Annotated in this window: 47 protein-coding genes (2 of these 47 running past the window's edge); 24 read left to right on the top strand and 23 right to left on the bottom strand. The window is 36.9% G+C overall.

The window, feature by feature from the left end; translation table 11 throughout:
- Positions 1-423: the 5' portion of an AMP nucleosidase gene (locus AADJ06_RS08920; RefSeq protein WP_341226085.1), read on the bottom strand. Its footprint begins 354 nt before the window's first position; 423 of the gene's 777 nt are visible here — the first part of the coding sequence; the start codon lies at positions 421-423; its stop codon lies off the left edge, out of view.
- Positions 424-451: 28 nt separating this feature from the next.
- Here AADJ06_RS08920 and AADJ06_RS08915 point away from each other — a divergent pair, with 28 nt between their 5' ends.
- The 4 genes from AADJ06_RS08915 to AADJ06_RS08900 all read left to right on the top strand — a co-directional run bounded on the left by AADJ06_RS08915 (position 452) and on the right by AADJ06_RS08900 (position 3,966).
- Entirely contained in the window at positions 452-907 is a 456-nt protein-coding gene (locus tag AADJ06_RS08915; RefSeq protein ID WP_341226084.1) for a type I restriction enzyme HsdR N-terminal domain-containing protein, read from the top strand.
- 231 nt (positions 908-1,138) lie between these two features.
- Positions 1,139-3,076, top strand: coding sequence for an ATP-binding protein (locus tag AADJ06_RS08910; RefSeq protein WP_341226083.1), 1,938 nt, complete (start codon positions 1,139-1,141; stop codon positions 3,074-3,076).
- 7 nt (positions 3,077-3,083) lie between these two features.
- Positions 3,084-3,482, top strand: a complete 399-nt coding sequence (locus tag AADJ06_RS08905; RefSeq protein WP_341226082.1) for a response regulator — start codon at positions 3,084-3,086, stop codon at positions 3,480-3,482.
- Between the two features lie 76 nt (positions 3,483-3,558).
- A complete protein-coding gene (locus AADJ06_RS08900) occupies positions 3,559-3,966 on the top strand; it encodes an OmpA family protein (RefSeq protein ID WP_341226081.1) in 408 nt (135 codons plus the stop codon).
- A 14-nt stretch (positions 3,967-3,980) separates the two neighbouring features.
- Here the strand turns inward: AADJ06_RS08900 and AADJ06_RS08895 are convergent, their stop codons facing one another.
- Positions 3,981-4,478, bottom strand: a complete 498-nt coding sequence (locus tag AADJ06_RS08895) for a hypothetical protein (protein WP_341226080.1) — start codon at positions 4,476-4,478, stop codon at positions 3,981-3,983.
- A gap of 154 nt (positions 4,479-4,632) precedes the next feature.
- On the opposite strand from AADJ06_RS08895, the gene AADJ06_RS08890 reads away from it, so the two are divergent.
- From AADJ06_RS08890 to AADJ06_RS08865, 6 genes are all read left to right on the top strand, one after another.
- Positions 4,633-6,759 (top strand): hypothetical protein, encoded by a 2,127-nt coding sequence (locus AADJ06_RS08890; RefSeq protein ID WP_341226079.1) that lies wholly within the window; start codon positions 4,633-4,635, stop codon positions 6,757-6,759.
- A 135-nt stretch (positions 6,760-6,894) separates the two neighbouring features.
- Complete coding sequence (locus AADJ06_RS08885; RefSeq protein WP_341226078.1) at positions 6,895-7,566, top strand: DUF2461 domain-containing protein; 672 nt, start codon at positions 6,895-6,897, stop codon at positions 7,564-7,566.
- Positions 7,567-7,760: 194 nt separating this feature from the next.
- On the top strand, positions 7,761-8,873 hold the full coding sequence (locus tag AADJ06_RS08880) for an HlyD family efflux transporter periplasmic adaptor subunit (protein WP_341226077.1): 1,113 nt from the start codon (positions 7,761-7,763) through the stop codon (positions 8,871-8,873).
- 6 nt (positions 8,874-8,879) lie between these two features.
- The gene (locus AADJ06_RS08875; RefSeq protein WP_341226076.1) at positions 8,880-12,071 is read left to right on the top strand and encodes an efflux RND transporter permease subunit; all 3,192 of its coding nucleotides are present in this window, start codon (positions 8,880-8,882) and stop codon (positions 12,069-12,071) included.
- The gene (locus AADJ06_RS08870) at positions 12,061-13,377 is read left to right on the top strand and encodes a TolC family protein (RefSeq protein WP_341226075.1); all 1,317 of its coding nucleotides are present in this window, start codon (positions 12,061-12,063) and stop codon (positions 13,375-13,377) included. The genes AADJ06_RS08875 and AADJ06_RS08870 overlap by 11 nt, the downstream gene beginning before the upstream one ends.
- A gap of 352 nt (positions 13,378-13,729) precedes the next feature.
- The gene (locus tag AADJ06_RS08865) at positions 13,730-15,148 is read left to right on the top strand and encodes a TolC family protein (RefSeq protein ID WP_341226074.1); all 1,419 of its coding nucleotides are present in this window, start codon (positions 13,730-13,732) and stop codon (positions 15,146-15,148) included.
- A gap of 6 nt (positions 15,149-15,154) precedes the next feature.
- Here AADJ06_RS08865 and tatC read toward each other — a convergent pair whose 3' ends face one another.
- From tatC to AADJ06_RS08850, 3 genes are all read right to left on the bottom strand, one after another.
- Positions 15,155-16,018, bottom strand: coding sequence for a twin-arginine translocase subunit TatC (tatC, locus tag AADJ06_RS08860; protein ID WP_341226073.1), 864 nt, complete (start codon positions 16,016-16,018; stop codon positions 15,155-15,157).
- 92 nt (positions 16,019-16,110) lie between these two features.
- Positions 16,111-17,394 (bottom strand): serine hydroxymethyltransferase, encoded by a 1,284-nt coding sequence (glyA, locus tag AADJ06_RS08855; RefSeq protein WP_341226072.1) that lies wholly within the window; start codon positions 17,392-17,394, stop codon positions 16,111-16,113.
- A gap of 114 nt (positions 17,395-17,508) precedes the next feature.
- Entirely contained in the window at positions 17,509-18,051 is a 543-nt protein-coding gene (locus AADJ06_RS08850) for a DUF4494 domain-containing protein (RefSeq protein WP_341226071.1), read from the bottom strand.
- Positions 18,052-18,251: 200 nt separating this feature from the next.
- On the opposite strand from AADJ06_RS08850, the gene AADJ06_RS08845 reads away from it, so the two are divergent.
- Entirely contained in the window at positions 18,252-19,334 is a 1,083-nt protein-coding gene (locus AADJ06_RS08845; protein WP_341226070.1) for an aminotransferase class V-fold PLP-dependent enzyme, read from the top strand.
- A 145-nt stretch (positions 19,335-19,479) separates the two neighbouring features.
- A complete protein-coding gene (locus AADJ06_RS08840; protein ID WP_111371112.1) occupies positions 19,480-19,725 on the top strand; it encodes a type B 50S ribosomal protein L31 in 246 nt (81 codons plus the stop codon).
- A 40-nt stretch (positions 19,726-19,765) separates the two neighbouring features.
- Here AADJ06_RS08840 and AADJ06_RS08835 read toward each other — a convergent pair whose 3' ends face one another.
- The 3 genes from AADJ06_RS08835 to rsgA form a co-directional block, all read right to left on the bottom strand.
- The gene (locus tag AADJ06_RS08835) at positions 19,766-20,647 is read right to left on the bottom strand and encodes a DMT family transporter (protein WP_341226069.1); all 882 of its coding nucleotides are present in this window, start codon (positions 20,645-20,647) and stop codon (positions 19,766-19,768) included.
- Positions 20,648-20,670: 23 nt separating this feature from the next.
- Complete coding sequence (locus AADJ06_RS08830) at positions 20,671-21,339, bottom strand: GNAT family N-acetyltransferase (protein WP_341226068.1); 669 nt, start codon at positions 21,337-21,339, stop codon at positions 20,671-20,673.
- Positions 21,340-21,592: 253 nt separating this feature from the next.
- On the bottom strand, positions 21,593-22,525 hold the full coding sequence (gene rsgA, locus AADJ06_RS08825; RefSeq protein ID WP_341226067.1) for a ribosome small subunit-dependent GTPase A: 933 nt from the start codon (positions 22,523-22,525) through the stop codon (positions 21,593-21,595).
- Positions 22,526-22,768: 243 nt separating this feature from the next.
- Between rsgA and AADJ06_RS08820 the strand changes: the two genes are divergently transcribed.
- Entirely contained in the window at positions 22,769-22,891 is a 123-nt protein-coding gene (locus tag AADJ06_RS08820) for a hypothetical protein (RefSeq protein ID WP_341226066.1), read from the top strand.
- 70 nt (positions 22,892-22,961) lie between these two features.
- Here the strand turns inward: AADJ06_RS08820 and AADJ06_RS08815 are convergent, their stop codons facing one another.
- Both AADJ06_RS08815 and AADJ06_RS08810 read right to left on the bottom strand, forming a co-directional pair.
- Positions 22,962-24,026, bottom strand: a complete 1,065-nt coding sequence (locus tag AADJ06_RS08815) for an NAD-dependent epimerase/dehydratase family protein (protein ID WP_341226065.1) — start codon at positions 24,024-24,026, stop codon at positions 22,962-22,964.
- Between the two features lie 65 nt (positions 24,027-24,091).
- The gene (locus AADJ06_RS08810) at positions 24,092-26,038 is read right to left on the bottom strand and encodes a KUP/HAK/KT family potassium transporter (RefSeq protein ID WP_341226064.1); all 1,947 of its coding nucleotides are present in this window, start codon (positions 26,036-26,038) and stop codon (positions 24,092-24,094) included.
- A 157-nt stretch (positions 26,039-26,195) separates the two neighbouring features.
- On the opposite strand from AADJ06_RS08810, the gene AADJ06_RS08805 reads away from it, so the two are divergent.
- Complete coding sequence (locus tag AADJ06_RS08805) at positions 26,196-26,981, top strand: enoyl-CoA hydratase-related protein (RefSeq protein ID WP_341226063.1); 786 nt, start codon at positions 26,196-26,198, stop codon at positions 26,979-26,981.
- A 48-nt stretch (positions 26,982-27,029) separates the two neighbouring features.
- Here the strand turns inward: AADJ06_RS08805 and AADJ06_RS08800 are convergent, their stop codons facing one another.
- Positions 27,030-28,082 (bottom strand): LuxR C-terminal-related transcriptional regulator, encoded by a 1,053-nt coding sequence (locus AADJ06_RS08800; RefSeq protein WP_341226062.1) that lies wholly within the window; start codon positions 28,080-28,082, stop codon positions 27,030-27,032.
- A 253-nt stretch (positions 28,083-28,335) separates the two neighbouring features.
- Between AADJ06_RS08800 and AADJ06_RS08795 the strand changes: the two genes are divergently transcribed.
- The 5 genes from AADJ06_RS08795 to AADJ06_RS08775 all read left to right on the top strand — a co-directional run bounded on the left by AADJ06_RS08795 (position 28,336) and on the right by AADJ06_RS08775 (position 36,293).
- Positions 28,336-29,289, top strand: a complete 954-nt coding sequence (locus AADJ06_RS08795) for a hypothetical protein (RefSeq protein WP_341226061.1) — start codon at positions 28,336-28,338, stop codon at positions 29,287-29,289.
- A gap of 127 nt (positions 29,290-29,416) precedes the next feature.
- Positions 29,417-30,961 (top strand): tail fiber domain-containing protein, encoded by a 1,545-nt coding sequence (locus AADJ06_RS08790; protein ID WP_341226060.1) that lies wholly within the window; start codon positions 29,417-29,419, stop codon positions 30,959-30,961.
- A 77-nt stretch (positions 30,962-31,038) separates the two neighbouring features.
- Positions 31,039-32,589, top strand: a complete 1,551-nt coding sequence (locus AADJ06_RS08785; protein WP_341226059.1) for a tail fiber domain-containing protein — start codon at positions 31,039-31,041, stop codon at positions 32,587-32,589.
- A 72-nt stretch (positions 32,590-32,661) separates the two neighbouring features.
- A complete protein-coding gene (locus AADJ06_RS08780) occupies positions 32,662-34,287 on the top strand; it encodes a tail fiber domain-containing protein (protein ID WP_341226058.1) in 1,626 nt (541 codons plus the stop codon).
- Between the two features lie 29 nt (positions 34,288-34,316).
- Positions 34,317-36,293, top strand: coding sequence for a tail fiber domain-containing protein (locus tag AADJ06_RS08775; RefSeq protein ID WP_341226057.1), 1,977 nt, complete (start codon positions 34,317-34,319; stop codon positions 36,291-36,293).
- Between the two features lie 6 nt (positions 36,294-36,299).
- Here AADJ06_RS08775 and AADJ06_RS08770 read toward each other — a convergent pair whose 3' ends face one another.
- Both AADJ06_RS08770 and AADJ06_RS08765 read right to left on the bottom strand, forming a co-directional pair.
- Complete coding sequence (locus AADJ06_RS08770) at positions 36,300-37,094, bottom strand: 2-oxo acid dehydrogenase subunit E2 (protein WP_341226056.1); 795 nt, start codon at positions 37,092-37,094, stop codon at positions 36,300-36,302.
- Positions 37,095-37,267: 173 nt separating this feature from the next.
- A complete protein-coding gene (locus tag AADJ06_RS08765) occupies positions 37,268-38,248 on the bottom strand; it encodes a hypothetical protein (RefSeq protein ID WP_341226055.1) in 981 nt (326 codons plus the stop codon).
- A 339-nt stretch (positions 38,249-38,587) separates the two neighbouring features.
- Between AADJ06_RS08765 and AADJ06_RS08760 the strand changes: the two genes are divergently transcribed.
- The 4 genes from AADJ06_RS08760 (at position 38,588) to clpB (ending at position 45,964) form a co-directional block, all read left to right on the top strand.
- Positions 38,588-39,850: a GlcNAc-transferase family protein gene (locus tag AADJ06_RS08760; protein ID WP_341226054.1), complete on the top strand. Its 1,263-nt coding sequence runs from the start codon at positions 38,588-38,590 to the stop codon at positions 39,848-39,850.
- Position 39,851: 1 nt separating this feature from the next.
- Positions 39,852-41,423: a carbamoyltransferase C-terminal domain-containing protein gene (locus AADJ06_RS08755; RefSeq protein WP_341226053.1), complete on the top strand. Its 1,572-nt coding sequence runs from the start codon at positions 39,852-39,854 to the stop codon at positions 41,421-41,423.
- A 3-nt stretch (positions 41,424-41,426) separates the two neighbouring features.
- Positions 41,427-43,094, top strand: a complete 1,668-nt coding sequence (locus tag AADJ06_RS08750; protein WP_341226052.1) for a WlaTC/HtrL family glycosyltransferase — start codon at positions 41,427-41,429, stop codon at positions 43,092-43,094.
- A gap of 242 nt (positions 43,095-43,336) precedes the next feature.
- A complete protein-coding gene (gene clpB, locus AADJ06_RS08745) occupies positions 43,337-45,964 on the top strand; it encodes an ATP-dependent chaperone ClpB (RefSeq protein WP_341226051.1) in 2,628 nt (875 codons plus the stop codon).
- Between the two features lie 59 nt (positions 45,965-46,023).
- Here clpB and AADJ06_RS08740 read toward each other — a convergent pair whose 3' ends face one another.
- Positions 46,024-46,653: a response regulator transcription factor gene (locus AADJ06_RS08740; RefSeq protein ID WP_341226050.1), complete on the bottom strand. Its 630-nt coding sequence runs from the start codon at positions 46,651-46,653 to the stop codon at positions 46,024-46,026.
- Between the two features lie 198 nt (positions 46,654-46,851).
- Here AADJ06_RS08740 and AADJ06_RS08735 point away from each other — a divergent pair, with 198 nt between their 5' ends.
- Positions 46,852-47,586 (top strand): CpsB/CapC family capsule biosynthesis tyrosine phosphatase, encoded by a 735-nt coding sequence (locus AADJ06_RS08735; RefSeq protein WP_341226049.1) that lies wholly within the window; start codon positions 46,852-46,854, stop codon positions 47,584-47,586.
- 9 nt (positions 47,587-47,595) lie between these two features.
- Here the strand turns inward: AADJ06_RS08735 and AADJ06_RS08730 are convergent, their stop codons facing one another.
- From AADJ06_RS08730 to AADJ06_RS08690, 9 genes are all read right to left on the bottom strand, one after another.
- A complete protein-coding gene (locus AADJ06_RS08730; RefSeq protein ID WP_341226048.1) occupies positions 47,596-48,978 on the bottom strand; it encodes an undecaprenyl-phosphate glucose phosphotransferase in 1,383 nt (460 codons plus the stop codon).
- Positions 48,979-48,981: 3 nt separating this feature from the next.
- The gene (locus AADJ06_RS08725; RefSeq protein ID WP_341226047.1) at positions 48,982-50,502 is read right to left on the bottom strand and encodes a hypothetical protein; all 1,521 of its coding nucleotides are present in this window, start codon (positions 50,500-50,502) and stop codon (positions 48,982-48,984) included.
- Positions 50,499-51,176 carry a hypothetical protein gene (locus tag AADJ06_RS08720; RefSeq protein WP_341226046.1) on the bottom strand — a complete coding sequence of 226 codons (678 nt, stop codon included), beginning with the start codon at positions 51,174-51,176 and terminating at the stop codon, positions 50,499-50,501. Before AADJ06_RS08720 ends, AADJ06_RS08725 begins: the two co-directional genes overlap by 4 nt.
- A 312-nt stretch (positions 51,177-51,488) precedes the next feature.
- Positions 51,489-52,586 (bottom strand): YjbH domain-containing protein, encoded by a 1,098-nt coding sequence (locus tag AADJ06_RS08715; RefSeq protein WP_341226045.1) that lies wholly within the window; start codon positions 52,584-52,586, stop codon positions 51,489-51,491.
- Positions 52,583-53,371 carry a YjbH domain-containing protein gene (locus tag AADJ06_RS08710; protein ID WP_341226044.1) on the bottom strand — a complete coding sequence of 263 codons (789 nt, stop codon included), beginning with the start codon at positions 53,369-53,371 and terminating at the stop codon, positions 52,583-52,585. The genes AADJ06_RS08715 and AADJ06_RS08710 overlap by 4 nt, the downstream gene beginning before the upstream one ends.
- A gap of 83 nt (positions 53,372-53,454) precedes the next feature.
- Positions 53,455-54,435 carry a hypothetical protein gene (locus AADJ06_RS08705; protein ID WP_341226043.1) on the bottom strand — a complete coding sequence of 327 codons (981 nt, stop codon included), beginning with the start codon at positions 54,433-54,435 and terminating at the stop codon, positions 53,455-53,457.
- Positions 54,436-54,777: 342 nt separating this feature from the next.
- Positions 54,778-55,560, bottom strand: coding sequence for a WecB/TagA/CpsF family glycosyltransferase (locus AADJ06_RS08700; RefSeq protein WP_341226042.1), 783 nt, complete (start codon positions 55,558-55,560; stop codon positions 54,778-54,780).
- Positions 55,547-56,722: a glycosyltransferase family 4 protein gene (locus AADJ06_RS08695; RefSeq protein WP_341226041.1), complete on the bottom strand. Its 1,176-nt coding sequence runs from the start codon at positions 56,720-56,722 to the stop codon at positions 55,547-55,549. Before AADJ06_RS08695 ends, AADJ06_RS08700 begins: the two co-directional genes overlap by 14 nt.
- Positions 56,719-57,671, bottom strand: the 3' portion of a protein-coding gene (locus AADJ06_RS08690) for a polysaccharide pyruvyl transferase family protein (RefSeq protein WP_341226040.1). The gene runs 1,249 nt beyond the window's last position; the window shows 953 of its 2,202 coding nt (coding positions 1,250-2,202); its start codon lies off the right edge, out of view; its stop codon occupies positions 56,719-56,721. Before AADJ06_RS08690 ends, AADJ06_RS08695 begins: the two co-directional genes overlap by 4 nt.

Raw genomic sequence — 57,671 nt, 5'->3', positions numbered from 1 at the left:
AGAAACCGAACGCTGTAATCTAAAAGAAGGCAATGCAGGAATTTCAGGTAGAGCATAGTCGTTACTTGTTCCTTCTCCTCTTATAGCGGCTATAGGAAGTATGAAATCTCCTAAGCTTGTAATTTCTTTTAAGCCCCCACATTTCCCTAAAAATAGTACTGCTTTTGGCATTACGGCAGAAAGTAAATCCATTACTGTGGCTGCCATGGCACTTCCCATACCAAAATTGATAATGGTAATGTTACCATAAGAGGCCGTTTGCATGGCTCTGTCTTTTCCTTTAACCTCTACACCAAATTGCTCTGCAAACATTTCCACGTAGTTACCAAAGTTTGTTAGTAATACGTAAGGTTTGAACTCGCTTAGCTCTGTACCAGTATATCTTGGGAGCCAGTTTTTAACTATGTCTTCTTTGTTTTTCAATAAATATATTATGTTTGATAAAATGAATATGACAAAGCTTAATTTGCCATCTATAGATTGCAAAATTACTGAAATTGAGGGTAAAATTCAGATTTTTGATATTATCAGAAAGAAAAATATAGTGCTAACTCCGGAGGAATGGGTTAGGCAGCATCTAGTTCATTTATTGATAAACCAGCTGTACTTTCCGAGAAGCTTAATTAGGGTAGAAGGTGGTTTGTCATATCATGGTATGGCAAAACGCAGTGATATTGTGGTTTTTGACCAAAAAGCTAAACCTTACCTTTTAATAGAGTGCAAAGCCCCAGATGTCAAATTAGATAAGAAAACAATTAGTCAAGCCTCCATATATAATAAAACATTAAATGCTCCTTTTTTAGCTATAAGCAATGGTCTTAAAACGTATTGTTTTGAAATGGGTAGTAATGGAGAAAACTCTTCTCAGATGAACGGTTTTCCAGAGTCACCTAGAGTGAAAAAATGAAGTAGTCTGTCGTTTTTTTGATAATAATCTAAAATAATATTTCCTTTATTTAGATTGATTATCAATAATTTCTACACTATTAGGTGGGTTGAACAAAAATATGAACCTTTATTCGAGGTCTTCAATAGGTTGATAGCGTATTATTTTTTCTAAATTGTATTATATTTTATCCCTAGCAGGGTTTACCCTTTTGCAATATTTCTTTTCATGTCCTGTTTTAACCACTATTAAATGCTAAGTAGAATTAGTTCAACTTCGTTTGTGATAGTGCGTAGCATTGCTATTCTGGTAATTATAATAAGCGTTATAGTGATGTCTGGATGGCTTTTTAAGTCCTCCGAAATAATAACGATATTTTCGGATACGGCTACCATGAAGTTTAATACTGCATTAGCTTTTAGTTTGACAGGTTTTAGCCTGTTATTTTTTTCTGCTAAACGTAGCTTTTTTCAGAAAGTAGCCATTCAGTTTATCTTTATTATTTGTGCTTACACTGTTTTAGCTTATTTTTTTAAACTTCCCTTTAGTATTGACAACTTATTAGTTCAAGATACCCTTTCAGAAAGTTATCCTGGTAGAATGTCTTTGGGTACAGCTCTATGTTTCATGCTGATGGCTGCGGCTATGTTTTTTTCAAATTATAGAGCAATAAAATTAAAACGCAAAGCCATATATTTTTTGGGTGGAGTTATTCTCATTTGTATTCTTTCTGTTATAACCTTTGTTCTTCAAACCCCTGTACAGCTAAAAATGTCTTTTATTGACAGTATGTCTATCAGTACTGCAAGTCTTTTTCTGCTGCTTGTTTTTGCGTTGTACAAAAAGAATAATGCTTACGGTATGGAGAGGGCTTATCTTAAAGGTTTAGCGGGTAATAGGCTAATGAAGTTTCTTCTCCCTTTTGTGTTATTAGTCCCACTCAGCTTAAGTTATATTTTACTAAGATTAATAGGCTCAGGAAAAGTGGGTATAGAGCTCGGCATTATTATTTATACCATCTCATTTACCTTAGGCGGAATCCTTTATGTGGCATTTTTGGGCATTAGGTTAAATAAAATAGACTTTAAAAGAAAAAAGCTTCAAGAATTTTTTGAGAACTCAAACCAAGAGTTATCTCAATTTAAGTATGCATTAGATAAGAGTTCTTTAATTACTATTACAAATGCAGATGGCACTATTACCTACGCCAATGATAAGTTTTGTGAAATTTCGAAATATAGTAGAGAGGAGATTATAGGTCAAACCAACGAAATAGTAGATGCTGGGTATCATTCAAAAAGTTTTTTTGAAAATTTGTTTAAGACCATAAGGTCAGGAGAGGTTTGGACGGGCGGAATAAAGAGTAGAGCAAAAGACGGTTCTTTTTATTGGGTACATACGTCAATTGTACCTTTTAAAAATAGTGAGGGAGAGGTTTATCAATTTTTAGATATGCGTCAAGATATCACTGCAGAAAGAACACTTTCTGAACAGTATGAAAATCTAAAATTACGGAATCAGGAAATTGAACAATTCTCTTTTATAGCCTCTCATGACCTGCAAGAGCCACTTAATACCTTGAAGTCTGTGGTATCACTGTTAACAGATGAGTACGGTGATAAGCTTGATGATGATGCTAAAAGATACTTTGGTTTCATGACCCAAACCACCACGAGGATGGAGAATTTAATTAAGGGTTTGTTAGATTACTCAAGACTGGGTAATCATAAAGAAATTCAAATGTTGGATTCTCAAGAAATAGTGAGCAATGTTTTAGCTGAATTATCAAACTCAATTAAAGAATCAAATGCCGTTATTTCTTTTAAAACATTACCAGAGCTAAGAGTATACGGTAAAGAGTTTAGACTTTTGATGTGGAATTTGATTGTAAACGCTATTAAGTTTTCGCGTAAGGGCGTTCCTCCTGAAGTAAATATAAGTGCCATAGAAAAAGACGCTTATTGGGAATTCGGAATTTCTGACAATGGAATTGGTATTGAAAAAGAACATAGTCAAAAAGTTTTTGCGATATTTACCAGACTCAATGATAGAGAAGACTTTGATGGGGCAGGAATTGGCCTAGCTCATTGTGAAAAAATAGTCCGACTTCATGGAGGCACTATTTGGTTCGAGTCTGAAGTTGGTATAGGGACTACTTTCCACTTCACAATTAGTAAAAACCTAACTTAGGATTAGAATGGGAGTTAAACTTGACAGTATTTTGTTGGTAGATGATGACCATATTACCAATTTTATACATCAGAAAATTATAGACAATCTAAAGTGTGCTAATAATGTTAAAGTTGTTAAGAATGGTTTAGACGCTATAGACTATCTAAGTCAAGATTTACCTAAGCTTCCTGATTTGATATTTTTGGATATTAACATGCCCAAAATGAATGGTTGGGAGTTTTTGGAAGCTTTTGGTACCCTGAAAAGAGCTGATAAAAAGAAAACAATAATAGTTATTTTAACTACTTCGCAAAACCCTGACGATTTTGAGCGAGCAAAGGCAAGCCCTTTTGTTAAAGTAATTGAGAATAAGCCACTTACTAAAGACATGATAGCTAACATTGTTACCTATTATTTTGGCTAAGTAGTGCTTATATAAGATTTACTAGCTTGCTCTCTGTCAAGTTTAGTCTTAACTTCATTCTTTTATTTCTTTGTGAATGAGGCTTATCATATTATTTTACTTCCTTTTGGTTTCTGGAGGTTCTTTTGCTCAAGAGCCTAAAGAGATACTGCGAAGTATTTATTTTGGAGGCGGAAGTTGGTACATAGACGCTGAACAAAAGCAAAGTTTAGAGGAACTCATTCAAAGTATTCCAAATTTAGAATATTACGAAATTAAAATTACCAGTCATACTGATAATATTGGAGGGAGAGAGTTTAATGAGTATTTGAGTAGAATGCGAAGTTCTTCTGTTATTCAGCAACTTATAGATTTTAAAGTTCCCCAAGAAATAATCAGATATAAAGACTTTGCCTCTGATGCTCCAGTTTTTGACAACACTACAAATGAAGGTAGAATGCGAAATAGGCGTGTTGATATTCTATTTACACCCATTCCATTTTAGTTAAACATTTTTTTCTAAGCTATTTCAATTCTTGTCTCTAGGCTTTCTTCTAAAAAGTGATGAATTCTAAAAGTTTGCTCTACGCCTAGTTTTTGACCGGTTTGAGAGGCAATGTAAAGCCCAAGAATAAACAGAGACAAAACGGGTAGAATCCATAGTATTTGAGCATCTTGGTTTAAGCTTAATTTGACTAAACCGGCCATTGCGGTAAATAAAAAGGAAATACCAAGACTAGAGTATAAGAAGGCAAAGATTGCCCATAGGCTAGGTTTGGGGCCATACTTTCCTCTTATTATAGTTCCTTCACTTGTACTTTCTAGCGTTACATTTAAATGGGGAGACCAAAAATGCTTATCCTTTTGGACAATTTCCAAATGAAAGTGATTGCTATACACACCGCCCTTTATTCCCTGAGAGTTGTCTTTAAGTTTAGATAGAATTTTACCTTTTAAAGCTTCTTCTTCAAGTGAGATGTTTTTTTTAAAACGTGGCCTGCTTCGTATGCTAGTCATTTCAGTTAGGGTTAAATCGGTTACAAGTTAGATTAAACCGAAATTAAATAATATGATTTTTGGCATGTCTTTTCTTTATTAGGGACTAGCCATGAAATTAGCTTTGTTTAAAGTTGATTTTTTATCAATTTCAAAGTTCATTTAAAAAATTAGCATGCCTTTCAAAATAATTGGATTGTATATCCTAGTCATAGTTTTAACTTCTTGTGACTCTGAGCAAATTGATAGAGAAAAACTCGTTTCACGCCATAATGTCCATCTCACCCAAGCCGATTCTTTAAATTCATTGACCGTAGGTAATGGTAGTTTTGCCATGACGGTAGATGTCACAGGTTTACAGTCTTTTCCTGACTATTACGAAAAAGGTGTGCCACTAGGTTTGCAGTCGGAGTGGGGTTGGCATGCTTTCCCAACAGAACGAGCGTACGATATCTCCGAAACTGATGTGTTATTAAAATCTCATGGACGAGAGGTACCTTATGCAAGGCAATGGCCTGCAAATACCGAACAAGGAAAGGCTGGAGATTATATTCGTCAAAATCCACATCGAGTTCATTTGGCCCAGTTAGGTTTTGAGTTTATCAAAAAAAATGGTGAAGTGGTTTCTTTAGATGAAATAAGAAATATTGACCAAACTTTAAATGTTTGGACGGGTGAAATACACAGCAATTTTGAAATTGAAGGTGTTACTGCTGAGGTGTTGACGGTATGTAACCAAAAGGCTGATATAGTTGGTGTGAAAGTCAAGTCAAAATTAATAGAGGCCGGTAGAATACGTCTTAGATTAAATTTTCCAACACCCAGCACGTCATGGCGAGATAATGGCAATTTTTATGACAATAAGGAAGACGCTCGTCTTCAAATGGATTCGTTTTCACCAAAGCACTACGCTATTGAAAGAGAAATAGATAATCTGAAATATAAGCTTGTTTATAATACAAATCTCGATATCAAAGATGCTAAAAGTACCAGCAAAGGTGTAGTGCTTTATCCAGCTCTTAAAGCTCAAGAATGGTCTTTTACATGCTCCTTTATGCAAGATTCTTCTTTGGAAGACGATTCTGATTTTGATACTATGGCTTCGGAAAACCAACTGGCTTGGAAGGGCTTTTGGAATAGCGGAGGAATAATTGATTTTAGCAATGTTAAGGATGAACGTGCCAAAGAATTGGAGCGAAGGATGGTGCTGTCTATGTATTTGACAAAAGTTAACTGCGGGGGTATTACTCCACCGCAAGAAACGGGATTGACTTTTAACTCATGGTATGGAAAACCTCACATGGAAATGATATGGTGGCATGGCGTGCACAATCCCTTATGGGGAAGGATTGAGGTTTTAGAGAAACAAGTTGATTGGTACCTGAGAAATGAAAAAAAAGCGGAAGATTTAGCGAAAAGACAAGGTTTTAAAGGTGTTCGCTGGCAAAAAATGACTGACCCTTGGGGAGGGGAAACACCTTCTTCTGTAGGAGCTTATTTGATTTGGCAACAGCCACATCCTATTTATTTTGCGGAGTTAATTTATGGTCAGAATACTTCAAAAGAAGTTTTGGATAAGTACGCTGATTTGGTTGAGAGCACTGCTACGTTTATGGCCGACTTTGCCTATTATGAGCCAACCTTAGAAAGATACATTCTTGGCCCTGGTGTAATTCCAGCACAAGAACGTTTCAAGCCCGAAGAAACTTTTAATCCTACTTATGAGCTGGCCTACTGGCGTTGGGCTTTAGAAAAGGCTCAGGACTGGCGAGAGCGACTAGGTAAAGAAAGAAATAAAAAATGGGATGAGGTCATAACTGGCCTATCACCCTTACCTCAGAAAGATGGCCTTTATTTAGCTACAGAAAATGCCGAAGATTCTTATACCAATGAGCATTTTATGACTGACCATCCGAGTGTTTTTGGGACCTATGGAATGCTGCCGGTCACTGATGGTTTAGATAAAGAAGTTATGAAAGCCACTTTTGATAAAATATGGACAGACTGGCAATGGCATGACACATGGGGCTGGGATTTCCCTATGACTGCCATGACCGCTACTCGCTTAGGATTACCGGAAAAAGCAGTGGATGCTTTGCTGATGCCAATTACCACAAACACCTATTTGGCAAATGGTCATAATTATCAAACACCAAGATTAACTATTTATTTACCTGGAAATGGCGGTTTTTTAACCGCTTTGGGAATGATGGCAGCTGGAACTTTAGAAAATCCAGAAGCTAATCAAGGTTTTCCTAAAACTTGGGATGTGAAATGGGAAGGTTTGAGTAAAATGCCTTAAGGTTTATGCTAAATAGCTTAGTAATAAGGAGTGTTTTATGGACCTATAAAAAACAAATTTATAACTTAGATTTTCTATATGGCAGCTTTACTTGGGTTAGCTTTAGAGGCAATGAATACGAAATTTTGAATAATCATGACAGCAATAGCAAAGGACACGTTTCAGTTTTTAACCGAATTAAAGGCCAACAATAACAAAGATTGGTTTACAGAAAATAAACCAAGATATTTAGTGACCAAGGAAAACTTTGAAGCTTTTATTGACGACTTAATTAAAGAAATTACAAAATTCGACCCTAGCATAGCTCATCATACAGGAAAAGGTTGTGTTTTTAGAATTTATAGAGACGTCCGTTTCTCGAAAGACAAGTCTCCATATAAAACGCATATGGGAGCACACATTACATCTGCACTGAAAAAATCTGATATACATTCTCGGTCTGGTTATTATATTCATATAGGTGCAGGGGAGTGCATGTTGGCTGGTGGAGCATACATGCCGCAGGGCGATTGGATTAAGGCTATAAGGCAGGAGATTGACTATAATGGAGATGATTTAAGGAGTATAATTGAGAATGAAAAGTTCAAAGAAACCTTTGGTGAGTTAATGGGAGAGAGCCTAAAAAGACCACCAAAAGGTTATGATGCAGAACATAAACATCTGGATTTATTGAAAAGGAAAAGCTTTTTGGCTCAGCATAGTTTAGTAGATAAAGAGGTGACACAACCTGACTTTTTAGCTAAAGCCGCTGATGTTTTCAAAACTTTAAAGCCTTTAGGAGATTTCTTGAATGTCGCCTCGAAATAGGATTTTTTTTAGTTCACCCACTTAAATAGTTTAATCATCGACAAAAGCGTGGCATCTATCTAAGTAATTGGGTAATGAGTCCAAACATAGTTTGACTTTCAGAATATTTAAAGACCTTTGGAGTGATTACTGCATTTTTTATTCTCCATTTAGGAGGAAATGCAGTTTTAAATTCTAACTCACTCAATAAATAAATGAGACTAGCAATTAGCATTGTTTTAGGCCTGGTTCTTCTGACAGGATCATACTTATTATATCAAAACCTGGCAGATAGTAAAAAGCCTCCGAGAGGAAAATCTAATAAAACCACTAATACGGTTTTTGTAAAAACTGTAGAAAATGGAGACTCACCCATTTTTATAGAGACTAATGGTACTATTAAAGCACAAGAGCGAATAGAGCTTTTTTCTGAAGTTCAAGGTGTTTTAAAACCAACAAAAACGCCTTTCAAACCTGGTCAAAGGTACAGCAAAGGAGAAATGCTCTTGCAAATGGACGCAAATGAGTTTTACTCTAGCTTGGTGGCTCAGCGAAGTGTTCTTTATAATAATATAGTTTCTATAATGCCAGATTTGAAGTTTGACTTGCCTGAGTCTTTTCAACAATGGCAAACTTACCTAGACGAATTTGATATTCAAGGCACCTTAAAGGAATTGCCAAAGGCATTAAACGAAAAAGAGAAGTACTTTATAAATGCTAAACAGATAGTCTCTACCTATTATACTATCAAAAACCTTGAAGAAAGACTGATTAAATATGAAATAAGAGCTCCGTTTGCGGGAATTCTTACGGAGGCTTTAGTAGACCCAGGAACGCTCGTAAGAACTGGTCAAAAGTTAGGAGCTTTGATTAACCCATCTGTATTTGAATTAGAAGCGAATATAAATGCTGAGTATCTAGAATTCTTAAAAGTAGGAAAGCGAGTAAGTGTTTCAGATTTAAAAGGGGAAAAAACATGGACTGGTTTTGTGAAGAGAATAAATGGGGTAATAGACCCAGCTACCCAAACTGTTCAAGCATTTATTCAAATAAGTGGTAAAAATCTTACAGAAGGAATGTTTCTGGAGGCTTCTGTGATGGCAAATACCGAGGCGAATGTCTTGGAGATTGAACGTTCCTTGTTATCAACGGATAATTCGGTTTTTGTGGTAGAAAATGATTCAGTACTTACTGCACATCCTGTAGAGGTGGTTCACTTTTCTGATAAAACAGCATTAGTGCGTGGTTTGAATAATGGGGCTTTCTTAATGAGTAAACCTTTGCCAGGAGCTTATGATGGAATGATTGTTAAGGTTTCAAATCAATAATTTAAGATGAGAAAAGTAATAGCGTATTTTATAAAATACCCAGTGGCTGTTAATGTAGTGATAGCGGCTTTTGTCATCTTTGGTATTATTGGAATAAAGAGCATGAAGTCTTCTTACTTTCCGCTCACGGAGTCTAGAATCATTACCATTTCTGCTATATATCCTGGTGCTTCGCCATTAGAAATAGAGGAAGGCGTAGTTTTAAAGATTGAAGATAATCTCAAAGGTTTAGTAGGGATAGATAGAGTTACATCAGTTTCAAAAGAGAGCTCAGGCTCTGTGGTTGTAGAAATTGAAAAAGGGCAGGATATCAATATTATTTTGGCGGAGGTTAAAAATGCTGTGGATAGGGTTCCTTCTTTTCCTACAGGTATGGAACCGCTGGTAGTAGAAAAAACGGAAAATATTCGTGAGACCATAAACTTTGCGGTTACGGGTAAAAACTTACCCTTAAAAACGCTTAAAACTATAGCCAGAGATGTTGAAAATGACCTTAGAGCCATGGATGGTATTTCTCAGGTTGAAATATCTGGTTATCCGGAAGAGGAAATAGAAATAGCTCTTAGAGAGAAAGACCTACTAGCTTATGGTATTACTTTTCAAGAAGTAGCTCAGGCTGTTTCTAGAGAAAACATATTGGTAACTGGTGGTAATATTAAAACTTCTGAAGAGGAATATTTAATAAGAGCAAACGGAAGAACTTATAAAGCAAGCGACTTAGATAACCTAATAGTAAGAAGTAATGCAAACGGTAAAATTATTCGCCTAAGAGAGGTGGCTGATGTTACAGATAGGTTTTCGGAAACCCCTAACGCATCTTATTACAATGGAAGTTTGGCTGTAAATGTGGCCATCAGTAATACTAATGACGAGGATTTGGTGTCGGCTGCAGAACGTATCAAAGAATACATAGAAAACTATAATTATAATAATGAGAATGTAGAGCTGGCTGTGCTTTCTGATGCTTCCATTAGATTAAATCAGCGAACAGACCTCTTGGTAGAAAATGCTGCGGTAGGAATGCTCTTGGTTTTAGTTTTTCTTTCGCTTTTCCTTAATACGAGGTTGGCGTTTTGGGTGGCGGCAGGTTTACCTATCTCTTTCTTAGGGATGTTTATTTTCGCATCTTTCTTTAATGTTACTATAAACGTATTATCCCTTTTCGGAATGATTATCGTTATCGGTATTCTGGTGGATGACGGAATTGTGATTGCTGAGAATATTTATGACCACTTTGAAAAAGGAAAAAGTAAGGTAGATGCGGCTATTGACGGTACCATGGAGGTAATTCCACCTATTGTATCTGCCATTATTACTACTTTGTTGGCTTTCAGTACATTCTTGTTTTTAGATAGTAGAATTGGAGAGTTCTTTGGTGAGGTTGCGGTCATTGTAATTTTGACCTTAACTGTTTCTCTAGTAGAGGCTCTTATCATTTTACCAGCTCACTTGGCTCATTCTAAAGCTTTAGAGGTAAAAGATGAAACCATTGAAAGAACCGGGATGTCCTTAGTGTTTTCAAAGCTTAGATATATCAATAAATTCGGAGATTCTTTCATCAATTTTGTTAGGAGCAGAGTTTATTTGCCTGTTCTTAAATTCGGACTGAAGTATAAGTTTTTTACGGCTTCCATTTTCCTTGGATTATTATTTATAACCATAGGTGCTGTAAATGGCGGTATCATAAGACAAACTTTCTTTCCTAACGTGGCGTCTGACCGTGTGAGTATAAAGCTAAAAATGGAGGAAGGTACTAATGTGGCCATTACGGATTCCATCATATCCTATATAGAAGAGAAAGCTTGGGAAGTAAATGAAGAGTACACTGAAAAACAGGGTACAGGCGAGCAAGTGTTTCAGAATATTGTTAGAACTATAGGCCCTGGTTCTGCTAATGCTGGTTTGGCTATAAACTTACTTCCGGGTGAGTTAAGAGCAGCTTCTTCTATAGATATCACAAACGATATTAGAGAGCGAGTAGGGCCTGTTTATGGTACGGAACTCTTGACTTTTGGTTCGGGAGGTAACTTTGGTGGTAGCCCGGTTTCGGTTTCTTTATTAGGAAATAATATTACCGAACTAAAGAATGCCAAGAATGAGCTCAAAGAAGAAATGACTAGAAATCCTATTTTAAAGGATGTTTCAGATAACGACCCGAAGGGTATCAAAGAAATCAAAATTAAGCTAAAGCAAACTGCTTTTCCTTTGGGTTTGAATACGCAAGATGTAATGTCTCAGGTGCGTAGTGCATTCTTTGGCTTTCAAGCTCAGCGTTTCCAAAGAGGGCAAGACGAAATCAAAGTTTGGGTAAGGTATGATTTAGAGAATCGCTCTAGTATTAATAACCTTGACAAAATGAAAATTCTTACCCCTGGAGGGCAAAGAGTGCCATTTAAAGAGATAGCCACTTATTCTATAGAAAGGGGAGAAATAGCTATTAATCACTTAGATGGTAGAAGAGAAATTCAAGTTTCTGCAGATTTAAAAGATGCCAAAGCCTCAGCTACAGATATACTGGCTGATTTACAAGCAAACGTAATTCCGGGTATTTTATCAAAGTACCCAAGTGTTACAGCACTTTATGAAGGACAGAATAGAGAGTCTGACAAATTAGCAAAATCAGCAGCTTTAATTATTCCAATTATTCTATTTCTGATGTATGCTACTATAGCCTTTACTTTTAGATCTTATGGGCAGCCGTTTTTACTATTAATAATGATTCCGCTGAGTCTTATAGGCATAGCATGGGGTCACTGGTTACATGATTTTTCTATAAATATTCTTTCTGCTTTAGGTATCATTGCCTTAATCGGTATTATGGTGAATGATGGGCTGGTACTCATTGGTAAGTTTAATAGTTACCTTAAAGATGGACTCGCCTTTGATGATGCTCTCATAAAAGCAGGCAGCTCAAGGTTTAGAGCCATTTTCTTAACCTCACTTACCACAGTGGCAGGTTTGGCTCCATTGATTTTTGAAACCAGTAGGCAGGCTCAGTTTTTAATTCCAATGGCCATCAGTATTGCTTATGGAATAGCCATTGCTACGGTTTTGACCTTGCTGTTTTTACCTATTTTACTTTCAACTAGTAATAGCTTTAAAGTGGGTTTTAAATGGTGGAGAACCGGAAATGACATAACAAAAGAAGAGGTAGAAAGAGCAGTAATAGAACAAAAAAGTGAGATTCATGCGTATTAAGGGATTTATAGTATTATTAACTTCTTTATCGTTTTTTGATGGGCAAAGCCAAGAGTTCTTGACCAAAGAAGAGGCTGTTCAGATTGCATTGGAGAAAAACTTCAATATCAAAATAGCGAAGAACAACATTGACATAGCAGAAGGGAATGCTTCAAAGGCAAACCTTGGGTTTAATCCTACAGTTACGGCTACTGCAGGTGCAAATTATAACCTTGACAACTCTACCGCTATTTTTCAAAGCGGTGACGAAACTAATCTGAGTTTTGCGGCTTCTAATAGTGCAAATACAGGTGTAGGTGTTAATTATGTATTGTTTGATGGTTTTAACCGACAGTATAATTTAGAGCGAAACCTACAGACTTTATCGGCTTCGCAATTAAATGCTCGTTTTGCTCTTGAAAGTGTACTTCTAGAGCTGTTTAATGCCTATTATGAAGTAGCAAGAATAGAGGTGGATTATGAGAATTTAGTGGAGATATTGGCCATTTCAAAAGAAAGGTTGGAAAGAGCCAAAGTTTCTTATGATTATGGTGTTTCTACATTACTTGATATTTCAAATGCCGAAGTTGATGTAAACACCGACAGTATTGCCATTTTGGACCAACAGCAGCTGTTGACCAACGCAAGACATAATCTTAATTTCGTTTTGAATGGAAATATTGTTGACAACTTTGCTGTAGAAACAGACGTTATCTTTGCTCCTTTCTTGAGCAAAGAAGCTTTGCTAGAAGATTTGAAACTTGCGAATGTAAATTTACTTTTAGCTTCTTCTGATATTCGTTTAAGCCAAATTGACCAGAAACTAACCACTACTTCTAGACTTCCTACGGTAAGTTTAAACGGGGAATATGGTTTTAATAGGTCTCAAAATAATAAGGCGTCCTTTTTAGATAGAGCCAATTCTAATGGCTTTACCGGTGGAATTAGCCTCAACTGGTCTGTTTTTGACGGTGGAAGACGTAATGTGCAAGAGCAAAATGCTAAAATTACCAGCCTAAACCAGCAGCTAAATTATGATTTAACATACCAGCAAATACTCAGAGATTTTGAAAATGCATGGAGCGACTATCAAAATAGACTGGTGATATGGAAAGCTTTAGAGCAAAATGTGGTTACTAGTAAATTGAATTTCGAACGCTCAGAAGAACGATATAAACTTCGTCAAATAACGAATCTAGAGTTTCGTGAAGCTCAGTCAAATATGATAAACGCCCTTACGGCCCAAAATAGAGCCAAGTTCACAGCTAAACTCAGCGAGCTTCAAGTTTATAGTGTAGCTGGCAAGATTCAGGAGGCTGTTTATTAATCATCTATTAAACTTTGGATGTTATTGATTGCGAGGGTTTTTACCCTCGCAATTTTTGTATAGCTATTTTGGTCGAATAACTAAGTTCACAATAGTTTTTCCTACGTAAGACATGTTACCTACAAAGTCATATTTCTTTGACTTTTATACTCTTTTTGTATCCCTTTTATCAGTTATTTTGGGCTTCTAAGCACTAGTTTGGTACTAAAATTGTGCTTTAAAACTATACATATCCCATATATCTAAATAAAGGTGAAGTTCAGCTGCTGTAGATGCTTTTTCAAACATCTGGAGCGTTAGGAAGGCTTTAAGGATTTGGCAGATGTAGAACAATTTTGTCCAACTGGTAATCATGAAATATAATCTTCTCCTTTTTGTCTTATGCTCCTTAGGTTTTAGTGCCCACGCTCAAGAGAAGTATAGTTTAGAAGATTGTATCAATATCGCCATGCAAAATGATTATGATTTGAAGAATAAAAACTCTGAGATTCAGATTTCTGAAAGAGTTTATCGTCAGTCAAAATCAGAAAAATATCCTTCTTTAACTACCGGCTTTTCGCAGGGTCTACACCTAGGTCGAAACATAGACCCATATAGCAATCATTTTGTAGATCAAACATTTAATTCTGCTCGTCTCGCTCTTTCTTCTGAGTTTACGCTGTTTGATGGCAAGGTGACTAAAAACACTTCAAGATTAAAAAGAGAAAATAAAGCCATTAACGAATTGGAGCTAGAAAGCTTGAGCTTAGAGCTTAAGAAGATTGTTACTTTAGCATATTTGGAGCTTATTCTAAAACAACAAACCTTAGCACTTAAATACGAGCAAAAGGATATACTTCAGATTCAATTGGATAGAATAGCTCTATTAGATAGCACGCAGGCTGAGCTTGATAGTATTTCTACTGATGTTATAGCTCAGTTGGAAAATGAAAAATACTACATAGTTCAGGAAAAGGCAGGCTTAACCGTGGCTAGGAATAGACTTTTAGCCTTGATGAACCTAAGAACCGACACAGAGATTGATGTGGAAGAACCCTTAGTTCCTAATTTGCTTTCTTCTGGTATTGATAATAGGCAAGACCATATACTTAAGCTATCTTACTTAAGGCAAAAGGAACTTGAAATTCAACGCTCAAACCTTAATTTATTGATTAAAAAAGGTGCGAAGAAACCATACTTGTCATTAAATGGTGGTTTGAATTCTATCTACTCAAGCTTGGTTAATACTAAGATTAACACCCTTGATGGCGAGCCTTTGGAGTTTTTACAAGAGTCGCGAAGTGAGTTTGTGCAAATTGATGGTCAAAACATTCCATTAAATAGGTTAGTAATTCAGCCTAAGACCGAGGAGGTTAAATTTGGCTATTTTTCACAACTTTTTTCAAATTCAGGCCTTTCATTTGCTTTAAATTTCTCCTATCCTATCTACGACAAACAGTCGAGAAACACCGAAATTCAAGTAGCTAAAATTGAAAAGATAATGGCTCAGAATGATTTAATGCGGACGCAAAGTGAGGTTCAAGCTGAGCTAACGGAAATCAAAAGCTCCATCTATTCTTCAGAAGATCAATATTTGCAGGCATTAAAACAAGAAGAAACTCAATCAAAAGCTTTTGACTTATCACTAAGGCGTTTCGAAAAAGGTTTAATAAGCTTTAGCGAGTTTAATCAGGCTAAAATTAACCTAGAACGTGCTAAGTCAAACATTCTTCAAAACAGATATACCCGCTATTTCTATAATTTGATTTACAGGTATTATACAGGAAAGTAAAACGGCCTATTCAGCCGCTTCTTTCTGCATTCTTTTGTATTCCTTTTGAGATACTAGCACACTTACTTCATAAAGTATATAAAGAGGAATAGCCACTAATATCTGAGAAATCATATCAGGTGAAGGCGTAATGATGGCCGCTACTATAAGTAAAACTACTATAGCGTGCTTTCTATATTCTCTTAAGAATTTTGGAGTAACCACACCCACTTTAGTTAAAACAAAAATGGCCATTGGTAACTGGAATGTAATACCACAAGCCAAGGTAAGCGTAGCCAAAACACCTATATAAGACTGTATGTCAAATTGGTTTTCTATACTCGGGTCTATTTGGAAGTTTACCAAGAAATTGATAGCAAACGGAGCTACAATATAGTAACCAAACATGATGCCCATGAAAAATAACAAAGTCACAAAGAAAACCGCTCCGCGGCTAGCTTTCTTCTCTGTCATTTTTAAACCAGGCTTTATAAATCGCCATATTTCCCAGAAAATATAAGGAAAGGCAAATAAAAGGCCGATGATTGCAGAAGCTGTTAAGGCCATCATAAACTGGCCAGATACCTCTCGACTCATTAAGCTAAAGTTTAGCTTATCAACACATAAACTTGGAATGCCAACCATGTCGCCTATCTCACAAAGTTTCCTGTAAGTCCAAAACTCAGGCTGAGCCGGCCCTAGTATTACTTTGTTAAAAATAAAGCCCATAGAAAACCAGGCTCCTATCATGAAAACTAGTATAGCCGCAATAGCCCTAATCAAATGCCACCTTAGAGCTTCTAGATGCTCTATAAAAGTCATTTCGGTGCCATCACCCTCGTTTTCTTCTTCGTCGTCGTATTCTATTTCTGGAGATTGATCTAATGCCATTTTCTTAGTTTGAGTCGGTCAAATTTAAACAAAAAACCTTGTTGATGTTAGGCTCAACAAGGTTTTAAATAGATTCATTCAATAAAAGTAGATTATTGGAAGAGTGGATAGTTTTGCATCCATTCGTTAATCTCACCTCTTACCGAAGTAATGATAGCGTCGTTATCGTGATTTGTCAAAACTTTATCCACTAAACCTACTACTCTCACAAAGTCATCTTCTTTCAAACCTCTAGTAGTCATAGCAGCAGCACCTATTCGCATACCGCTGGTTACCATGGCTTTAGCGTCATCAAAAGGAACCATGTTTTTGTTAACGGTAATATCAGCTTTAATCAAAGTGTTTTCTGCTAATTTACCTGTAATTCCCTTAGGTCTAAGATCAATTAGAGCCAAATGGTTATCAGTTCCGCCTGAAATTACTTTATATCCTTTTTTGACAAATTCAGCAGCCATCACATTGGCATTTTTCTGAACTTGCACTACATAGTCTTTATATTGGTCTGTAAGAGCTTCGCCGAAAGCAACAGCTTTCCCTGCAATAGCGTGCTCTAATGGTCCACCTTGCGTTCCAGGAAATACACCAGAATCTAATAAAGAAGACATTGTTCTAGTTTTTCCTTTCATGGTAGTTTTACCATATGGGTTTTCAAAATCATTACGCATCATGATTACACCACCACGTGTTCCTCTTAAGGTTTTGTGCGTAGTAGTAGTAACTATATGACAGTGGTCAAATGGGTCAGCCAAGAGACCTTTCGCAATCAAACCAGCTGGGTGAGAAATATCGGCCAAAAGAATAGCTCCTACTTTATCCGCAATGTTTCTAAGTCTGGCGTAATCCCAATCTCTAGAGTAAGCAGATGCTCCACAAATAATCAATTTTGGTTTTTCAGCAACAGCTTTTTGCTCTACTTTATCCCAATCAATAAGGCCAGTTTCTCTTTCTACACCATAAAAGTGAGGCTCAAAATATTTACCTGAAATATTTACTTTAGAACCATGAGAAAGGTGACCACCGTGAGAAAGGTCAAATCCTAAAATCTTATCACCTGGGTTTAGGCAGGCCAAAAATACCGCTGTGTTAGCTTGTGCTCCTGAGTGAGGTTGCACGTTTGCCCATGTAAGACCAAAAAGCTCTTTAAGTCTGTCAATAGCTAAAGTCTCTATTTCGTCCACCACTTCACAGCCACCATAGTAACGTTTGCCAGGAAGTCCTTCTGCATATTTATTAGTTAAAACACTCCCTGTAGCTTCCATTACTTGTTCAGAAACAAAGTTTTCAGATGCAATAAGCTCAATACCGTGAAGCTGTCTTTTATGTTCCTTGTTAATAAGGTCAAAAATGGTGTTATCTCTTGAAATTGAAGTAGCCATTAAAACAAAAATTTGATGTTATTATAAATTCACAATGAAATGAATACAAAAATACTTTATTGATTCTAAGAACCTTAAATATTAAAGCCCTTTTAGTAAGAAAAGAGAATTTATCTACTCTTCTAAGTTTTCTTCTACTGCCGCTAATGCAGCATCAGATGGTTCAGGTTCTGCTGCTACCACTTCATTCATAGGTTTGAAATTACCTTGTGAAAGAATTTGCTCCGGTGTCTGCTCATAAGGAATCACCTCAAGAATCTTCGTAACGTTAATATCAGAAATGATGTAATCTTCTACAGTTCCTAATCTTTCTTTTAAAGACTCATATGCATGCTTAATGTCTTTTGCATTCATTAGCATCATTACGGCTGTTTTCTTTTCGGTTTTCGTCTTTTCATCAAAAATGATGTACTGAACACGGCATTTAAACCAAAAGTCTTCTTCTACTTCTTGTGTAAAAACCTCAACCAATTTCATTTTAGTAATAGAAAACAGCTGAAAATCCTGTCGGCCGTTGGCCAAATACTGATACCCTCTGGTTTCTGCATCTGTATAAGAAACTGCATCAAAAAGATATGCCTCTGTAACGTTGATTACTTTGTCGCCTTCGGCAACTTGTTGAAATTTTATTTTGACTTGGAACCAAGAAGTGTTCATATAGAAAAGATTCAATGTATTAAAAAATGAAGCTGCAAAATTACGGTTTCATAGCCAATTTAGTGTCCTAAAGTTTGAATAAAACCGAAGGTTTTTCCTTACCAGCCTTCGGTCAAGGTTTGAATCATATTTGCATTCCACTTTTCAAATAAATTTGATTTTAAAACTTTATTTTTGCGACTCATTTCCAGTTTAAAAGAATGTCTAGAGAAAAAATATTTTTCACGCCAGGTCCATCAGAGTTGTATCCAAAATTCGAGGAGTTTTTAAAAGACTTTGTCGATAATCAATTTGGTTCTATTTCACATAGAAGTGCAGCGTATAAAAAAATACATCAACATACAGATGAGCAGCTTAGAGAGCTTTTGGCTATTCCGGCGGAGCATGGCGTTATGTTTACAGGTTCGGCCTCAGAAATTTGGGAAAGAATACTGATGAACTGCACCGAACTAGAGACATTCCACTTAGTGAATGGTTCCTTTTCTAAGAAATTTTATAGCTATGCTACATCAATTGGAAGGCATGCTCATAAGTTTGAAAAACCTATGGGAGAGGGCTTTTCTTACGGAGAAATTGAAGTTCCTGAGTATGCTGAGCTAATTTCTACCACGCAAAACGAAACAAGTACAGGTGTTCAAATGCCGGAAGCCGATATTCATAAACTAAAGAGGAGTAATCCAAAGAAATTAGTTTCGGTAGATATGGTTTCCTCGGCACCAATTCCTGAAATAGATTTAAATTTGGTGGATACGGCTTACTTTTCAGTACAAAAATCTTTTGGCTTGCCTGCAGGCTTAGGCGTATGGATAGCTAATGAGTTTTGTTTAGAAAGGGCAGAGGGTATCAATAAAAAAGGAAGTATAGGTTCACATCATACTTTGCCAGACCTTTGGAAGCAAAGCAAAGCTTTTCAAACACCATCTACACCAAATGTTTTGGGCATTTATCTATTAGGTAGAGTGGCAGAAGATATGAATAAGCGAGGAAGAGCAACACTTCAAAAAGAAGTAGACCAAAAAGTTAAAAAGCTTTATTCCTACTTTGATAAGAAGGATGGTTTTTCTCTTGGCGTAGCCAAAGCCGAGCATCGATCTAGAACAGTAGCTGTAATTAATACAGAGCGAGCGTCTTCGGAGGTTATAGGAGCTTTGAAAGAAAAAAACTTAATTGTGGGAGCAGGTTATGGACCAAATAAAGAGTCTCAAATTAGAATTGCGAATTTTATTGCAAATACACCTGAACAGATTGATACGCTTTTAAAGGCTTTTGACCTACTCTTTTAATTAGACTAAGGGCTTTCAGGATGAGAGATTTAAGCTTTTTAATAAAAGCTAATAAAATTTCAATTCAATGTTCCTGAAAAAGAAAAGATTTCTTATCTTTGCAGCCCGTTATAAGAAAATATTTGTTTTTTAAAGATATATAGTAATGCAAAAAGACATTCATCCAAATTATAGAGAAGTGGTTTTCTGGGATCTTTCTTCTGATCACAAATTCATCACTCGTTCTTGTGTAGAATCAGCTGAAACCATCACTTGGGAAGATGGCAAAGAATATCCTGTATGTAAAGTAGAGGTTAGCTCTAAGTCTCACCCTTTTTACACAGGTAAAAATGTATTATTAGATACTGCAGGACGTGTTGACAAGTTCAAGAAACGTTACGGTATGAAGTAATTCTTCTTTTACGAAGAATTAAAGGCCTTCTCTACTGATGTTAATCAGTTAGAGAAGGCTTTTTTGTGTTCCAGTAATGGTTTAAAATCAAAGAAAGAATAATAAGACCAGACCCTACGTAAAAGCCTGAGGTCATTTTTTCCTCAGCTCCAAAAACTAACCAAGCCAATATTATTCCGTAAATGGGCTCCATGTTTATCACAAGGTTTACAGAGAAAGCAGATAGGGTTTTAAGTAATCTTACCAGCTCTAGGTAAGGCAAAACAGTACACAAAAGACTGAGTATAATCAAATACAACGCATCAATCTTGGTGAAGTTTATAGATGCAATTTCAATAGCTCCCGTGTTTAGCCTAAAGACTATAACCAAAAGTGAGATTAAGTATGCTCCACTGAGCTGGAAGAAGTTAATGGTGATAGGCTTGAACTTTTTAGTAAAGTGTACATTAGCTACAGAATAAATAGAAGCCAAGATAGCTCCTATAAGCCCTACCAAAATGGCAAGAGCATGCTCTTGCTCAAACTGGAAGATAATTCCCATTCCAAAAACTACCAATAAGCCCAGAATTAGTTCTTTCATCTGAATACTTTTCTTTTGACTAATGGGCTCTATAATGGAAGTGAAAAAGGCTGTGGTAGACATGGTAACCAAACCTAAAGAAACAGTAGCTAAACGAGCAGAACCAAAAAAACAAAACCAATGCACGCCCAATATAGCTCCAACTCCCATGAGTTTTAGGGCCTCAATCTTGTTGATTCTGGTTTGCGTCTTTATTAAATAAAGAATACCAAATACCAAAGACGCTAGAAGAGTTCGATAGAGAACCATGCCAACCGTAGAAACCGAGATTAATTTTCCTAAAATGGCTGTAAGACTAAATAATAGTACTATGCCATGTAGCCTTAGGTAATCTGATTTCATGACGTTAAAGTAATGAAGTATTTTTAAACCTTCTTTTTAATTAAGATACGCTGTTTCATGGCAAGCCATTTTTCATAAAGGGATGATTCCTTCACAAATTCCCAAGTTTCTCTCTTTTCGTTCTTAGGCTCTTTGGCATTGTATTTCATACCTGTACATAGGCAGTGCGACCTATTAGTACGGGTTAAAATATCGTAGTTTTTACAGGTTTGGCAGCCTTTCCAGAAAGCGTCGTCTTGTGGCAGTTCACTAAATGAAACGGGTTCATAACCGAGCTCAGAATTTATTTTCATTACTGCCATACTGGTAGTAAGTCCTATAAGGTTTGCATCAGGGTATTTCTGTCTAGACAGTCTAAATGCTTTGGCTTTTATAGCTGTGGCAACCCCACTTTTTCTGTAGTCGGGATGTACAATAAGCCCTGAGTTAGCCACAAAGCGACCGTGTTCCCAGGTTTCTATATAGCAGAATCCAGCCCATTCATTATCTTTGGTAAGAGCAATTATGGCTTTGCCTTCCTGCATCTTTAGAATAATGTATTCTGGAGTTCTTTTAGCAATACCGGTTCCTCTGGCGGCAGCACTGCTGGCCATTTCGTCGGTGATAGTTTCAGCCCATTTTTCATGTTCACTGGTAGCTACCTGTACTATAAATTCTTTGTAAAACGTTTTTTCTAAAACTTTCATCGTCATTTGTGAGGGGCTTACCCTCTCGGCGGGAGACGCTGTATCCTTAAGTGTAAAATAATTGATTTAGGTGAATTAGAAGATTCACCTCGGCAAGGTGTTAATACTTCCTATTGGGTCCTTGCGGACCTCATTCGTCGAGTACGAGTAGGTGATATGGGAAGTTTTATTTGAGTCATTATGTTATTAACGTAGCAAATATATAGCTATTGGCAAAATACAGCAATAAAACAGCTTTATTTAAAAATAACTTTATGATTTATCTTCTGTTATCATCGTTTTCAAGCATGCTTAAATAGCTGATGTACCTACTCTCTGCTATTTCTTGATTGCCCACAGCATCTTTGATACGGCATTTTGGCTCATTGGTATGCTCACAATTATTGAATTTACATTGACCTAAAAATGCTCTCATTTCGGGAAAATAATGGCTAATCTCTTTGTTCTCCATTTCCATGAGTCCTAATTCCTTTATTCCAGGGCTATCAATAATGTAAGTATTTGGGCTTGACTCAAACATTTCGGCAAACGTAGTGGTATGAACTCCCTTGTTTGCAAACGTTGAAACCTCTGAAGTGGCTTGGTCTAACTCCGGAACTAATCTATTAATGAGCTGAGACTTTCCTACACCAGAATGTCCCGAAAATAAGGAGGTTTTGTTCTCAATAAGCTTTTCTACTAAGTCAATATTGTCGCCTTTCAATGCTGAAATACTATAACAAGGGTAACCAATAGCCTCATACATTTTTATGACAGCATCTTGGTAGGCTTCAGTTTCTTGGTCCAGAAGGTCTTTTTTATTGAAAAGCAATATTGCTGGTATTCTAAAAGCCTCTGCCGAAACTAAAAACCTATCAATAAAACCTAGTGATGTTTTAGGAAAGTGTAATGTTACTACACAAATGGCTTGGTCTATATTACAGGCTATAAGATGACCATGAGCAGTTTTATGAACAGACTTACGGATAAGGTAGTTTTTTCGAGGAAGAATTTGGTGAATAATACCTAAATCTTCGTCTTTTTCTTCTAGGTCAAAGATAACATCATCGCCAACGGCTAATGGGTTAGTTACTTTTAGCCCTTTTATCTTAAATTTTCCTTTGAGTCGGCATCTGGTAAGCCCGTACTCTTCCGACCTGACTTCATACCAAGAACCTGTAGATCTCCAGACTTTACCTTTAATGTTCTTCAAACTTAAAATTTTCTTAATAAACAGTGTCTGATATAAAAAAACAGATGCTGATGAGGGTATAAAGTTCCTATAAAATGATACGATTAACTAGTATAAGTGTATAAATGCGTTCCATAAAATAAATAATTGACCGTTAAATCATATTTTAAGATAATTTTAAGAAACGTTGCAACAAAAAAACACTTCCAATAGTTATTTTAGTAGTATAGAAAAAGCACAAAATAACAGCTAAATTTTACAAAAATGAAAAAGGGCGTATTATTCGGAATTGCAGCTTTAGCCATGGGAGTGGTAGTAGCTAGTTTAGGAGGGAAAAAAGTAAAACCATCTAACGCACAAGGAACGAATAAACCATACTGGAAATAAGTTTGATTTATTCATCCTACGTATTTATTGATTTTAGGCAATCTCCTGCCAGGAAAACCTGTGCTCCACTCTAACTTAAGATTGGTCGCAGGTCATCCTCGTTTGCGGCTATCCATTCTGTAATTTCCTCTACAATTTGCTTTATCCCTATTTCTGGTTTCCAGCCAGTTTTCTCTGTTACTTTTGAGTTATCGGTCACGTAAAGTTTAATATCTGCTGGTCTGTTTTCTAAAACTTTATCTATTGGGATACTCTTACCTGTAACCTCTTGACAGATCTTAGTTAATTCCTGTAACGATGTACTAACCTCTACACCACCACCTACGTTATATGTTTCGCCGTTTACCTCATCTAGATTATGCATTTGCCAATCTATTAATCGGTAAAGGTCTTTTACATGAAGCATATCACGGGTTTGTTTTCCGCTTCCTTCATAGCCAATGAAAGATAGTTTCTTTTCAAAATAATGCTTCGCAATCCATAGAACCATTACCCCTTGGTCTACTTTTCCCATTTGCCATGGGCCTGTCAAAACGCCACACCTGTTTGTGATAGTTTTTAGACCATAAAACTCATTATACTCTTGAATGATTAGTTCAGATGCTAGCTTGGTTGTACCATATAAAGACCTAGCCCCTTCCAGTGGGAAGTTTTCCGCAATCCCTTTATCAGAAACACCTGTTACTTTTTGAGCATTTGACAATGCAAAACGGGTAGCTTCTTCTTCAAAATTTAAGGTTTCTATGGTTTTGATAGGATAAACTCTACTTGTTGATAAAAAGATAAACGCGGCTTTTGACCTGACTGCATAGTTTAGGCAGTTTACCGTTCCAAATAAATTGGTGTTCATCAGGTAGTCTGGTGTTCCGCCACTCAAACCAGCCAAAACAGATGGTTCAGCAGATGCTTCCAAAACGAAATCTACATCTGGTAAAGTATCAAAATCTTCTTTGTTTCTAATATCTCCATGAACAAACTCAATTCCCTTCTTTGTTAATCTAGAAACATTAAGTTCAGAACCTTTCCTTCTTAAATTATCAAGACAAATGATATGATAAGCAGGGTAGTTGCTTTTTAATTCTAAGGCTAAAGAAGAGCCCACAAATCCGGCACCGCCGGTAATAAGGATTTTCATAGAGTATGTTTGATTTGAAAACAAAAATACGAGTTTGTTTTAAAGTCTTCGGTCAGATATCTTTCTTAATCTTCCCAAGGTATTTCTGTCAACGGAATATTTTCAACTGGTTTGATAATTATAGGGACATATTCTGTCTTTACGGAGGAGGAGTCTAAACCAAACCAACTTTCTTCTGACATAGTAAACTGTTTGATAAAGAAATAGGCTTTCATAACCAAGTTTTCCCAAAATGGAAGTTCATTGTTATAAGACAAGAATTTCTTCAATACTACAAAACGGAAGTCGCCTATGACATTATGTTTGTTTAAAGATTCATACCTACTTCTAATATCTACTTGGCCATTCTTAACCATCTCTTCTAGCACATGTCTGAAGTAAAGGTTGACTTTGTGGGGAACTCTAAAACCTAGTCGGAAGGTGACTTTATACACATCATCTTGAGCACATTGCTTGACCTTATATTCTAAAGTATTTGGCTCATCAGTTGTGTCTACATGTACAAACCAATAGACATCGGCTCTCTTGGGTCTTTTCTGGAAAATTGAGTAAATGATTTTAGACTCAATTTCACTTTCTCGAGAAGCATTACTCATAAAGATGAGGTGTGTGGTATACTTTGGAACTGTAATATCTTTTGACAGCTCTTTTAAAGACTCCAAATATTTATCAAGCTTATAATACTCTGTGAGACGAAGTTTGATTTCATTGGCTTTGAGCCAAATATACATGACAGCACCCAAAACCCCACTTATCAAAATAGAAACCCATCCACCATGAGGGAATTTTTCAAGGTTTGCATATAAGAAAGCGGATTCGAGAGCTAAGAATACTAAGAGAAATATGAATACAAATCGTTTTTTGGAACGGTGTGTATATAGAAAATAGCTCATCATGATGGTATCCATGAGCATAGTAATTGTAATGGAAAGTCCATACGCCGCCTCCATATTTTCGGAGCGTTTGAAATATAACACCACGGCTATACAGCCCAAATAAAGTAGGATATTAGTGCTCGGAATATATAATTGTCCTCTTTCATTAGAGGGATAATGGATTTTCACTTTTGGCCAGAAATTCAAACGAATAGCTGCAGAAATTAAACTGAAAGAACCACTTATCATGGCTTGACTGGCAATGATGGTAGCTAGGGTAGCTATACAAATTCCAGGAAGAATAAACCACTCAGGCATTAATTGGAAAAATGGCTTACGCTCACCAAGTTTTTCACCTACATGAAGTAGCAGCCAAGCAGACTGACCGAAGTAGTTAAGGAGCAAGCATATTTTCACATAAACCCAGCTAATTCTGATATTTCCTCGCCCGCAGTGACCAAGGTCAGAATATAGGGCTTCTGCACCGGTGGTGCATAAAAAAACGGCTCCTAATAACCAGAAGCCGCCAGGGTAATTTGCTAATAAATTAAAGGCATAATATGGGTTAACTGCTTTTAAAACCTCAGGAAACTGTACAATTGCTATTCCCCCAAGTATGGCTAACGTAGTAAACCAAACGGCCATTACAGGACCAAAAGCATACCCTACTACTTTGGTTCCAAATATCTGTATAAGGAAGAGTATGGTTAAAATAGCTATGACTATAGGAATAGTCTGAATATCAGGATATAAAATTTCTAAACCTTCTACAGCAGATGATACAGAAATGGGTGGAGCAATAATACCATCAGCAAGTAGTGCCGCACCTCCAATCATGGTAGGGATGGTGAGCCATTTGGCATGCCGTCTCACTAATGCATAGAGGGCTAAAGTGCCTCCTTCGCCATTATTATCTGCTTTTAGAATTAAAATGACGTATTTAACAGTAGTAATTAGTGTCAAAGTCCAAAAAACGCAGGAGACGCCACCCAGAACCAATTCTTCTGAAATAGGGCTGTCGCCCACAATGGCCTTCATCACATAAAGGGGAGAGGTTCCTATATCACCATAAATAATTCCCATTGCCACTAAAAGTCCAGCTGCGGAAATTTTATCAAGATTGCTTTTATTCTCCATTAAACTAGTGCCTTGTCTGTATTCTGAATTTGGCCGCTTAAATGTCTTAAAAAATGTTTGGAATGATAAATAATTGTTAAAATTCTACAATTAAAACATGAATATATTCTTGGCTTATTTTTATTAATTTGCATCAAACGAACTCATCAACAAATAAATGAATTACGAAAATTTACTAGTAGAAAACAAAGAAGGCGTGTGCTCCATAACGCTAAACAGACCGCAAGTTTTCAATGCTTTAAATGGTGGACTTTTGAAAGAGCTAGCTACAGTGGTTAATCTGGCTAAGGTAGACAAGGACATAAGAGTAGTACTTTTGACCGGTTCTGGTGAGAAGGCATTTTGTTCAGGTGCGGATCTTAAAGAAGGAGCAATGAATGCAGGGAAACCTTTAGGCGACACACTAAAAGAAAACTATGAGCCTGCTATTTTTGCTATCAGAAACTGTCCTAAACCCGTAATTTGTAAGCTGAACGGCGTAGCCGCTGGTGCTGGAATGTCATTGGCGATTGCCTGTGACTTGATTATTGCGGATGAAAATACCTATATGTCTGAGCTCTTTGTGGGCATTGGTCTTATGCCGGATGCTGGCTCTATGTTCTTTTTGCCACGCATAGTAGGTATGCAAAGAGCCTTTGAAATTTTTAGTACTGGCAGAAAAATCTTTATGAAAGAGGCTTTTGAGCTAGGTTTGGTGAGCAAAGCGGTGCCAACAGAAACTTTGGATGATGAAGTGAATAAGCTTTTAGCGTATTACAAAAACGCACCAACTTTTGCCATAGGTCAAATGAAAAAAGTATTGAACGTAAGTTATGGCTTAAAGCTTTCCGAAGTAATGGATTTAGAAGCTTACGGTCAAACGAAATGTGGAGTAAGTGCTGATTTTGCCGAAGGCGTTACATCATTTTTACAAAAAAGAAAACCGATGTTTAAAGGAGAGTAGCAGATGGTTGACTGGTTTAGGAAAAATTAAGAAGAGTTAAAGTAGCTGTTAGCTTTTCTTAGCATTCATTATGCTTATAGCTTCAACCTTGGAGTTTATTTCTAACTTTCGGTAACAACTTTTTAAGTGGGTTTTTACCGTATTTGGACTTATCAAGAAGGAGCTACTTATTTCACTATAAGAAAAGCCATTGCAGTATGCCGTAAAAATGTCTAGCTCCCGTGGACTAAGAATGTCTAACAAACTATTGTACTCCTCCACCTTTATTGATTCAGCTGGAGGTAGGTCTATGTCGTTTTCATAGATGCTGGATTCCTGAGTTTTAAAAACTTCCTTCAGTAAAAGCCAAAACATGTAGATAAGCTGAGCGGTGATACCGAAAAGCAAGTGCTTTGGTTTCAAAAATGCAGAAGGGAAATCGGAAGGGCTCAAAAGGAATTTTCCTATCAATGAAATAGCAAAAAGGAGTGCGAATGAAGTTTGAAACTTGAAGAAATTGAGATTTTTACGAGAACTTAAAACAAGCCAGGCAAGCGACGGTATTCCTAGTAAACCCAAAAACACCCAAAAAATGCCCTGGACTAGTTTGAAATTATTCACAATTAAGTCAACATCCCAAAAGCTAAGCAAGGTTACTAAGGCAAGATAGCTAACGGATAGTCTGAGGAAGACTGTGAAAATTCTTTCAAAAATCTGATAATCTCTGGTCTGCAAGACTGTCACAGCTTTTGTGATAATTAAATACACCACCAAGGGTACGCTTTGCAAAATGAAAAAATAGATACTGTGATAAGGACTGCCGTCAAGGCTAGGAAAAAGCACAAAGGCGTAACCAGACCGCCATATGTATAGCGTAAGGATACTCATAAACCAAAAACTACAGAGTATATAGGGTTTTATTTTGGCCAACACTGAAAGAGTAAGATAGATCAAGAGCAGCCCAGTAAGCAAGCCAACCAGTAATATCTCTTCATGCTCGATGGGTAGTTGGCTTATTTGACCATAGCCAACATCCTGAGTTTGTAAGTTCAAGTTTTGAGCACCAGCAAATGCCTGAAAACTAAATAGAATTAGGCAAAGAAAGATGTACTTTTTTAACATAAACAGTTTGCACTTCAATTGGGATAAAAATATCCGCCTAGCCTATTATTTATTTTAGTGAGCTTATTTCTCCTGAAATTTTAACAAATATACCAAAATCACCCAAATGGGTGATAAGCTTCACCCAATTGGGTTAGGTCTTTTTATGGCTTGAAAGGCTTTATTTGTAACAATGCTTGACTATATCCTCACAGGTCAAAAAAAGCTAAGTCTGCACCACGTTAAAACAGTCTCAAACTATACATAATACAAAATGACAAGGATTTTACTGTGTTCTGCTTTTTTGGTTTTCGGTGTTATTGGAGCTAATGCCCAATCTTTTGAGATTCGGCCTGATGCTGGTTACATAAAAGGAGCAAATCCTGATCTTGATTTAACTGGATCTGATGAGCCTCAAATCCGAGGTATAAGGAGCAGGGGTACATTAACATCACCTAATGCTCTTAGTTTGGGTAGTGGTTTATTAGACTTAACTGCTCTAGGTCATAATGGAACATCATTCACGGGCGATAGAGTTGGAGTTAGATTTACAGCGGCGGAAAATTGGACAGAATCAGCAAATGGCACAGATATCCGATTTTCAACTACATCAAACGGTACAATATCACCAGAAGAGCGGATGCGATTAACTCATAAGGGATATCTGGGGTTAAATATAGATGATCCAGCAGTGCCACTACACATAAACTATTTTACAACAGGTATTAATTCAACCTCTGGTACAGCTATTTTTGGTCAATTGTCTTTGGCACATACAAACATAAGCGGTTCCTCTATAAATGCGTGGAATAGTACAAATGGTACTACACTTTTTTTAAATAGTAGTGCAGGTGCTAAAGTGCAGATTGGTGGAACCTCAGGAGCGACACAATCAGATTTAGATGTTAATGGTTTCTCTAAACTGGGTTCTTCTGCTCCTAAAATTAAAATGAAAGAGATTTCTGGTACCACCTCCTCTCTAGAAGGAGGTTTAACAAATGTATCCCATGGTATTAGTAATGCAGAGAAGATACTGGCTATTGATATAACGGTAAATGCAGCTGCACCAAGTGCTAATGATTTTGTTCCACCTAGTTATACTTATCATCTTGGACATGAATTTAATTACCACTATGATGATGGTGCCATAAGTGTAAGGAATATACCCGGAAATAGTGCCAATATTTTAAGCAAACCTATTAAGATTTTGGTAACGTATAAAGAGTAGAAGTGACTGGCCAAATTGAAATACTCTTAACTGTCAAAAGTGAAGCTGATTTAGCAAAACAGCCCTAACATAATAAAACCCCTTTTTAGAATTCTTATTTGTCAGAAATACATAAATGAAATTCCAAATGAAAAGTCTACAAATCATCCTTTCCCTTTTCTTAATTCACAGCACTTCTTTTTCTCAAATTCAAAGTTTAACAAGTGACGCTGACGGCTCCGTGACGATTATACCGCAGGGTATTACTTCCTCAAAAACCGACCCTTCAAAAACAACAAGTAATGTAGGTCTAGGCTATAACACTCTTTTTTTTAATACAACTGGAAGTAGTAACACCGCCATAGGAACTTCAGCACTTTATAAGAATACCTCTGGTATTGAAAACTCTGCAAGTGGAGCTAGTGCACTTTATAATAATACAGAGGGGAATGGAAATACTGCAAACGGAACTTATGCACTTAATAGCAACACCACGGCTTCTTTTAATACCGCTACCGGAAGCTATGCACTATACAATAATACCACAGGAATTAATAATACTGCCAATGGGGCTTTAGCACTTTATAGTAACACTACTGGGGGTAGAAATGTGGCTGTCGGGAGGGCTGCACTTTATTATACAACCATAGGTGAGGGGAATTCGGCAATTGGAGCTTCCGCACTGTATAGAAATACAGAGGGTTCATTTAATACTGCAAATGGAAACCAGGCACTTTATTACAACTTAACAGGGGACAATAATACTGCCAATGGAAGTAAGGCACTTTACTTTACTACTACTGGATCAGGTAATACCGCAAATGGTTATCAGGCACTGTACAGGAACACAACGGCTTCAAACAATACCGCTACTGGAACTGATGCACTTTATAATACTACTACAGGGTCAAATAATACGGCAATGGGTTATCAAGCACTTTATTCTAACACCACAGGTTCAAGTAATATGGCCAGCGGTGGAAGTGCTTTATATTTAAACACTTCCGGTCAATATAATACCGCCGACGGCAGTTTAGCACTTTATGCTAACACTACTGGAGAGCGAAATACTGCAATAGGATTTGCTGCACTTTTAGGCAACTCAACAGGGAATAATAATACTGCGATTGGTAATGCAGCAGGGGTGACCTCGTCAAACCTCTCAAATACTATAGCAGTGGGTTCTGGTGCAACTGTGAATGCGAGTAATAAAATTAGGATGGGAAATGCAAGTATAACTTCTGCAGCAATACAGGTAGCCTGGAACGTGACATCTGACAGAAGATGGAAAGAAGCTATAGAACCTCTGCCATTGGGTTTAAAATTTATCAATGATCTAAATCCAGTTAGCTATCACCGAAAAAATAACGAAAATCAAGATGTAGAGTTCGGGGTAGTTGCTCAAGAACTAGAAGAGACGCTAAAAAAGTATGGGTTCTCAGAAAAACAGCTAGGACTATTAGATAAAGATCAAGATGGTTATTACTCGGTGCGGTACAATGATTTGATAGCCACACTGATTAAAGCGGTACAGGAACAACAGCAAGTTATTGACAAACAAAAAGAAACAATAGTTGGGCATGAGCTAAGGTTTGAACAGCAAGAAACTCAGATGACAGTATTAGCTTCAAAGTTGGCAAATATTGTTACCAAACTATCCGCAAATTCGATTAGTGAAAAAGGTACCAAGTAACAGAATTGTTCAATGATTTTTATCAATTCTCCATCATGAATTGATTTTTTCTTTCAAAACACTAAAGTCAATTTATTATGAAAGCCATCGCCTCGTTTTTACTCTTTTTTGTCATAAGTCTAAGTACTTTTAGCCAACTTCAAACTATCACAAACTTATCTTATGGTTCTTTGACCATCATTCCTCAGGGGATTTCTTCATCAAACACTGACCCTTCAAAGACAACATCAAATGTAGCAATAGGACGATTTACTTTAAACGCTAACACCACGGGAAATTTCAATACTGCTATTGGAGGTGCGGCTCTTGGTAACAACACATCTGGATACGAGAATGCCGCAAGTGGTATAGGAAGCCTCAGCAGTAACATAAGCGGAAATAATAATACAGCAAGCGGGGCTTATTCGCTTGCTCAAAATACCGCAGGAAATAATAATACCGCTACTGGTTATTATTCGCTAGTTGCTAACAGTTCAGGAAGTTATAATACTGCCAACGGAGAGCGGTCCCTTGGTCAAAACGAAACAGGAAATTACAATACCGCCTCTGGGAACTATACACTCCTTCAGAATACATCGGGAGATAGAAATACTGCTATGGGGTATAGGGCTCTTGTTCTAAACCAGACAGGAGAACACAACACGGCAACCGGACTCCTAGCACTCGATGCTAATACAACGGGCAATTACAATTCAGCTACTGGGCTTTTTGCACTTTCAGAAAATACCACAGGTTCTCATAATATAGCTATCGGAAACAGGGCACTTTTTCAAAGTATAAACGGAGAAAACAATTCTGCGATAGGAAATGAAGCACTTTTGGGAAACAAGTCTGGAAGTAATAATACGGCACATGGAAGCTATGCACTTAACAGGCATATTTCTGGCGATTACAATACAGGAACTGGCTATTTAGCCCTTTATTTAGATACCACAGGAAATTATAATACTGCTGTGGGTTCTGGAGCACTTTACGAAAACGGAAGCGGTAATTACAACACGGCTGCCAGTAATTCTCTTTTTTCAAATATAACAGGTCATAGAAATACGGCCATCGGTTATAATGCAGATGTGGACTCTGTAAACCTAAGTAATGCCACTGCCATTGGATTCACCGCAAAGGCCCTTTATAGTAATAGTATTAGGATAGGAAACTCGTCGATTACGGCTGCGGATATTCAGGTAGCGTGGTCTGTATCTTCAGACAAACGCTGGAAAGATAACGTTAGAACAATACCACTTGGGCTAGATTTCATAAAAGAACTAAAACCTGTAAGCTATTACCGTAAAAACAATGAAAAGAAAGAACTAGAGTTCGGCTTAATAGCTCAAGAGCTTGAAGCAACCTTGAATGAGTATGGCTTTGCGACAAATGAGTTGGGATTACTTAATAAAGGGTCTGATGGTTATTTTTCGGTGCGGTATAATGACTTTATTCCCATAGTTATTAAAGCCGTTCAAGAGCAACAAGTACTGCTGAATGGTCATAAGGAATTGATTGAAAAACACGATTCGCAGTTTCAGGAGCAAGAAATTAGGCTAAGTCAATTGACTGCAGAGATAGGAGAAATAGAAGCCTTGCTTTCATTGAACGAAGCAAAGTTTAAAGCTTCAAATAAGTATAAGTAGCCGTTCATATTGGTTTAAAGCCGAATGGGAATTGAATAACTTGTCTTAATCAATTAGTTAATATACACTTTCATGAAAAACTTACAAATCACCATTTCTTTGCTTTTAATTAGTATCTGTTCTTTTGGCCAAATTCAAAGCTATACAGGCTCAGGAACAGATGGCTCTATCACCATTACACCTGATGGTTTGAGTTCTAGGTATACTGGTAAAAAGTTTGACCCTTCTAATGTGGCTTTAGGCCCCAATGCCCTTATCAGTATCGTGACAGGAGAAGAAGACTACGAATCAAAGGAAAATACAGCTATTGGTTCTAACGCATTAAGAAATAATACTACGGGATATTATAATTCTGCAGTTGGGTATAATACACTTTCTCGAAATACAATTGGAAGATATAATACGGCAAGCGGTAGAGGTGCTTTGTATAGTAATATTAATGGGATGTTTAATACAGCCATCGGTGTTTCATCATTATACAGGAACACTTTAGGGAGTTCTAATACCGCAATTGGTCGTGAGGCTCTATACCATAATATTTCAGGAGGAGCGAATACCGCAAGTGGAGGTTTGGCATTATATAGGAATACCACAGGACATAACAATACATCAAATGGTTTTTATTCATTGTTGAACAACACCTCAGGAAGTAGTAATACAGCAAATGGTAGCTATTCTTTATTCGAGAATACTACTGGTCGTAACAATACCGCAAGTGGACGGAATTCATTATACTCGAACACTAATGGCTACTCCAATACAGCCACTGGTCATAGTGCCCTATACTATAATACTGCAGGACATCACAATACTGCATTAGGAGATAGTGCTTTGTATCATAACACAACTGGAAATTATAATACTGCAAATGGTACTTTCTCCTTATTAGACAATACTACAGGTAAGGATAATGCGGCTTTTGGCTCTTATTCGCTGCTCAATAATACTTCAGGGGATGGTAATGCTACAAATGGAGCTTATGCTTTACTTCTTAACACAACAGGCGATAAAAATACAGCAACTGGTACGAGTGCATTAATAGTAAATTCCACAGGTATTCAAAACACTGCCTTAGGGCATTCTGCATTAAGTAGCAATACCACTGGGTATAATAATACTGGCCTCGGTTATCAATCTGATGTTAGCTCCAATAATCTACATAATGCTACCGCCATAGGCTACGAAGCAAAAGTAAACGCCAGCAATAAAATAAGAATTGGTAATACTTCAATAACAGCAGCAGATATTCAAGTAGCATGGAATGTAACCTCAGACAAACGTTGGAAAGAAAACATAGTTACAGTACCACTAGGTTTAGATTTCATCAAAGACCTAAAGCCAGTGGCCTACCATCGTAAAAATAATGAGAAGGATGACGTAGAGTTTGGGCTAATAGCCCAAGAAATAGTAGAAACGCTTGCGAAATATGGTTTGACTGAAAAAGACTTGGGCTTATTAGACAAAGACCAAGACGGCTACTATTCGGTACGTTATAATGATTTACTAGCTCCCATGATAAAAGCTATGCAGGAGCAGCAGCTTATGATAGAAAAACTGAAGGAGGTTAATTCTAAACAAGCGAGTGCCATGCTAGAACAGCAGAAAGTAAATGATTGGCAAACCACTGCCTTAAATGCATTACTCAAGCGTGTTGAAAGTCTAGAAACCGAAGGAGTAATACTAAGTTCTAAGAAATAAAAGTACCTAAAATCGAAAAATATATTTTCATGAAAAACTTAATAAAAACACTCGTTTTATTCTTTATAAGTACCTTTTCTTTTGCTCAAATTCAAAGTTATACTGGTTCAGATGCCGATGGCTCTATCACCATTATGCCCAATGGCCTGAGTTCAAAGTATTCAGGAAATATAACAGATACTTCAAATGTTGCCCTTGGCCCATATTCGTTAAATAGTAATACATCAGGCATAAACAATACAGCGATTGGTGTCAGGGCTTTAAATAATAATTTAGCAGGTCACAGTAATACCTCTACTGGTGCTTTTTCTTTGAGAAGTAATGGCTCTGGGCATAACAATACAGCTTATGGAGTAAGTGCTTTATACAATAATACCTCAGGGTACTATAACACGGCTAGTGGTAGAAACGCCCTTTATAGTAATACCATAGGAAACAATAATACCGCAATGGGCGTAAATTCTTTATTTAAAAATAGCACAGGAAGTTTTAATACTGCTATTGGCCGTAGTGCCCTATATAGTAACACCACAGCAGATAGAAATACCGCACTGGGCGATAGTTCGCTCTATTATAATAGCATAGGAGATAATAATACTGCAATTGGAGCAAAATCTTTATATTCGAATTCTACTGGAAACTACAATACTGCGATTGGTGCAAACTCATTGCAAAATAACACCACTGGTGATAACAATACTGCCACAGGAAGAAATTCGCTAAATAGCAATACAACCGGATTTAGAAATACTGCAACTGGAACATTGGCATTGAGCGACAACACGATCGGTGTAGAAAATACTGCAACTGGAGTCTATGTTTTGGGAACAAATAGCACAGGTCAAAATAATACCGCAACTGGTGCTTGGGCTATGCATTATAATGTCTCAGGAAGTGGTAATACGGCTATCGGTCATTATGCTATGTTTAATAATAATACTGGTGAAGAAAATGTAGCTGTAGGCCAGAGAGCATTAAGGAATAACATATCTGGTAGTAAAAATACGGCTGTTGGAGTTATGACACTTAGTGGACTTAACTACACAGGAGATAAAAATACCGCTATTGGCTCATATGCATTGTCAAGCAATAAGTCTGGTGTAGGAAACACTGCAAGTGGTTATAGTGCATTGTTTAGTAATACCACTGGAAAGCAGAATGTAGCTTCCGGTGATAGTGCTCTTTCATCTAATGTCTCTGGAAACTACAATACGGCTATTGGTGCTAATTCCATGGTGAAAAATAGCTCAGGGAAAGAAAATACCGCCAATGGCTCTTTTTCTCTTTTAAATAATACTTCTGGCGACGGTAATTCGGCAAACGGTTCTTATGCCTTGTTTTTTAATTCAACAGGACATAAAAATACAGCATCGGGCACCAGTGCATTAGTTGTTAATTCCACAGGAAATCAAAACACGGCCTTAGGACACTCATCACTTGGCTCTAACACTACTGGTTATAATAATACGGCCATAGGATATCAGGCAGATGTTACCACTAATAACCTATTCAATACAATCGCTATTGGGTATAATGCTTCGGTAAACGCCAGCAATAAAATAAGAATGGGTAATACTTCAATTACTGCTGCAGATATTCAAGTAGCCTGGAATGTAACCTCAGACAGACGTTGGAAAGAAAACATAGTAACAGTACCGTTAGGTCTGGATTTTATTAAAGACCTAAAGCCGGTGGCCTACCATCGTAAAAACAATGAGAATGATGACGTAGAGTTTGGTCTTATAGCCCAAGAAATTGTAGAAACGTTAGGAGAATATGGATTGACTGAAAAAGATTTGGGCTTATTAAACAAAGACCAAGACGGTTACTATTCTGTAAGATATAATGATTTACTAGCTCCCATGATTAAAGCTATGCAGGAGCAGCAGCTTATGATAGAAAAACAACAAGCGATTAACAATCAACAAGCGAGCGTTTTAAATTCCGTATTACAACGCCTTGAAAAACTAGAAGGAGAGAAAACAATTTTGACGGCCAATAATTAATAATACTTAAGGTTTATCTTCCAGTAATTCAGGTGTCTTTACAATGCTCTTATAATATTTAAATAAAATTCCAGCATGAGAAGCGTCTACCACGCGGTGGTCAAGAGCTGCGGCAAGGGTGATTACAGTTCTGATTTTGACTTCGTCATCAATTACCAAAGGGGTTTTCTTTACACCGCCCATGATTAATACGAACGAAACATTGGTAGCTGGAAAAAGGGCAGGGTAACCAGTATCAAGGCCTAAGCTTCCGATGTTTGAGACGATATATGAACCCATATCATTGGCAGATATACCACCAATAGATAAACCCCAATCCACCAGCATTTTTCTGATAAACCAATAAAACAGATTTCTGAATGGCCACGGAATAGAAGCCATGGTTTCTTTTAGTTTCATGGTGCCGTTTTCAGTTCCCTTTCTGGCTTCCTTTATTTTAGTATTAAGAATAGGGACTAAGTCTGAAAAACTTAGGGTATTGACTTTGTCAATTTTGACAGAACCCATTTCATTTTCTCTCAGTAGCACACTTACTGTGGCATTTATGTCGTCATAAGATTTGACATTCCCTCGTTTGATATAGGTGTTGAGTTCGGGAAGTTTGTCATTTATGGCTCTTGCGGTAGCTAGAGTAAAGAAATGAGTCAAAGTGATTTTGAGACCTTCCTTTCTTTTTTTGTTGATGTATTCTTGTAAATCAGTGATATCTAGCTCCACTGAGCCAAGGATTTTTGAGTCTTCTGGTTTTTTATATAGGGTACTGGCAGTTTTACGCCAGGCATTGTTGAGGTCTTTTATCATCACACGAAATAACGTTTTTATACGCTATCACAGAAATTTACTTTAGCTTAACATAGTGTTGGGCATATTAGGCCTGTTTTTTTGTCAAAAAAACCTCACTCTTTAGAATATTGAAGAGCTGCAAGATGAGCTAAAAATGAAAAGCATAATCTATAGATTGCTATTTGAATACTTTAAGGTGTTGTGATACTGAGAACCGCTCCCGCTTGAACATCAAAGACAGCTCCATATTGTACATCGATGGTCTTACAGACTGCCGTAGTGCCTGTTAAAACTGTCAAATTAGAAGTACTAGGAATGATGACTTCGTCTGTGGAAACAGGAATAGAGCCTTTACTCCAATAACTGTTACTTCCGTTCCAGTCACCATGTGTTGGTCCAATCCATATGTTTTTAGTAGCGGTAGGAGTAGGAGATGGGGTCAAAGATGGGCTTGGCGTCGGCGTTGGTGTTGAAGTAAGAGAAAGACTAGGTGTCGGCGTTGGAGTTGAAGTTAGCGATAAACTTGGTGTTGGCGTCGGTGTTGAAGTAAGAGAAAGACTAGGAGTCGGCGTCGGTGTTGAAGTAAGCGATAGACTAGGTGTCGGCGTTGGTGTTGAAGTAAGCGATAAACTAGGTGTTGGCGTCGGTGTTGAAGTAAGCGATAGACTAGGTGTCGGGGTCGGTGTTAAAGTTAGCGATAGACTTGGCGTTGGTGACGGCGTCAAAGTAGCAGACAAACTTGGCGTCGGCGTCGGCATAAATGTCTGAGATGGCGTGGGTGTGGGAGTTAAGGTAGAATATTGACTTGCTGTTGGCGTCGGCGTTAATGTTTGAGATGGCGTAGGCGTAGGTGATGCTGCAAACGGAGTATTCGAAGGAGACGGTTGCGGTGCCCAAGGGGTATTCGAAGGCGTAGGTGTAGGGCCTAGCGACGGAAATGGTGTCAGGTAAAACGTAGGAAAAGGGGACGTGAATACTGGAAAAGTCAGGCTTGGCGTTTGGGCTGAATTAGCATTCCCAAGGGCATTTAATAAACTTGTATCTTTAGTTTTCCTCCATGCGGTAAATTGAGAAGGTTTATCTACCAACATGACTGATGAACCTAGGAATAACTCTTTAATTGCAAGCCTTCTGTTTAAGCCCTTTTCGTTTTTTTTATCGTCTTTGCTCATGAACTATAAATGTTTGTCAATCAAATCTAATCGTCCTTCAAACAGGATTAAATTTGTCAAGTTAACAAATATAAAAAAAATAAAAGATCGACTATTAGGTTAGTGTTTTTAAGTTTAGTTTTAGCAATTCGGTTTTTGTCTTTTTTAGTTTTACTTTAAAAGAGGAGCGATTTTAAAAACGTTTAACAAATTTAGACGGTAAGCTTGTTCTGGTTTTAAATGATTAGTTGTTTCGTTTCAAAGTTTCTTTGAATTAGTAATTATGATAGATTGGATTGATGCTGAATGTGGTTAGTATCTTCATAAGAATGATATGATTAAAATAGGTAAACGCATTATATGTTGATAAAGGATTCTAATACAGGAGAGAATACAATATTTGTACAGATAGCAAGCTATAGAGATCCACAATTAGTACCTACATTAGATGATTTGTTTGAGAAGGCAGAACACGATGAAAATCTAAGAGTTACTGTGGCTTGGCAAACTTCTGATGAAGATACATGGGATAATTTAGATAAATACCTTTCGGATGAAAGAGTAAATGTAGTTAAGGTTCCTTATCAAGAAGCGAAGGGGGTTTGTTGGGCAAGAAACTTAGTTCAGCAGCACTATAATGGGGAAAAATATACCTTACAGTTAGACTCCCACCATAGGTTTGTTGAAGGATGGGATGTGCTTTTAATTGATATGTTAGAGTCTCTACGAAATAATGGCATAAAAAAGCCACTGCTAACTGCTTATATACCTTCTTTTGACCCAGAAAATGACCCAGAAGGGAGAGCCAAGGAGCCTTGGAAAATGGATTTTGATAGATTTACGCCAGAAGGAGTGGTCTTTTTTTTGCCTTCCACTATAGAGCATGCCGAAAGCCTTACGCTTCCAGTGCCTGCTAGATTTTATTCGGCACACTTTGCGTTTACAATTGGTTTGTTTTCACAGGAAGTTCAGCACGACCCTTCATTTTACTTTCACGGAGAAGAAATTAGTATAGCTGTAAGGGCTTATACACATGGCTATGACCTATTTCATCCACATAAAATTGTTGCTTGGCACGAGTACACCAGAAAAGGTAGAATTAAGCATTGGGATGACGAAAAAGAATGGTTTGTAACAAATACATATACTCATAAGCGGGTGAAACAGTTATTCGGCATAGATGGCGAAGAGAAAACGAATGATTTTGGACTCTATGGGTTCGGAAGGGTACGTACTGTTGCAGATTATGAGAAATTTGCCGGAATAAGGTTTAAGGATAGAGGTGTACAAAAACATACGCTTGACAATAATTTAGCTCCAAATCCAGAGGTAGAGGATTATGAGAATTCATTTTATAATATTTTTGAGCATTGTATAGACGTGCATAAAACTTCCTTGCCAGAAAAGGATTACGAATTTTTAGTAGTCGCTTTTCTCGATGAAAAAGGAGCTGATATTTATAGAAAAGATGCGGATAAAGATGAAATAAAAGAACTTTTCAATACAACCGGTGAATGGTTAAATATCTGGAGAAAATATACTGGACCTGTTCCGTCAAAATGGTTAATATGGCCGTATTCAACTTCCAAAGGATGGTGTGATAGAATAGAACGCAGTTTGTAGTATGGCAAATATTTCATTTTATGGTTCTCATAATGCTGCTATAGCCGTAGAAAAGGATGGAGAACTTATTACCGTAATAGAAGTAGAAAGGTTTATATCAAGTAAAAATGCGGGTTATTCTCAATACCTCCCTTCTTATTCCAGACCGTTTTTAGTTAAACATATTCTTAAATATATTGAGGAAGAGCATAATATTTCAGCGTATGAAACTTGCTACTTTTTAAACACAGATACCTATGATGGTAATGGTTTTACGCATTATCAAAACCTGATTCCTGCGGAAAAGTATGTTCAGTGTTTTCATCACTACAGCCATGCGGCTTGCGGACTATATCAAACGGATTATAAGAAGGCTCTAATTATATCATTTGATGGAGGAGGTAATGATGGCTTTTTTAATGTTTACAAAGCCGAAGAACGCACCTCTATTAAATTATTAGATAAGTATGATCTAGATTTAGGGTTCCCTTACATGAGTTTTGGAGAATTTTTAAAGGATATTAGAAAGGAGGATGCTCTTAGTGTTGGAAACTTGGTTTATCCAGGTAAAATAATGGGCTTAAGTTCATATGGGGTTTTGAATACTGAATGGCTGCCTTATTTTGAACAATTTTACCGAAGGAAACCAGATGGAAGAAATTACATTGAATATCTAGGAGATTTAAGTAATCAAACGGGGATAGTTTTTGACATTGATAATAGGTTAGAGGGACAGTTGGCATGGGATATAGCTAAAACATCCCAAGTTGCTTTTGAAAATGTCTTTATGCAAATGGCTCAGCCCTTCTTAGAAAGCTACCCTAACTTACCACTTATTATGGTTGGGGGTTGTGCTTTAAACATTCTCTTAAATACTAAGCTTAAAGAAACATTAAACCGTCCGGTTTTTGTGCCGCCCAACCCTAACGATTGTGGAATAGCCACGGGCATGATACTGAATCTTATAAAGCCAAATCGGGCAATAGATGTAACGTATGCTGGTATTGGGGTACTAGACCGAAATATCTTAATGACTTACGTAGAAGAAAGGAGAGCAACAGCATTAGATATATCTCAACTTTCAAGAGATCTTTCTATGGGCAAAATTGTAGGTGTTGTAAGAGGGTCAGCAGAACATGGTCCGCGAGCACTAGGAAACCGAAGTATTTTGTGTAACCCTACTTTCCCAGATATGAAAGAGGTATTAAATACCAAAGTGAAAAATAGGGAATGGTATAGGCCTTTTGCTCCAGTAGTGAGGTTAGAAGAGGTAGAAAAGTATTTTAATTTTTCTGGTGAAAGCAGGTGGATGAGCTTTTGCCCTACTGTCAAAGAAGAATGGAGAGAAAAACTTATATCCGTCACACATGTGGATGGCACAGCCAGAGTGCAAACAGTAACGCAGGAGCAAAACCCTTGGCTATATAAGCTTTTAGGAGAATTTGAAAAGCATTCAGGAATTGGCGTATTGATAAACACTTCCTTTAATATTAATGGCAAACCAATTTTAAGTAGATATTCTGATGCATTAGCTGTATATGATAATACTAAACTTGACTGCTTAGTACTATCAGATTATTATTTTAGTAAATAAGAAATGAATAACACCGGAGTTACGCTTGTTACTGGATTATGGGATATAAAAAGGGATGCTCTCACTGAAGGCTGGTCGCGTAGTTATGAGTTTTACTTAGAAAAATTCGGTCAATTACTAGAAGCTCCAAACAACATGATAATTTTTGGAGACAAGAACTTGAGGGATTTTGTGTTCAATGTGAGAACCGAAGAAAATACACAGTTTATAGAAAGGTCAGAAGATTGGTTTATCAACGAGTTCTTTGAGGTAATTCAATCTATAAGGACAAATAAAGAATGGTATGGGCAAGTGGGCTGGTTAGGAGAATCTACCCAAGCTAAATTAGAAATGTATAATCCACTGGTATTATCAAAACCTTTTATTCTTCATGATGCCAAACTACTGGATAAATTTAAATCTACCCATCTCTTTTGGATAGACGCAGGGATTACGAATACAGTCCATCCGGGGTACTTTACGCATGATTTAGTAGTGGATAAGCTTAATAAGTTAAATAAAATATCTTTTCTTGCTTTCCCTTACATTGCTTCTAGCGAAATACATGGGTTTAATTATAAAAGACTTAATGAGTTAGCTGGTTCTAAAGTAAATAAAGTATGTAGAGGTGGCTTTTTCGGTGGGCCTGTGGAAGAAATCCCATCCTTTAATGGTCAATACTATGAACTACTTGGAAGTACATTGCATGAAGGTTATATGGGGACAGAAGAGTCCCTCTTTACCATTTTGTTGTACAGATACCCAGAGAAGTATCAATACTTTCCTATTGAAGGAAACGGGCTTGTTTCTAAATACTTTGAGGATCTTAAAAATGATTTAGACCTACCGCTAAACGAAAGTGTTTCAGAACTAAGTACTGGAAATATAGACAATACAGCACTCTACATTATTACCTATAATAGCCCTAAGCAGTTAGAAACCTTAATAGCGTCAATGAGAATGTATGATGAACATTTCATTACTAAACCTAAATGGATACTCTTAAATAATTCCACAGACAAGTCAACTTTTCCAGAATATGAAAAGCTTTGCAAAACGTATAATATAGAGCATATTCAAAAAGACAATATAGGAATATGCGGAGGAAGGCAGTGGGTGGCCGAGCATGCAGCGGAAAATGACTTTGACTATTATTTCTTTTTTGAGGACGATATGTTCTTTTATAATGGAGAACGTCAAACTTGCCGAAATGGATTCGCTAGAAAAATTGACCAGCTTTACAGGAAATCGCTACAAATTATAAAAAATGAAAATTTTGATTTCTTGAAATTGAATTTTACAGAGTTCTATGGCGATAATCAATTACAATGGAGTTGGCATAATGTTCCTCAACAAATAAGGGAGGAGTTTTTTAAAGATAAGCCTGAGAAAATCTCGAATGATACTTCAGATGCACCGTATTTAAAATTTAGTAATATTAAAGTTACAAATGGACTTCCTTACGCTACAGGGGAGGTGTTCTATTGTAATTGGCCCCAAATAGTTTCCAAAGAAGGAAATAAAAAAATGTTCCTTGAAGTAAAATGGGATAGGCCTTACGAACAAACTTGGATGTCTCATATTTACCAAGAAACCGTAAAGAATAATATTAAGCCTGGTATTCTTTTAGCTACACCGACAGAGCATAATAGATTTGACTTTTATCCTGTAGAAGAAAGAAGGGAGAGTTAACATTATCAAAAATTAGTTTTTTGAAAGTTAATTGCTAGGCTAAGAAGTAATGGAAAGCCGTCTGGCCTATGACAATATTTCATTTTTTCTGTTACTATTTCATTCGTTATAAGCCGTTTTGTCATGTTAGGTATTGGTAATTAGTGCTTTATCTGTCAATTTTTCCGAAAAATGGAGGTCGCATACTTTTTGATGATATATCACTGAAAAAGCGATTACAAAACACATAGAAATCAACAACCATGAATTTAAATCAATATACCATTAAAGCACAGGAGGCCATTCAGTTGGCAGTGCAAATAGCCCAAGGAAATCAGCAGCAAGCCGTAGAACCTGGACATTTATTAAAAGCTTTGATAGAGCAAGACCCTAATACTTCGTCTTATCTGTTTGGTCAAATGGGCATTTCTGAAAGTTTAATTTCACAGCAACTGGAAGATTTGGTCAATACCTATCCAAAAGTTAGCGGAGCGGGTGGGCAGCCTTATCTTGGCAACGATTTGTCGGTGACATTGGCGGCAGCAACAAATAAAATTAAGGATTTTGGAGACGAATATATAAGTGTAGAGATTCTTTACTGGGCTTTAGCGGCTGGTAAAGAGAAAGTGGCTCAGCTATTGAAAAAGGTGGGCTTTGTGCAGAAGGAAATAGAAAAAGCAATCGTAGAATTAAGAGGAAAAGATAATCCAGTGAAAGACCAAAACGCAGAGAATAAATATCAAGCCCTGTCTAGATACAGTATAAATCTGAATGAGCAGGCAAAGAAGGGGAAGATTGACCCAGTGATAGGAAGAGACGAGGAGGTTAGGCGTGTGCTTCAGATTTTGGCTAGAAGAACCAAAAACAATCCCATACTATTAGGAGAGCCGGGTGTGGGTAAAACCGCGATAGTAGAAGGTTTGGCCCAAAGAATAGTGCAAGGTGATGTGCCTGAAAACTTAAAATCAAAAACGCTGATATCTTTAGATATGGGGCTGTTGGTGGCAGGAGCTAAATATAAAGGTGAGTTTGAGGAACGTCTGAAATCTGTCATCAAAGAAGTGAGTGATTCTGAAGGCGAAATTATATTGTTCATTGACGAGATTCACACCCTTGTAGGAGCAGGTGGAGGTGAGGGTGCTATGGATGCAGCCAATCTTTTAAAACCAGCTTTGGCCAGAGGCGAACTACATGCCATAGGTGCCACTACACTAAAAGAGTATCAAAAATACATAGAGAAAGACAAAGCTCTAGAGAGACGTTTTCAGGCCGTAGTGGTGGATGAACCTAGTGTGACAGATGCTATCTCAATTTTGAGGGGTATCAAAGAAAAATACGAAGTTCACCATGGTGTGCGTATTCAAGATGATGCGGTTATTTCCGCGGTGGAGCTGTCAAACAGATATATTTCTGATAGGTTTTTGCCTGATAAGGCTATTGACTTAATGGATGAAGCAGCTTCAAAACTGCGACTAGAAATGGACTCCATGCCAGAGGAAATGGATGAACTCAGAAGACGCATCATGCAGCTAGAAATAGAGCGTGAGGCCATCAGGAGAGAGAAAGACAAAGAAAAAGAAGCGGTGCTGTCAAAGGAATTAGCCGAGCTGAATCAGAGTTTTGATGCTTACAAAGCTCAGTGGGAGAACGAGAAAGGTAAGGTTGATGAAATAAGAACTTTAAAAGAGAAGATAGACCATTTGAAGTTTGAAGCGGAGCAGGCGGAGCGTTCTGGTGACTTTGGCTTAGTGGCTGAAATTCGTTACGGAAAAATTCCAGCATCGGAAGAGAAACTAAAAGAGCTGGCGGCTTCTCATAAACAAGATAACGTGGAAGGCTTAATAAATGAGGAAGTTACTGCGGAAGATATAGCGGAAGTTGTAGGGAAATGGACTGGAATTCCAGTGTCAAAAATGCTGCAAAGTGAGCGTGAGAAGCTTTTATACTTGGAAGATGAACTCAAAAAACGAGTAGCAGGGCAAGAAGAAGCGATAGGTTTAGTGGCTGATGCTGTGAGAAGGTCAAGAGCAGGTATGCAAGACCCTAAAAAGCCAATTGGTAGTTTCTTGTTTTTAGGAACCACGGGTGTAGGTAAAACAGAACTAGCAAGAACCTTGGCTCAGTATCTCTTTAACGATGACACGGCCATGGTAAGAATAGACATGAGTGAGTACCAGGAAAGGCACGCGGTAAGCAGGCTGGTAGGAGCTCCTCCAGGCTATGTAGGTTATGACGAAGGTGGTCAGCTTACAGAAGCTGTGAGACGCAAACCTTATTCTGTAGTGCTGTTAGATGAGATAGAAAAAGCTCACCCAGACGTTTGGAATGTGCTGCTCCAAGTGTTAGACGATGGAAGACTGACCGATAATAAAGGAAGGGTGGCCAACTTTAAGAATACCATCATTATCATGACCTCTAATATTGGATCGCAGGTGATTCAAGAAAAATATTTAGAGACAAAAGGTGACGAATCTGCTTGGCATACGTACTATAAACAGGAAGCCAAAGATGGTGTGATGGATTTACTGAAAGTTTCGGTAAGACCAGAGTTTTTGAACAGAATAGACGAGATAGTGTTGTTTGACCCATTAAGTAAAACGAATATCCGTCAGATAGTAGAAATTCAGTTCAACGGCATCAAAAATAGGCTGGCAGAGCAAGGAATAACTTTAGAAGCATCTGTGGAGGTTTTAGATAAACTTGGTGAGCAAGGTTTTGACCCAGTTTTTGGAGCTAGGCCGCTCAAAAGAGTTATTCAGCGAATGATTTTGAATGAATTGTCAAAGAAGATTTTGGCAAATGAAATTGATAAAGATTCGGTAATCATGATGGAGCTTTCTCCTAGTGGAGAGATAATTTTCCAAAATGTAATAGCTGCCGAAGTAGTTTAAAAGAAATGGTTAGGATTGAATAGATGCGAAAGCCGTCACAGATTCTGTGGCGGTTTTTTTTATACTTCAAACTCGGAGACTAGTTTTATTAATTCAGTTACCTTGTTTATTTTAAGTTTCTTATGAATGTTTTTTCGATGGGCTTCTATGGTGTGAAAGCTTAGACCTAGCTGCTCTGCAATGGTTTTAGTGGTTTTGCCATTGGTTATAAGAGTTATGATTTCCATTTCACGCTTACTAAGCTTATACTTTTCTTCAAAACTTATGTCTTTTTCATTCTCACCATAATTACCTCTGTCAAAGAACTCCCCACCATTTTTTACTATTTTAATAGTAGCCATTAATAGTTCTATAGGTGACGATTTTAAAATATAACCTGAAATGCCATTGTCCTTAGCCATGTCTAGGTGAATGGGGTCATTATTATTGGCTAGTATGATGGTCTTTATTTGCGGGGTGTTAGTCCGAATTTCATATAAGAAATTCCAAACTTTTTTACCCATGCTATTGGCATCAACCAAAAGAAGTGCGGGGTCTTCATTTTTTATGATATTGGTAGCTTGAGGATTTGACATTAATATTCCTTTGCAGCTTAGCTGGCTTTCTGAGTTAAAAAGACTTTTAAGTGCTTCAAGGTATAAAAGTTGGTTGCAGAGAACCATTATGTTAAGGGGGCTTATTTTGTTCATAGTAAAGTAGTTTTAAATGGCTTTTGTAGCTTTAGTGGAGCTAAAGCTGGTTTGTGTCAATGAGAGGGTATTGCATAAGAGAATTTATTTCAAGTGCTCCCTCATTTGTTTTTTATAAGAAAAGTATATTACTCTTTTTGACTTGTATATGGCATTTAGTGCTTAATTGCGACATATTTTATTATAGCCGCCAGATTTATGTTTAGCTTTTTTAGCAAAAAGAATACGTACGAAAATGCCTTCAACTTTTTAAAAACCGATATGCACTCCCATTTGATTCCTGGTGTGGATGACGGATGTGCTTCATTATCAGATTCTATTAATTTGTTAAATGGGTTGGCCGAGCTAGGTTTTGAAAAAGTAATAACCACTCCGCATATTTATCAGGGCTTTTATGAGAATGATAAAACAACCTTAAACGCACCTTTTAATGAGGTACTTGGCCAAATTGGTACAAGCATTCCAATGCTCGATCTTTCTTATGCTGCTGAGTATTTTGCGGATGAGTTTTTTGAAAAGAAAATTGAGCAAGAAGAATTACTTTCATTCTCGGATAAGTATGTTCTTGTCGAAATCTCATTTGTAGCTTATTCTCCGCGTATTGAACATGTTATTTTTGACCTATTAACTAAGGGTTATAAACCTATATTAGCTCATCCAGAGCGGTATTTATATCTTCAGAAATCTATCAAGACTTTTAGAAAACTTAAACAATTAGGCTGCGAACTTCAGGTAAATATTAATTCTCTTGCTGGTTATTATGGTTCGGGTAGTAAAGAGCTTGCTAATAAATTGTTAGACGAAAAACTAGTGTCGTTCTTGGGTACCGACATGCATCATGAAAGACACCTGAATTTTTTAAGAGAAATGGGTAATGACAAGAAATTAATGAAGAAACTTCAAGCTTATGAATGGAAAAATTCATTGCTATAAATAGCACGCTTAATAAGCATTTTCTTCTCCTTTCATCATATTGTAAACGGTCATGAGTATGATTTTTAAGTCAAACCAAAAGGTCCAGTTTTCAATATAGTAAATGTCAAAATCTATACGCTTTTGCATGGCTTCATTTGTTTTTGTTTCTCCTCTGTAGCCATTTACCTGAGCCCAGCCACTAATACCAGGTTTTACCCAGTGTCTTATCATGTATTTGTCAATGAGGTCTTTTGTTCTAACATTATGCTCATGAGCGTGTGGTCTCGGCCCTATTACTGACATTTCTCCTTTAAGTACATTTATAAATTGGGGAACCTCGTCTAAGTTTGTTTTTCTTAAGAAGGCTCCAATCTTAGTAATTCTTGGGTCATTTTGTGTAGCCTGATTAAAAGCTCCAGACTTTTTGACATCTTGACTGTCTACTACCATGGATCTAAATTTATAGCATTTAAACTTTTTACCATTTTCTCCCCATCGGTCTTGTTTGAAAAATACGGGGCCTTTGGAATTTAATTTTATCAAAAGGGCAAGAATAGGGAAAAGCCATGAAAAGATTAAAAGAAACACTAATCCAGAGAATATGATATCGAACGCTCTTTTAAGAAATAACCAATGTGTTTGCTGTAAAGGCTCGCTGCGTAAGGTAATTAGGGGGTAGTTTCCAAAAAGCTGAAATTGAACCCTGTTTAAATAGTAGTTGCTATAGTTTGGAACAAACTTTAATCGTACCCCTTTATTTTCGCAGCAATTATAAAGACCTTGGAGAATGTCTTTATTCAAATGGTCGGTAGTGACAATGATGTCATCAACAATAACATCGGGATTGTTTTTGTAGAATTTCTCTAGTTCTTTTAAATCCGAAAATGATTTATTTTCTTCTTCGTTAGAAATAACGCCCAACACTTTCATGCCATAGTGTGGATTCTTTTCTATTCTACTTATTAGGTCGTCAGTAATCTTATTATAGCCCACAAAAACCACATAACGTGTGTTGCCACCACCTTGTCTGTAGTGAAGGAGTGCCTTTTTTGTAATGTAATTTTTAGTGATTAGGCATATCAGTATGGTTATGGAATAATAAAGTACAAAAGTACGGGCAAAATGACTCTGATTTAGTAGGAAGAACAGTTGGCCGGCTATGAATACCTGTATCACTACATTTTGGAGAATTAAAAGGAGCTCTCCAACAAAAGTTTCTGTTCTGAATTCATCATACAAGTTGGATATTTTGGTAGAAAAATACCAGCTAGATAGCAGTACTATCAAAATAATAATGTCGGATTCCAAAATCCCTCTTCCGCTTAATTGCATGGAGAGAAAGAAGCATCCGGTCAGGAAAAGGCCGTCTGTGACTAATTTAACGTAGCCTACTTTTGTTATAGTTCTCATGGTTTATATGCAGTAATTATCAGCTGAAATTAGGAATTGCCATCGCTGATTTTCTATGAGGTAATTGTTTTGTTTATAGGGCCAGGTTACGCCACCATCTGTACTTACTCTAAAATCGTATGTTTCACCAATTTTAAGTTTATAGGTTTTTACTTGGCGGGTTTCTGGTGTGAATGTTGTAAGTGTGCGATAGCTGTTTTCTCCTGCCAAACTGAATTGAGCACGCATCTCTTTTGGTAGGCTCTCAGGGTTGAAATCCGTTCCACTAGGGCACTGAACTACAAATTTGACGTCTACAAAGTCAGGAGCGTCAAGTTTAAAGAGGTCCATGACGTTTTCGCTGTCTTCACAGTTCTTAATAATTTTAGAGGTCCAAAAGGGTTCATTGGAATTACCGCCATGATAATTTGAGTAATCATACAGCTCCACAAAGACCGCTTCTGTTTCTTTAGGCAGGTAGTTTATTCTGAGTCTGTTTTGAAAATTGATATTGCTGTATAAAGTTTTGACCACCGCATTAGTCTCCGCATCACGTACACGTGTTAGGTATTGAATGTCGAGGTCGGTGTACTTACTTATTACTGATAGCCAAAGGCCTTCTCGGCATAGAGCCCTTATTTTTCCTGCATACCAGTAGCCAGGCTTATTTATGTTTAAATCTATGTAATGTCTGTTTCCGTCTGTTTTTACGGCCTGCGTACCAAAGTGAGTTACACGGCGGGTGAAAGTGTCATAGTGCATGATATCTTCAGCGTTTTCATTTACACTTAGCTCTAAATGAATAGGAGATGACCAGTTTTCGGCTTCCTTGAAGTCATGATAACCTTGCAGATAAATACCGCCTGAGAATTCAGCAAGGTCAAAACTGTAATCCAAAGCATCTCCATTTTCATTAAAAGGTTGGGTAGCTGCTCCAGCATTTGGTATAAAGCCTTTTGCATTTTCATTATAGTAATGACTGATAAAAGAAAGCTCTTTAGTATCCGTATTTCCCTGTAGGCTAGTCCATGTATTGTTTTCTGGAATTTCTGATTTTATTAGAATAGTACCATTGTTGCCTGATGCTACATTCGTACCGTTTTTCAGGTAAAATCCTTGTGTATTATTTTGTAATATTCCAAGATTTGCAATTCTCGCGGTGGAGGTAAAGTTGGCTCTGTTTTGTAATTGAAATTCTTTTAAATAAGGAAGGTGGTCTTCGTCAGACTTTATCCTTACCGAGAAGTTAATAAGGGAGTCTTTAGAGGGTGAAATATCTCTTCTTAAAGCAAGTGATAAATTTCCGTCTTCGTTGATTTCTAATTTCTCATCATTGAGCGTATTTACTATTAAATTGGCATCTGGCCCTAGTACCTCAAAGTTTAAGTTTTCAGGAACTTTATTTTCATAATCTCTTATATAAAAAGTATATCTGCCGCTTGTTACAGGCTCTTTAAAAGCAAGGTTTATGCCTTCTAGAGGGCTGGTACATGCATGGTTTAATGCACATAGGAGTAGTGTGCTAATGTAGTACAGCCTTTTCAATTGCGATTATCCTTTACCTTGTATGATATGTTGATGCCTATTGCCGGGAAGAAACTGTAGTTTCTCATGTTATGTTCTATCATAGGCAGTGCATCTTGCAAAGTGGTGGTTTCCAGAAATCCTTCATAGCGGAGGCTAACTTTTGGGCCTCCCATATAGTAGGTAGCTATGTTGGCAGCTACGTTCCACGTATTTTCTGGTTTGTTTTTTCCTAATAGAATCCCTATTCCTGGCTGTAAACTCCACCATTTTAGAGAAGCGTCAATGGTGCCGAAGTCATCGGCTTCTAAGCTTAAGCCGTTTAAGTCGATACTATTATCTGTGCTAAGATTTAAGTGCCATTTTTGATGAAGCATAAACCTGCTCTCGGCATAAATAGTTAGCCAATTTAATAGTGGCTTTTCTGCTGCAAAGGAAACGCCGTATGCTTGAAAATTTGGCCTTAAATTGATGCTGCTATTTTCTGCTAAATTGATGCCTATAGGTTTCTTGAATTGTAAAAAAAAGAGGCCTGTTTTTAGGCGGATATCTTGCTCTAATTTGATGGGCAATGTGTATGCTATTTGAACGCCTGAGCTACCTAAGTTTAGTCTAATTTCATGGTCGCTGCTGTTTTGGGCTTTGTCTTGGCAAAATACTATTTTTGAGCAAAATAATGGGGCTAGAAATAGCAATATATATCTTGATTGAGAACTTATTCGCCCTGCCTGAATAAAGGTATAATAAAACTGTGAAATCACTTTAGCTGCTGTATTTAAACTGTTTTCTGTTACTTTTATTACAAATATTCCTTGTTCAAATAGGACTATACGAATGAGTAGGATGCCGAATAATAAATAGTGGGAAAATTATATTGCTGGTTTACTAATATACCCTAAATTCATACTCAATTCTTACTAAAAGAAAATACCATGAAAACAGAACAAGTACAAACCGAAAAGAATTGGGGAAGAGCCATAGTGTTAGTGGTTTTAATACTAGCCACCTTAGCTACCTTTTTGTGATTCATTTTGCCAGAAACTGTTATGAAATTGTCGCAGTTTTTGGTCTAGTTTATAATGTAATCTAAAACGCTCTGCTATCTTAAATCCTCGGGAGTATATGTATTCCCATCTAAAATCTTCTATGGTGCGGAGCCTAAGTCTCTTAGACTCTAAAGCACCAGAAGGTGGAATTTTTATGGCAAGATTTGCACCTATGGTGGCTCCGTTTTCTGTAAAGCTGCCAAAGAAGCCTATCTCTGCTTTGCTAAATTGCCTTATTAAGTCTAGTCTAAAGCCTTTATCCTGGTGAAGGAATTGACCTGCCGTGAGGTTTATTGTTAAATCATTCTTAGGAAATCTATAGGCAAGATTGGCTAAAGCTAGTAGTTCTCTTAAGTCTGTGTATTTGTAAGAAGTAGGGTATAGGTAATAATAACCCGTATAAGATACCTCTGCTCCATAAGACCATTTTTTGTTAAAGTCCATGTGTTGGTACTCTACGTTTATGCCATAGCGGTCGTTAAAGAAGAGGCCGACAGAACTAGCAAAGAAATTTGAGTTTTTTCCATGATAGAAGTGGTTTAGATAAGTTGGAGCTAGCCGTATGTTTAATGGTTGTGGGTCTAAGTCGTTTATTAAAGGGAAAGTAATTCCGGTATAAAAAGAAAGACCTTTGCCTAATATTAAATGTGTGTTTAGTAAGATGCTAGTTTTACTTTCTACTGATTGGTCTTTATTTCCAAAATAAGCCTGGAATACTGGCTGTGCCCAAAAGTCTAATTTATATTGCTTGCCAAAGGGTTTTGTAGTTTTCGCCTTCACTTTCTCACCGCTGTAATTTATGCTACCATTTTGAAAGCTGTATGTACCCATTGACACACCCTGGAATAGGGGTGAATACCCTTTCATAGACGGGTAGGTAGCATGCACAGCTTCAAAATACTTAAACTGGTTTCTATGTACACGCTGTTCATACAAGAAAATTGAATCTTTTAGTTGTATGTTTTCTAATGATTTTAATAAACGGTCTTGTCCAGAAACTAGGGCAGGTAGTAGACTGAAAAAGATAATGCTGCTAATTATATGCTTCTTAATACTCATGGCCGTGTTTTAAGATTGGTAGCATACGAAAAACCAAAAGAGACTTGGTCAAAGTTTAATAGGCTTACTTGAGCATTTAGTTTTTTAAAGAATGTGGCACTAATGCCAGCATTGACTTTTTGGCCATCCCATTCTGCTAGGAGATGGTAGTTTTCATATAAGGAGCATTTAAGCCCACCAAAAAGACCCACTAGGTATTTGTTATTGAAGTTATCTTCGGATTTTTTTTGAAGCGTGAGCTCTGAAAAAATGTTTCCATTATTTAGGTTGTCTTCTGCTCTGTAAAAATAATAGGGGCTTCCGAATCCTAAGCTTGGTGTTATATTGAAATGGTTTTTCTTAAAAGTTTTAGAGGCAACCAGTACATGTGTTTGTAATGCAGCGTCAATGGTAAAGGGAGAAGACATAAGTAGAGCCAAGGCTGGCTTTTTCTTTGTTTCTCGAATTATTTGATAGCGAAGATCTAATTGACGGTCGCCTATACCGTCTCGTTCTTTTCTTTTCCCATCTCGCCTTTGTTGTAAAAGAAGAAAGGAAACTTGAAACCTAGGAAGTAAATTAATATTAGTGAAGAGGATTTGTTCTGCCCATACGCCATTTCCTCTTAGGCTATAGTCTATGGGGTTGTATATATAACCCACACTCCATTCTCCGTCTTGGCTTTCCTCTGCCGATGGAACATAAATTAAGCCTTTCTTTCCTGAAAGGTTTCTTTGGGCGTAGCCATAAAGCGTGAAAGTCAGGAGAAATAGCGTTAGAAAGAGCTTTTTCAGAGGAGAAGGCATTTTTTTTATTAAGTCAACAAAAAGGAGGCGAAAAATTCACCTCCTTTTGTTATCCATATAAAGCAAATTGAAAACTCACTTTATTAGTTAGAACCGCCTTGGTTATGGCATGATGCAGCAGCAGCAGCGGCAGTAGCAGTGGCATTGTTTAAGGCAGTGGTGTAGTTGCTAGCAGAAGTAGCTAAATCGGCGTCTTTTGCGGCGGTAGCATTTGCTAAAGCCGTAGTGCTTACCTTGTTTTTAGCTGCTATATCTTTAGCCTCTGCTATATTTATGGCTGCAAGTTGAGCTTTGTAAATTCCATTAAAAAGTACTCTAATAAATGGATTATTAATGCTGGCAAATAGGTTATCTCTGAATGTTTTAGCTTCAGCACGTTGGGTGGCCCATTTTTCGGTTACGGCAGCTAAATCTGTGGCAAGCGTTGCAGCAATGGCCGTTTGCCTTGCAGTAAAGGTTGCGTTAATGGTTGCATCTTGAGAAGCTTTAGCTGCATCTAAAGTGGCTTTAACTGCGTTAAAAGAGGCTGTAGCAGCATCAGAGCATTCATCAGAAACACCTAATAACATCTCTGTTAAATTTAATAAGGTAACCTGTTTGGTGCTGTTTGTGCTTTTTCTTGCGTTCACTTCTACGCCATCTACCGTAGGAGCTACAGAAGCAGGTAAGAATGAGGCAAAAGTGTTACTGGCTAATATGGCATCAAGTTGAGCTTGCTGAGCTGGCGTTAATTCACCATCCGCTTCTAATGTAGCAGATATAGCAGCGGCTTCATCTTCAGATAATGTACTGGCTATTTCATCTTTTGCTGCTGTAAGCTCGGCGGTTTCTGTGCCATTTATCAAAGCTTGGGCAGCTGCTTCTGTGGATGCAGATGTTGTTACGCTAGCTTCTGTGCTTTCTACAGCGGCTGGTTCTGTTTCTGTAACAGCCTCTACTTTAATGTCTTTAAAGTCATCATCAAAGTTGTAAACGATAGGTTCTTCTACGGCATCGTCTTTACAGTTGGTAAGGCCAAACGCCATTAAGAGGCATAAAGCAATAAGGGGTATACGGGTGTTCATTTTGCTTAACATGATTAAAGGAATTTAAATAAATGACTATATAGATTTGTGTTAAAATTGATTATACGAACATATCGAAAAAACTTGTACTTTAAGAAGATTTAAAGGTTTATTTATTGTTCGGTAAGGATATGTTAAAACTTCCTAAATGCACTATAAAAAATATTAGAATAATTCAATTTTACACTTAACTGAAAGCAGTTAAGTGTCTGATTTTCTTATAATTGTATCTTTTAGACTTAAGATCGCCGTTGCTAATAATAGGCCAGTCAGAGTGCCCAAAGTAGTGGACATAATGTCTTTCCAGTTGAAGGTTCTCTTGGGTAGAATTAATTATCCAATTTACAGTGTTCTTGAATTTTGAAGTACTGATTTTTTATGCCTGGGAAATATGCTTAGCTTAAACTTTTCTTTTACTATCAAATAGATAAAAAGTGAATTTGTTATAAAGTACCTTTTAAAAAGGCGTTTGGGTTCTTGTGATAACCTAAATAGCCACTCAAGACTGGCATCTTGCATCCAGTTTGGGGCTCTTTTTTGCAAACCCGCAAAAACAGGGAGAGCACCTCCTATGCCAATCATTGTAGCTTGTATTTGACCTTTCATGCTAGCCATCCATTTCTCTTGTTTTGGGCAGCCTAGTGCAACGAATAGAAGCTCAATTTCGGCCTTATTCATTTGGGTAATATATTCTTCTTGTTCTTTTTGACTTAAAGTTCTAAATGGAGGAGATATAAATAAAGGCTCTATTAAGTTAGGGTATAGCTTTTGACATTTTTGCTTAACTACTTCTAGGCCTTCTTCGGTATAGCCGTAAAACCCAACTTTTACCTTTTTTCTTTCAGATTCTTGGAGCAATACTGGTAATAAATCCATTCCTGCTGCACGTTCTTGTGAAATTCCATATAGCCATTTTAGAGCTAAACAAAGAGGTTTACCATCTGGTGTTACCAAATCTGCCTCATTAATGATTTTAAGAAATGCTAAATCGTTTTGAGCTTCAATAAACATATGAACATTGGCTACGCAGATATAATTAGTTTTTTTTTTCTCAGATAAATCGAAAATCTCATTTACTAAAAAATGAAAGCTGTACCTACTTAGCTGAAAATTAATTAGCTGCATTTTTATAATCGTTTATAGTTTCCTCGTAGATATTAATTAATAGCTCGTAGTTTTTTTGCGAGGTATACTTTTCTTCATATTCTTTTCTGGCACCAGAATACAAGTAAGAATTATCTATTTTTTCAAACCTTCTAATTGTTTCAGATAGAGATTTATGAGAGCCAGTTTTGAAGTGTAGACCAGTTTTATTGTTTAAAATAATCTCATTGATATTGTCTATATCTGATGAAATAACGGGCGTACCGCAAGAGTAGGCCTCCAAGATTGTCATAGGCATACCCTCATACCAAATGGAGGGGAAAACTAATGCCTTGCTTGTTTTCATGTAGTGAATAACTTCTTTTTTATCTTTCAGACCTAAAAATGAAATATTAGATACTCCCCGTGAAGCCGCTTGAATTGTTTCTTCTAATGGGCCAGTGCCTATTATGTTTAGGTGGTAAGGCAAGGTTTTAAAAGCTTCTATAAGTATATCAACACCTTTTTCTTTAGATAACCTTCCAACAAATAGGTAGGAGTTGCTTCTTGATAGTATTTCAGGATTTCCAGAATCGGAAACAAAATTGGGCTTAACAGTACACTTCTTTAAATCCAAGTTTAAAGAGGAACTAGATATTTTTTGTTTAGCAAAGTCGGTTAAGAAAATATATTTGGAGACTTTGTCTTTCCAAGTTCCTTTAATTTTGTGAAGCCCAGTTATTAAACTTAATTGGGCTGATTTGAGCTTAGATTCTTGAAAACAAGCATTTTTAATTCCTGAGAGAGGAAATGTCTTTTGTATACATTTTTCACAAACAGCCCCATCTCTTAGTAAAGTTGCGGCATTACATACCAATCTGTAGTTATGAACAGTCATTATCACAGGAACTTTTAATTCTTTAGCAGCATAAAGTATAGATGGAGAAGCGGCGTAAAATAAATTGTGAATATGGATAACGTCAGGTTTAATATCACTCAGTTTTCTATGTAGTCTTTTATAGGAAACGGTATTGTATATACTAGAGGCGAAAAGTTTTAATTTATTCTTAGGTAATTCGTCATTGTCAAATTTTAAGATATCTACTTTAACTCCATTTGACTTTAATAGATCGTATTCTTGCTCAACTACGGAGTCTTCTCCTCCTTTAAACTTGTAGGCGTTATGGATGATTAAAATTTTCAAGAGTTTACAAAAGATTGTAGTTCATCTATATTGATTGTATTTATTGAGCTAATTCTCTCAATTTTTTCTTGTTCAAATAAACCATATACTTTGCCTTTTCCACTTGATGAGTAATCTATACCTATAGTTTTAATTCCTAGGGAAGAAGAAAAGATGCAGGCATGAAACCTCATACATATACTTAGATGGCAAGATGTCATTACAGTTATACACTCTTTGAAATTAAGTTCTCTTTCGATGATTGTAAAGTTAGTTGTCTTGTTAGCAAGTTTAGACTTGAGTTTAATTGCAGGTTCCATATCGGAAAAGCCATAATGATCAAAATTAAAGGGTATATAAACAAAGTGTTTATCTGGGTTTGTATTAATCAACTCAGATAAAACGTTTATTATATTCTCACTGACTTCATTTAGGTTTTCATTGGTAGCATATTTAGACCATAATGGTCTCAAATTAACTATAACGTTGCTTTTGTTAAGCTTTAGTTGGGAGCATATGTCAATGATAGATTTGTCAATTCTGGTTGTAGCTAGATCAGTAGATTTAATATAGTCAAAGGCAGGGTCATGCTCTAGCACATAATCCAAGTCATACTTAACTTTCTCCCTTAATGTTAGATGATCACCTTTTGTTAGAATGGATTTACCCAAAAACTCACCAAATGGATTATTAAAGGGTCCAAATCCGCAACCTTCAATTATAAATGGGATTTTTCTATATTTGAAATTATTTATAGTTGTCAAGTGCATAAATAGATCTTGATATAGTTCCATTATTGGACCTCCTGCATAGACCAATAACTCTTTACCTTTTATTGCTTCAGTGGAAATCGCTTCATCTTTAGCTACGGAAACTTTTATTCCGTCATTGAATATTAGGCCATCAAGCCACACCTTAGTTCTATCTGGTCTTGTTGAAAGAACAAGAAAATCATGGACACCATACTTTT

It is taken from the genome of uncultured Arcticibacterium sp., from assembly GCF_964021845.1.
Classification (GTDB): Bacteria; Bacteroidota; Bacteroidia; order Cytophagales; family Spirosomataceae; genus Arcticibacterium.
This window is presented reverse-complemented; position numbering and strand designations above follow the sequence as displayed.

Excerpts from the sequence above, each read along its gene's own strand:
- AADJ06_RS08795 (WP_341226061.1), top strand. The coding sequence starts at position 28,336 with ATGACAAGGATTTTACTGTGTTCTGCTTTTTTGGTTTTCGGTGTTATT.
- tatC (WP_341226073.1), bottom strand. The coding sequence starts at position 16,018 with ATGGCATTAGATCAATCTCCAGAAATAGAATACGACGACGAAGAAGAA.
- clpB (WP_341226051.1), top strand. The coding sequence starts at position 43,337 with ATGAATTTAAATCAATATACCATTAAAGCACAGGAGGCCATTCAGTTG.
- AADJ06_RS08885 (WP_341226078.1), top strand. The coding sequence starts at position 6,895 with ATGACAGCAATAGCAAAGGACACGTTTCAGTTTTTAACCGAATTAAAG.
- AADJ06_RS08740 (WP_341226050.1), bottom strand. The coding sequence starts at position 46,653 with ATGAACAAAATAAGCCCCCTTAACATAATGGTTCTCTGCAACCAACTT.
- AADJ06_RS08730 (WP_341226048.1), bottom strand. The coding sequence starts at position 48,978 with ATGAGAACTATAACAAAAGTAGGCTACGTTAAATTAGTCACAGACGGC.
- AADJ06_RS08780 (WP_341226058.1), top strand. The coding sequence starts at position 32,662 with ATGAAAAACTTACAAATCACCATTTCTTTGCTTTTAATTAGTATCTGT.
- AADJ06_RS08700 (WP_341226042.1), bottom strand. The coding sequence starts at position 55,560 with ATGCAGCTAATTAATTTTCAGCTAAGTAGGTACAGCTTTCATTTTTTA.
- AADJ06_RS08775 (WP_341226057.1), top strand. The coding sequence starts at position 34,317 with ATGAAAAACTTAATAAAAACACTCGTTTTATTCTTTATAAGTACCTTT.
- AADJ06_RS08815 (WP_341226065.1), bottom strand. The coding sequence starts at position 24,026 with ATGAAAATCCTTATTACCGGCGGTGCCGGATTTGTGGGCTCTTCTTTA.
- AADJ06_RS08805 (WP_341226063.1), top strand. The coding sequence starts at position 26,196 with ATGAATTACGAAAATTTACTAGTAGAAAACAAAGAAGGCGTGTGCTCC.
- AADJ06_RS08770 (WP_341226056.1), bottom strand. The coding sequence starts at position 37,094 with ATGATAAAAGACCTCAACAATGCCTGGCGTAAAACTGCCAGTACCCTA.
- AADJ06_RS08840 (WP_111371112.1), top strand. The coding sequence starts at position 19,480 with ATGCAAAAAGACATTCATCCAAATTATAGAGAAGTGGTTTTCTGGGAT.
- AADJ06_RS08910 (WP_341226083.1), top strand. The coding sequence starts at position 1,139 with ATGCTAAGTAGAATTAGTTCAACTTCGTTTGTGATAGTGCGTAGCATT.
- AADJ06_RS08715 (WP_341226045.1), bottom strand. The coding sequence starts at position 52,586 with ATGAGTATTAAGAAGCATATAATTAGCAGCATTATCTTTTTCAGTCTA.
- AADJ06_RS08870 (WP_341226075.1), top strand. The coding sequence starts at position 12,061 with ATGCGTATTAAGGGATTTATAGTATTATTAACTTCTTTATCGTTTTTT.
- AADJ06_RS08750 (WP_341226052.1), top strand. The coding sequence starts at position 41,427 with ATGAATAACACCGGAGTTACGCTTGTTACTGGATTATGGGATATAAAA.
- AADJ06_RS08735 (WP_341226049.1), top strand. The coding sequence starts at position 46,852 with ATGTTTAGCTTTTTTAGCAAAAAGAATACGTACGAAAATGCCTTCAAC.
- AADJ06_RS08710 (WP_341226044.1), bottom strand. The coding sequence starts at position 53,371 with ATGCCTTCTCCTCTGAAAAAGCTCTTTCTAACGCTATTTCTCCTGACT.
- AADJ06_RS08790 (WP_341226060.1), top strand. The coding sequence starts at position 29,417 with ATGAAAAGTCTACAAATCATCCTTTCCCTTTTCTTAATTCACAGCACT.
- AADJ06_RS08820 (WP_341226066.1), top strand. The coding sequence starts at position 22,769 with ATGAAAAAGGGCGTATTATTCGGAATTGCAGCTTTAGCCATGGGAGTG.
- AADJ06_RS08835 (WP_341226069.1), bottom strand. The coding sequence starts at position 20,647 with ATGAAATCAGATTACCTAAGGCTACATGGCATAGTACTATTATTTAGT.
- AADJ06_RS08845 (WP_341226070.1), top strand. The coding sequence starts at position 18,252 with ATGTCTAGAGAAAAAATATTTTTCACGCCAGGTCCATCAGAGTTGTAT.
- AADJ06_RS08890 (WP_341226079.1), top strand. The coding sequence starts at position 4,633 with ATGCCTTTCAAAATAATTGGATTGTATATCCTAGTCATAGTTTTAACT.
- AADJ06_RS08850 (WP_341226071.1), bottom strand. The coding sequence starts at position 18,051 with ATGAACACTTCTTGGTTCCAAGTCAAAATAAAATTTCAACAAGTTGCC.
- AADJ06_RS08880 (WP_341226077.1), top strand. The coding sequence starts at position 7,761 with ATGAGACTAGCAATTAGCATTGTTTTAGGCCTGGTTCTTCTGACAGGA.
- AADJ06_RS08895 (WP_341226080.1), bottom strand. The coding sequence starts at position 4,478 with ATGACTAGCATACGAAGCAGGCCACGTTTTAAAAAAAACATCTCACTT.
- AADJ06_RS08905 (WP_341226082.1), top strand. The coding sequence starts at position 3,084 with ATGGGAGTTAAACTTGACAGTATTTTGTTGGTAGATGATGACCATATT.
- AADJ06_RS08810 (WP_341226064.1), bottom strand. The coding sequence starts at position 26,038 with ATGGAGAATAAAAGCAATCTTGATAAAATTTCCGCAGCTGGACTTTTA.
- glyA (WP_341226072.1), bottom strand. The coding sequence starts at position 17,394 with ATGGCTACTTCAATTTCAAGAGATAACACCATTTTTGACCTTATTAAC.
- AADJ06_RS08875 (WP_341226076.1), top strand. The coding sequence starts at position 8,880 with ATGAGAAAAGTAATAGCGTATTTTATAAAATACCCAGTGGCTGTTAAT.
- AADJ06_RS08800 (WP_341226062.1), bottom strand. The coding sequence starts at position 28,082 with ATGTTAAAAAAGTACATCTTTCTTTGCCTAATTCTATTTAGTTTTCAG.
- AADJ06_RS08865 (WP_341226074.1), top strand. The coding sequence starts at position 13,730 with ATGAAATATAATCTTCTCCTTTTTGTCTTATGCTCCTTAGGTTTTAGT.
- AADJ06_RS08915 (WP_341226084.1), top strand. The coding sequence starts at position 452 with ATGACAAAGCTTAATTTGCCATCTATAGATTGCAAAATTACTGAAATT.
- AADJ06_RS08705 (WP_341226043.1), bottom strand. The coding sequence starts at position 54,435 with ATGAACACCCGTATACCCCTTATTGCTTTATGCCTCTTAATGGCGTTT.
- AADJ06_RS08785 (WP_341226059.1), top strand. The coding sequence starts at position 31,039 with ATGAAAGCCATCGCCTCGTTTTTACTCTTTTTTGTCATAAGTCTAAGT.
- AADJ06_RS08900 (WP_341226081.1), top strand. The coding sequence starts at position 3,559 with ATGAGGCTTATCATATTATTTTACTTCCTTTTGGTTTCTGGAGGTTCT.
- AADJ06_RS08830 (WP_341226068.1), bottom strand. The coding sequence starts at position 21,339 with ATGACGATGAAAGTTTTAGAAAAAACGTTTTACAAAGAATTTATAGTA.
- AADJ06_RS08760 (WP_341226054.1), top strand. The coding sequence starts at position 38,588 with ATGTTGATAAAGGATTCTAATACAGGAGAGAATACAATATTTGTACAG.
- AADJ06_RS08765 (WP_341226055.1), bottom strand. The coding sequence starts at position 38,248 with ATGAGCAAAGACGATAAAAAAAACGAAAAGGGCTTAAACAGAAGGCTT.
- AADJ06_RS08755 (WP_341226053.1), top strand. The coding sequence starts at position 39,852 with ATGGCAAATATTTCATTTTATGGTTCTCATAATGCTGCTATAGCCGTA.